This is a genomic window from Pantoea sp. CFCC18179, assembly GCF_059412405.1.
The window spans coordinates 1-57,671 of sequence record NZ_JBNBPM010000014.1; the positions used below are offsets into that span (position 1 = coordinate 1).

General features: G+C 55.2%; 47 protein-coding genes (1 of these 47 running past the window's edge). 19 read left to right on the plus strand and 28 right to left on the minus strand.

From position 1 onward, the window contains the following. Positions 1 to 6,399: two-partner secretion domain-containing protein (locus ACPUC7_RS20150; RefSeq protein ID WP_494924230.1), on the minus strand; the 6,399-nt coding region annotated here is incomplete at its 3' end. Between the two features lie 56 nt (positions 6,400 to 6,455). Further along, positions 6,456 to 8,144 (minus strand): ShlB/FhaC/HecB family hemolysin secretion/activation protein, encoded by a 1,689-nt coding sequence (locus tag ACPUC7_RS20155; protein WP_494924304.1) that lies wholly within the window; start codon positions 8,142 to 8,144, stop codon positions 6,456 to 6,458. Between the two features lie 361 nt (positions 8,145 to 8,505). Here ACPUC7_RS20155 and umuD point away from each other — a divergent pair, with 361 nt between their 5' ends. From umuD to ACPUC7_RS20170, 3 genes are all read left to right on the plus strand, one after another. Then, positions 8,506 to 8,925 (plus strand): translesion error-prone DNA polymerase V autoproteolytic subunit, encoded by a 420-nt coding sequence (gene umuD, locus ACPUC7_RS20160; protein ID WP_343553782.1) that lies wholly within the window; start codon positions 8,506 to 8,508, stop codon positions 8,923 to 8,925. Positions 8,926 to 8,927: 2 nt separating this feature from the next. Next, complete coding sequence (umuC, locus tag ACPUC7_RS20165; protein WP_494924231.1) at positions 8,928 to 10,190, plus strand: translesion error-prone DNA polymerase V subunit UmuC; 1,263 nt, start codon at positions 8,928 to 8,930, stop codon at positions 10,188 to 10,190. 89 nt (positions 10,191 to 10,279) lie between these two features. Beyond that, positions 10,280 to 10,531, plus strand: a complete 252-nt coding sequence (locus tag ACPUC7_RS20170; protein WP_343553784.1) for a hypothetical protein — start codon at positions 10,280 to 10,282, stop codon at positions 10,529 to 10,531. 39 nt (positions 10,532 to 10,570) lie between these two features. On the opposite strand, the gene ACPUC7_RS20175 is transcribed toward ACPUC7_RS20170, so the two are convergent. After that, on the minus strand, positions 10,571 to 12,115 hold the full coding sequence (locus tag ACPUC7_RS20175; protein WP_494924232.1) for a sensor domain-containing diguanylate cyclase: 1,545 nt from the start codon (positions 12,113 to 12,115) through the stop codon (positions 10,571 to 10,573). Between the two features lie 355 nt (positions 12,116 to 12,470). Then, positions 12,471 to 14,735 (minus strand): catalase HPII, encoded by a 2,265-nt coding sequence (gene katE, locus ACPUC7_RS20180; RefSeq protein ID WP_494924233.1) that lies wholly within the window; start codon positions 14,733 to 14,735, stop codon positions 12,471 to 12,473. Positions 14,736 to 14,987: 252 nt separating this feature from the next. Here katE and ACPUC7_RS20185 point away from each other — a divergent pair, with 252 nt between their 5' ends. Continuing rightward, positions 14,988 to 15,377, plus strand: a complete 390-nt coding sequence (locus ACPUC7_RS20185; RefSeq protein ID WP_494924234.1) for a YgiW/YdeI family stress tolerance OB fold protein — start codon at positions 14,988 to 14,990, stop codon at positions 15,375 to 15,377. Positions 15,378 to 15,489: 112 nt separating this feature from the next. On the opposite strand, the gene ACPUC7_RS20190 is transcribed toward ACPUC7_RS20185, so the two are convergent. Both ACPUC7_RS20190 and ACPUC7_RS20195 read right to left on the minus strand, forming a co-directional pair. Continuing rightward, the gene (locus ACPUC7_RS20190; RefSeq protein WP_494924235.1) at positions 15,490 to 16,542 is read right to left on the minus strand and encodes an NAD(P)H-dependent flavin oxidoreductase; all 1,053 of its coding nucleotides are present in this window, start codon (positions 16,540 to 16,542) and stop codon (positions 15,490 to 15,492) included. Between the two features lie 17 nt (positions 16,543 to 16,559). Continuing rightward, complete coding sequence (locus ACPUC7_RS20195) at positions 16,560 to 17,063, minus strand: P-loop nucleotide/nucleoside kinase family protein (RefSeq protein ID WP_494924236.1); 504 nt, start codon at positions 17,061 to 17,063, stop codon at positions 16,560 to 16,562. A 106-nt stretch (positions 17,064 to 17,169) separates the two neighbouring features. On the opposite strand from ACPUC7_RS20195, the gene ACPUC7_RS20200 reads away from it, so the two are divergent. The 4 genes from ACPUC7_RS20200 (at position 17,170) to dcuR (ending at position 20,820) form a co-directional block, all read left to right on the plus strand. After that, positions 17,170 to 17,736 (plus strand): flavin reductase family protein, encoded by a 567-nt coding sequence (locus tag ACPUC7_RS20200; protein WP_494924237.1) that lies wholly within the window; start codon positions 17,170 to 17,172, stop codon positions 17,734 to 17,736. A gap of 62 nt (positions 17,737 to 17,798) precedes the next feature. Further along, the gene (gene msrA, locus ACPUC7_RS20205) at positions 17,799 to 18,335 is read left to right on the plus strand and encodes a peptide-methionine (S)-S-oxide reductase MsrA (RefSeq protein ID WP_494924238.1); all 537 of its coding nucleotides are present in this window, start codon (positions 17,799 to 17,801) and stop codon (positions 18,333 to 18,335) included. A gap of 143 nt (positions 18,336 to 18,478) precedes the next feature. Further along, positions 18,479 to 20,104: a sensor histidine kinase gene (locus ACPUC7_RS20210; RefSeq protein ID WP_343553793.1), complete on the plus strand. Its 1,626-nt coding sequence runs from the start codon at positions 18,479 to 18,481 to the stop codon at positions 20,102 to 20,104. Further along, positions 20,101 to 20,820 (plus strand): two-component system response regulator DcuR, encoded by a 720-nt coding sequence (gene dcuR / locus ACPUC7_RS20215; protein ID WP_343553794.1) that lies wholly within the window; start codon positions 20,101 to 20,103, stop codon positions 20,818 to 20,820. The genes ACPUC7_RS20210 and dcuR overlap by 4 nt, the downstream gene beginning before the upstream one ends. Here the strand turns inward: dcuR and ACPUC7_RS20220 are convergent. Then, positions 20,814 to 21,776, minus strand: a complete 963-nt coding sequence (locus ACPUC7_RS20220; protein WP_494924239.1) for an FAD:protein FMN transferase — start codon at positions 21,774 to 21,776, stop codon at positions 20,814 to 20,816. The genes dcuR and ACPUC7_RS20220 overlap by 7 nt on opposite strands. A 54-nt stretch (positions 21,777 to 21,830) precedes the next feature. Continuing rightward, a complete protein-coding gene (locus ACPUC7_RS20225) occupies positions 21,831 to 24,611 on the minus strand; it encodes a flavocytochrome c (RefSeq protein ID WP_494924240.1) in 2,781 nt (926 codons plus the stop codon). A gap of 603 nt (positions 24,612 to 25,214) precedes the next feature. Here ACPUC7_RS20225 and ACPUC7_RS20230 point away from each other — a divergent pair. The 4 genes from ACPUC7_RS20230 (at position 25,215) to ACPUC7_RS20245 (ending at position 29,818) form a co-directional block, all read left to right on the plus strand. Beyond that, the gene (locus ACPUC7_RS20230; RefSeq protein WP_343553797.1) at positions 25,215 to 26,726 is read left to right on the plus strand and encodes an anion permease; all 1,512 of its coding nucleotides are present in this window, start codon (positions 25,215 to 25,217) and stop codon (positions 26,724 to 26,726) included. A 164-nt stretch (positions 26,727 to 26,890) separates the two neighbouring features. Continuing rightward, complete coding sequence (gene fumA, locus ACPUC7_RS20235; RefSeq protein WP_343553798.1) at positions 26,891 to 28,534, plus strand: class I fumarate hydratase FumA; 1,644 nt, start codon at positions 26,891 to 26,893, stop codon at positions 28,532 to 28,534. 364 nt (positions 28,535 to 28,898) lie between these two features. Beyond that, positions 28,899 to 29,375: a cucumopine synthase-related protein gene (locus ACPUC7_RS20240; protein WP_343553799.1), complete on the plus strand. Its 477-nt coding sequence runs from the start codon at positions 28,899 to 28,901 to the stop codon at positions 29,373 to 29,375. Positions 29,376 to 29,392: 17 nt separating this feature from the next. Next, on the plus strand, positions 29,393 to 29,818 hold the full coding sequence (locus tag ACPUC7_RS20245; RefSeq protein ID WP_494924241.1) for a hypothetical protein: 426 nt from the start codon (positions 29,393 to 29,395) through the stop codon (positions 29,816 to 29,818). Here the strand turns inward: ACPUC7_RS20245 and ACPUC7_RS20250 are convergent. After that, positions 29,808 to 30,803 (minus strand): alpha/beta fold hydrolase, encoded by a 996-nt coding sequence (locus ACPUC7_RS20250; protein WP_494924242.1) that lies wholly within the window; start codon positions 30,801 to 30,803, stop codon positions 29,808 to 29,810. The two genes, ACPUC7_RS20245 and ACPUC7_RS20250, sit on opposite strands and share 11 nt — an antisense overlap. Positions 30,804 to 30,879: 76 nt before the next feature. Between ACPUC7_RS20250 and ACPUC7_RS20255 the strand changes: the two genes are divergently transcribed. Then, positions 30,880 to 31,515 carry a TetR/AcrR family transcriptional regulator gene (locus tag ACPUC7_RS20255; RefSeq protein ID WP_494924243.1) on the plus strand — a complete coding sequence of 212 codons (636 nt, stop codon included), beginning with the start codon at positions 30,880 to 30,882 and terminating at the stop codon, positions 31,513 to 31,515. 100 nt (positions 31,516 to 31,615) lie between these two features. On the opposite strand, the gene glnT is transcribed toward ACPUC7_RS20255, so the two are convergent. The 10 genes from glnT to exaC form a co-directional block, all read right to left on the minus strand. Continuing rightward, complete coding sequence (gene glnT / locus ACPUC7_RS20260) at positions 31,616 to 32,983, minus strand: type III glutamate--ammonia ligase (protein ID WP_494924244.1); 1,368 nt, start codon at positions 32,981 to 32,983, stop codon at positions 31,616 to 31,618. Between the two features lie 12 nt (positions 32,984 to 32,995). Continuing rightward, positions 32,996 to 33,982: an aldo/keto reductase gene (locus tag ACPUC7_RS20265; RefSeq protein ID WP_494924245.1), complete on the minus strand. Its 987-nt coding sequence runs from the start codon at positions 33,980 to 33,982 to the stop codon at positions 32,996 to 32,998. Between the two features lie 10 nt (positions 33,983 to 33,992). After that, positions 33,993 to 35,156 carry an aromatic ring-hydroxylating oxygenase subunit alpha gene (locus ACPUC7_RS20270; protein WP_494924246.1) on the minus strand — a complete coding sequence of 388 codons (1,164 nt, stop codon included), beginning with the start codon at positions 35,154 to 35,156 and terminating at the stop codon, positions 33,993 to 33,995. 11 nt (positions 35,157 to 35,167) lie between these two features. Then, positions 35,168 to 36,019: an amino acid ABC transporter permease gene (locus ACPUC7_RS20275; protein ID WP_494924247.1), complete on the minus strand. Its 852-nt coding sequence runs from the start codon at positions 36,017 to 36,019 to the stop codon at positions 35,168 to 35,170. Between the two features lie 28 nt (positions 36,020 to 36,047). After that, on the minus strand, positions 36,048 to 36,824 hold the full coding sequence (locus tag ACPUC7_RS20280; RefSeq protein WP_494924248.1) for an amino acid ABC transporter ATP-binding protein: 777 nt from the start codon (positions 36,822 to 36,824) through the stop codon (positions 36,048 to 36,050). Beyond that, positions 36,821 to 37,594, minus strand: coding sequence for an SDR family NAD(P)-dependent oxidoreductase (locus ACPUC7_RS20285; protein ID WP_494924249.1), 774 nt, complete (start codon positions 37,592 to 37,594; stop codon positions 36,821 to 36,823). The genes ACPUC7_RS20280 and ACPUC7_RS20285 overlap by 4 nt, the downstream gene beginning before the upstream one ends. Beyond that, positions 37,582 to 39,201 carry an FAD-dependent oxidoreductase gene (locus ACPUC7_RS20290; RefSeq protein WP_494924250.1) on the minus strand — a complete coding sequence of 540 codons (1,620 nt, stop codon included), beginning with the start codon at positions 39,199 to 39,201 and terminating at the stop codon, positions 37,582 to 37,584. Before ACPUC7_RS20290 ends, ACPUC7_RS20285 begins: the two co-directional genes overlap by 13 nt. Further along, the gene (locus ACPUC7_RS20295) at positions 39,198 to 40,085 is read right to left on the minus strand and encodes an ABC transporter substrate-binding protein (protein ID WP_494924251.1); all 888 of its coding nucleotides are present in this window, start codon (positions 40,083 to 40,085) and stop codon (positions 39,198 to 39,200) included. Before ACPUC7_RS20295 ends, ACPUC7_RS20290 begins: the two co-directional genes overlap by 4 nt. Positions 40,086 to 40,390: 305 nt before the next feature. Beyond that, positions 40,391 to 40,603 (minus strand): hypothetical protein, encoded by a 213-nt coding sequence (locus ACPUC7_RS20300; protein WP_343553811.1) that lies wholly within the window; start codon positions 40,601 to 40,603, stop codon positions 40,391 to 40,393. A gap of 190 nt (positions 40,604 to 40,793) precedes the next feature. Continuing rightward, a complete protein-coding gene (gene exaC, locus ACPUC7_RS20305; protein ID WP_494924252.1) occupies positions 40,794 to 42,314 on the minus strand; it encodes an acetaldehyde dehydrogenase ExaC in 1,521 nt (506 codons plus the stop codon). Between the two features lie 318 nt (positions 42,315 to 42,632). Here exaC and ACPUC7_RS20310 point away from each other — a divergent pair, with 318 nt between their 5' ends. Further along, the gene (locus tag ACPUC7_RS20310; protein ID WP_343553150.1) at positions 42,633 to 43,196 is read left to right on the plus strand and encodes a class I SAM-dependent methyltransferase; all 564 of its coding nucleotides are present in this window, start codon (positions 42,633 to 42,635) and stop codon (positions 43,194 to 43,196) included. On the opposite strand, the gene ACPUC7_RS20315 is transcribed toward ACPUC7_RS20310, so the two are convergent. Further along, positions 43,184 to 43,909, minus strand: coding sequence for a glutamine amidotransferase (locus ACPUC7_RS20315; protein WP_494924253.1), 726 nt, complete (start codon positions 43,907 to 43,909; stop codon positions 43,184 to 43,186). The genes ACPUC7_RS20310 and ACPUC7_RS20315 overlap by 13 nt on opposite strands. A 191-nt stretch (positions 43,910 to 44,100) precedes the next feature. Between ACPUC7_RS20315 and ACPUC7_RS20320 the strand changes: the two genes are divergently transcribed. Both ACPUC7_RS20320 and ACPUC7_RS20325 read left to right on the plus strand, forming a co-directional pair. Next, entirely contained in the window at positions 44,101 to 44,985 is an 885-nt protein-coding gene (locus ACPUC7_RS20320) for a DMT family transporter (protein WP_494924254.1), read from the plus strand. 47 nt (positions 44,986 to 45,032) lie between these two features. Further along, on the plus strand, positions 45,033 to 46,400 hold the full coding sequence (locus ACPUC7_RS20325) for a CoA transferase (protein ID WP_494924255.1): 1,368 nt from the start codon (positions 45,033 to 45,035) through the stop codon (positions 46,398 to 46,400). Here the strand turns inward: ACPUC7_RS20325 and ACPUC7_RS20330 are convergent. The 3 genes from ACPUC7_RS20330 to ghrA are packed head-to-tail and all read right to left on the minus strand — an operon-like array spanning position 46,397 to position 48,685. After that, positions 46,397 to 46,957: a TorD/DmsD family molecular chaperone gene (locus ACPUC7_RS20330; protein WP_343553154.1), complete on the minus strand. Its 561-nt coding sequence runs from the start codon at positions 46,955 to 46,957 to the stop codon at positions 46,397 to 46,399. The two genes, ACPUC7_RS20325 and ACPUC7_RS20330, sit on opposite strands and share 4 nt — an antisense overlap. A gap of 27 nt (positions 46,958 to 46,984) precedes the next feature. Further along, a complete protein-coding gene (locus ACPUC7_RS20335; RefSeq protein ID WP_494924256.1) occupies positions 46,985 to 47,722 on the minus strand; it encodes a phosphatase in 738 nt (245 codons plus the stop codon). 24 nt (positions 47,723 to 47,746) lie between these two features. Next, positions 47,747 to 48,685 (minus strand): glyoxylate/hydroxypyruvate reductase GhrA, encoded by a 939-nt coding sequence (ghrA, locus tag ACPUC7_RS20340; protein WP_494924257.1) that lies wholly within the window; start codon positions 48,683 to 48,685, stop codon positions 47,747 to 47,749. A gap of 208 nt (positions 48,686 to 48,893) precedes the next feature. Between ghrA and treA the strand changes: the two genes are divergently transcribed. Both treA and ACPUC7_RS20350 read left to right on the plus strand, forming a co-directional pair. Further along, positions 48,894 to 50,567 (plus strand): alpha,alpha-trehalase TreA, encoded by a 1,674-nt coding sequence (gene treA, locus ACPUC7_RS20345; RefSeq protein ID WP_494924258.1) that lies wholly within the window; start codon positions 48,894 to 48,896, stop codon positions 50,565 to 50,567. 208 nt (positions 50,568 to 50,775) lie between these two features. Further along, positions 50,776 to 52,875: a TonB-dependent siderophore receptor gene (locus ACPUC7_RS20350; protein WP_494924259.1), complete on the plus strand. Its 2,100-nt coding sequence runs from the start codon at positions 50,776 to 50,778 to the stop codon at positions 52,873 to 52,875. Positions 52,876 to 52,936: 61 nt separating this feature from the next. Here ACPUC7_RS20350 and ACPUC7_RS20355 read toward each other — a convergent pair whose 3' ends face one another. Beyond that, positions 52,937 to 53,185, minus strand: coding sequence for a GlsB/YeaQ/YmgE family stress response membrane protein (locus ACPUC7_RS20355; protein WP_343553159.1), 249 nt, complete (start codon positions 53,183 to 53,185; stop codon positions 52,937 to 52,939). A gap of 186 nt (positions 53,186 to 53,371) precedes the next feature. Here ACPUC7_RS20355 and ACPUC7_RS20360 point away from each other — a divergent pair, with 186 nt between their 5' ends. After that, positions 53,372 to 54,106, plus strand: a complete 735-nt coding sequence (locus ACPUC7_RS20360) for a flagellar brake protein (protein ID WP_343553160.1) — start codon at positions 53,372 to 53,374, stop codon at positions 54,104 to 54,106. Between the two features lie 172 nt (positions 54,107 to 54,278). Here the strand turns inward: ACPUC7_RS20360 and ACPUC7_RS20365 are convergent, their stop codons facing one another. The 4 genes from ACPUC7_RS20365 to ACPUC7_RS20380 form a co-directional block, all read right to left on the minus strand. Next, on the minus strand, positions 54,279 to 55,766 hold the full coding sequence (locus tag ACPUC7_RS20365; RefSeq protein WP_494924260.1) for an FGGY family carbohydrate kinase: 1,488 nt from the start codon (positions 55,764 to 55,766) through the stop codon (positions 54,279 to 54,281). Positions 55,767 to 55,768: 2 nt separating this feature from the next. Further along, positions 55,769 to 56,713, minus strand: a complete 945-nt coding sequence (locus tag ACPUC7_RS20370; protein ID WP_494924261.1) for a transketolase family protein — start codon at positions 56,711 to 56,713, stop codon at positions 55,769 to 55,771. Further along, on the minus strand, positions 56,706 to 57,536 hold the full coding sequence (locus tag ACPUC7_RS20375; RefSeq protein ID WP_494924262.1) for a transketolase: 831 nt from the start codon (positions 57,534 to 57,536) through the stop codon (positions 56,706 to 56,708). Before ACPUC7_RS20375 ends, ACPUC7_RS20370 begins: the two co-directional genes overlap by 8 nt. Before the next feature lie 88 nt (positions 57,537 to 57,624). Beyond that, positions 57,625 to 57,671 carry the end of an ABC transporter permease gene (locus ACPUC7_RS20380; protein ID WP_494924263.1) on the minus strand. 1,051 nt of this gene lie beyond the right edge of the window, so only the last 47 of its 1,098 coding nucleotides appear in the window; its start codon lies off the right edge, out of view; it ends in the stop codon at positions 57,625 to 57,627.

The window sequence follows — 57,671 nt, forward strand, 5'->3', positions numbered from 1 at the left end:
GCGCCCGCTGCTGATGTTTACCTTGTTCCCGGCGTTAACCGTGGTTTCGTTGTGCGTGGTGCCGCTGCCGTTCTCGCTGCCCTTGCCTTTGTTAACGCTGGCATTCAGCGACAGCCCGTTCGCGCCCTGGCCGAAGTTGATGCCGACGCCGATTGAGCCGCCCTGGCTTTCATTTTTGCCGTCGAGACGCTGGCTGTCCTGCGACGAACTCAGATTCACGTCGCGCGCCGCGCTCAGGTTCACGTCTTTGCCCGCCTGCAATTGCGCGCCCTGAATGTTGACGTCGGTTTTGCTGGCGTTGATGGTCAGATTATTGCCCGCCGTCAGCTGGCTGCCCTGATGCTGGCTCTGCGTCAGCGTCTGCTCGGATTTCGACGACTGACTGCCGTACGACAGGTTCACGCCAATCACGCTGCCTTCGCTGCCGCCCGCCTCCGCCAGCGAGTTCGCCTGATACGCCTGGACGCCGCCCAGCGCCGCTTTCATGCCGTCCAGCGCCGCCAGACGTCCGCTGGTCTGCTTGCTGGCATCGTTTGCCGTGCTGACCGCGGTGTTAATCGCACTACCCACCGTGCCGGACAGCGCCAGCGTTAACCCGCTCTGCTTCTGCTCTACCGTGTGTTTCTGCGTGCTCTGATTCTCCGCTGCAAGGATATTCACCTCGCTGCCGCTCAGGCTGAGATCTTTACCTGCCAGCACATCGGAGCCTTTCACCGTCAGATTATTGCCCGCGCTCAGGCTGACATTGCCAGCGGTGCTGCCCACCGTGCTGCCTGCGCTGCTGCGGGTTATTGCGTCGTCGCCGGTTTTCAACGAGCTTTGCCCTACCGTGAAGCCGATGCCGCCGGTACCTGACAGCCCGCTTTTCTTCTCGGTGCGCAGGTGGTTTTCCTGCCGCGTTTCATCCGCAGTGGTCAGTGTCAAATCGCGCCCCGCCGCCAACGCTACGTCCTGGGTGCCGACCACGCTGCTGCCGCTGACCGTCAGATCACGGCCCGCCTGCATCGTCACACTGTCGCCACTCAGGCTGCTGCCTATCGCGCTTTGGCTTTGTACCTCGTCGTGCGTAGTCACGGATTTCTTCGATAACATGCCGCCGCTGCTCTGGTGGCTGTTCTCGGTCAGATGGTACGCCGCGTTGCCGCTGCTGAGGTTGATGTCGTTGCCCGCCGACAGGCTCAGCGCGTCCTGCGCGGTGACTGTCGCCGCTTTGGCATTGATGTCGTTGCCTGCCGACAGTGACACATTGCCACCGCCATTAATCTGGCTACCGATGTCGTTACTTTGCGACAGTGTACGGTCGTTGCCACCGCCCCAGTCGCCGCGCTCGCTGCTGGTGGTGGTGAGCGTATTCAGGTTGAGGTCGTTGCCAGCGATGATCTGCGTGTTGCTGCCCGCGCCGCTGTTGCTGATTTGCGACGCCGTTAGATTGATGTCGTGCAATGCCTGCAAGCCAAGCGTGCCGTTATCGTTTTGTACGTAAATGCCTGCTGGACGGTCAAAGGTGATGTTGCCCACGCTACCGCCCAGCGTACTGATGCTGTTAAGGTCGCGACCGGCAATCGCCGTTAGGCTGCTGCCGCCCTGCAAGGTGCCGCCGATGTTATTGATGTCGGTGCGCGCCCGCAAATCAACTTTGTCGCCGCCAATGAAGCCGCTGTTGTTGAGATTATCCGCCGTGAGTTGCGTTACGCTGCGGCCGTTGATGTGTCCGCTATTAGTCAGATCGTTGTTGACGTTGAGCGACACCGCGTTGCCTGCCAGCAACGCGCCGCTGCCATCCACGTCACCGGCTTTCACCCGCGCATACAGTTGTGGCACCAGCACCTGCTGCGTGCTGCCATCAGGCAAGGTCACGGTTTGCGCCACCAGCCACACCATGTCGCTGGTAAGCAACGCCATTTGTTGTGCCGACAGCGCCACGCCGAGGGTTAATCCATACTTTTTGCCGAAGGCGACACCCGCATCCATCAACGCCTGATATTGCGATTCGTCGTTGCTGTAGCCGCTGAGATAGCGATTGCCGCTCACGGCAATCACCTGTTGGCGAATTAGCTGTTGTTCATAGTAGCCATCGCCAAGGCGGCGCAGCACATGGTTCGGATCCTGCGTGAACTGGTTCTGCATGTAATCGCTGCCCAGCCACTGTTTGTTATTGGTGAAACGTGGATCGGTCTCGACCAAATACGCCGCATCATTGCCCGGATGAATGGTAAACAGGCTGCTGTCCGGCAAGGTGGTATTGGCTCCGATGGCGCGAATCACCGTGTTATTGCCATCGCTGCCTGGCTGGACGATCTCCACAATCTGCCCCGGCGGCGGCGTAATTGCCGTTTGCCCGGTATCCGCCGAAATCGCACCTGCATCGATGATTTTCACCTTAGTGCCCGTGGTGTCGCGATCGCCGATGGCGGTGCCGCTGCCGTTCACCGGCGCGTTGCCCTGCCAGCGCATCGTTTGCAGATCGATGGTTTGATAAATCACATCGGGCGCATAGTTGCTGGTGTCTTTACCCTGCGAGGTTTTGGTTCCGCCCAAGCCGCCACCGGATTTTTTCGCATACCAGCGGATTTGCTTGCCGATATCGGTGATCACCCGCTCACCCATCGTGGCAATGTTGTTCAGTTCGCCGATGACGCCACTCAGCAAACCGCCCGCCACAATGCGGCTGTCGTGATTGTTCACCTGATTGCTGGTGATGGTCAGATTGCCACCGGCGATAAACTGGCCCGGTTCGCTCTCTTTGACCTGGGTTTCAGTGACGGTGCGCTGATATTGGTATTCATAAAACTCGTTGCCGCGCGTGCCATCCGGCATGATCGCATCATGCACGCCATATTTGTTTTTGTAGCTGGTATCCACATCCGCCCAGTTAAAACGGTTTACCGCGCCCTTCAGCACTGCTTCGTGATGTGATGATTGCTCAACCACCACGGTTTCCATCACCAGATGATCGTTGACGTTATTGATCTGGCCGATGTTGAGATTCATATCACCGGCGGATTCCAGCGTGGCGCTGTGGTTATTGAACACCGAACCTTGCGCGCTGGCGTGCCAGTTGCCGTCAAGCAGGCCGCCAATCGCCAGATCGCCGCCGCTGTAAATCAGCGCGTGATCGCGGTTGTTCAGCGTTTGCATGCCGATATCCAGCCGATCGCGTGCGGCAATGGTTGCCGCCGTGCCATTTTCCGCGAGGTTGTTCAACGTGTTGGCCTGCAACGCAATGTGATCACCGTATAAGCGCCCGCGGCCAAGATTGGTCAGCGATGTGGCGGTGATATGCGTCAAACCGCCGTCGAGCAGGCCGCGGTTGGTGACATCGCCGCTGATCAGCAGGTGGTTTTCATGGGCGCTGATTTCGGCCGGTTGTTGGTTATCGAGGCTGCCCGCGTTAAGGGTTAGCACCCCACCCGCACGCATCAACGACTGATTTACCAATCCTTGTCCATTGAGGTTAAAGGTCAGATTGCCGTTGGCGATCACCTCTCCCTGGTTGAAAAATGCCTGCTGTAAATCCAGTGCCAACGCATCTTGCGACAACACGCGACCATCGCCGCTTAGGCGGTTGGCATTGAGATCAAATGTTGAGCCGCCAATCAAGGTGCCGCCGGTGTTGCTCAACGCCAGCGATTTACCTCCGTTGATGGCTAATGCCGCCCCTGACGACACCAAACCGCTGCGGTTATCCAGCGACGTGGCGCTGTTGATCGCTAGTCGATTAGTGGCGCGAATGGCACCATTACTGTTGTCGATCACATCACTATTCAGCGTGACCGATTGGCCTTCCACGCCAAGGTTGTCGCCTTGCGTATTGTGGTTAAGCAGTTGCGTGCTGCTTAGGACCAGGCTTTGGCCGCTGCGCATCAATCCGCTGCTGTTATCGAGAGTGGCGGCGTTGATCAACGCGTTACCGGCGATTTGTAACTGACCGCCAATATTGTTCAGCGCGTCCGTGGTCAGTTGTGCATCGCCCGCCGCCGCAATCACACCGTTGCTGTTATCAAGCTGCTGGCCTTGGCTATCCAGCTGCAATGCACCAGAGCTCAGCAGTTGTCCCGCGCTGTTGAGCAACGCGCCGGTAAGAAGCGTCAGCGTTTGTCCGGCGCTGAAGACGCCGCCCAAGTTGGTCAACCCATTGCCTTGCGTGTCCACCGCCAACACGCGGCCCGCCTGCACTTTTCCGCTCTGATTATTGATGGCGTAGCTACGCAGATTGATCGCCGCATCGCTCGCCAGCGTACCTTGCTGGTTATTGAAGGCGTGCCCTGTCAGCGCGGCATCTCCACTCGCCGCGATAAATCCGCTGCTGTTGTCGATATTACCGGCGTTGAGCGACAAGCTGCCGCCGCTAACAATGCCGCCATTGCTGCCGCTGTTGCGGTTATTCAGATCGCCCGTTTGCACATCCAGCGCCATCGCGCTGCCGGATTGCAGCAAACCGCCCTGATTGTTCAACCCCACACTGTTCAGCGACAGCGCCCCCGCCGCCGCAATCACGCCTTGCTGATTGTTCAGCAAACTGCGTGATTCGATGTGCATCGAACCTTGTTGCCCGGCGATCAGTTGCCCGCTTTGGTTATCCAGGCTGCCAGCATTGATATTCAGATCACCGTTGCTGGCAATTTTTCCGTTCTGGTTATCCAGCGCACCCGCCACCGTGACCGCCGTCGCACCATCTCCGGTTTGAATCATCTTGCCCTGACGATGCGACAGCGAATCCGCATTGACGTTCAGCTGTTGCGCCTGCGTGGTGGCGTTATCCAGCAGCAGTTTGCTACCGCTGATTTGCATCTTGCCGTTGCTGAGAATCGAACCCTGGGTTCCGTTCAGCTGTGAGGCGAAGATGGCTAAATCGCCGCTGCCGAGGTGCAGCATCGAGCCTTGCTGGTTATCGAAAATGGCGGTATTCAGCGTGAAATTGCGACTGTTGCTGGCGAGCGTGCCGCTGGCGTTATTGATGCCATCGGCAAACGTCAGTTGCAGATCGTCGGCGCCCAGCTGCTGCACGGTGCCGCGCTGATTGAGCAAAGTACGCCCGCTGAGATCCAACGTGTCGGCAGAGATTTTGCCCGCGTTATTATTGATCGTACCTTTGCTGGCAAGCGTGAGTTTGCGCGTTGCCGCCACGGTGGCATTGGCAGTGCTCACGTCGCCGCTGTTGGCGCGCAAGGCGATGTCTTTCGCTTGCGTCTGGCTGCCGCTGAAGTTGGCGTTGCTGCCGCTGGCCACCAACTGATCCGCCGCCAGCGCCTGGCCGCTCACCTTCAGTTCTCCCTGGCTGTTGAGGGTCAAATTGCCCGCCGCTCCCAGCAATCCATCCTGTTTGACGCCAGCCGCCAGCGTGCCGGTGCTGTTAATCGCCGCCGCCATCAAGGTAGCGTGCTGGCTGGCGGCGATGGTGCCGCTGTTACTGATGCTGCCATCGGCATTGACGATCACGTCGCCCGCCGATGCGCCGATAGTGCCCGCATTATGCACGCCGACGCCTTTCTCGGTGCCCAGCAAGCGGATTTTGTTGGCGTACATGCCGCCCAGCGCGGCGACATCAATGGCGACGCCCGGTGCGCTGCTGCCGTCTGCGGCTTTCGCGTTGACCACATTATGATCGGCATCGACGGTGTTACGCCCGGCAGTGATGTTGAGTTCATTAGCCCAAATACCCGCGTTAACGCTCACCGCGCGCGCGATCAAATCGGTGCTGTCCTGCTGGCGCGAATCCATGCCCGCGCCCTGCACCACGATCTCGCCTTTATTCACGTCGTAACCGCTGATCACACCGTTATTCATCTGCACCTGGCCGGTGGTCAAGGTGGCGCGATTGGCATTAATAAAGCCACAGCCGTTACAGGTAATGCCGGATGGGTTGGCAATCACCACCTGCGCACGCTGGCCAGCCACTTCAACAAAACCGTTGAGTTGGCTGATATTGGCGGAATTGACTTCATTGAGGATGACTTTCGCTTCACCACGCGCCAGGTTCGGGTTGCCGCTGATCATTCCCGCCAGCTGCGATTGGCTGTTGCCGTGCGCGTTATTGAGCACCACGCCGCGTTTATCGACATCAAACTGGCTGTAAACATTGCGCGAAACCCCGCCGCTGCTTGGGGTCTGGATGTTGATCTGCGGCGTGCCGTTGGCAGAATTGATGATGGTGGCTTGTTGATTGCCCGGCGCGCTGCCATCGGCCACCACCGCAGCTTGCGTGACGACGCTGACGCAGCCTAATGACATTAACAGCGCAAATTGCAGCGTAGAGAGCGCGCTAATGCGGCGACGCGAAGCATAACCGAGACCGGAAGATGGCGATGATGACGCCTGGCCGCAGCCAGCAATATCGGGTACCACCATCAACATGCCACGTGCTTTGTTAAACACCACGCGATAGAAATTCTTGTTCATTGCAGCATCCTTACTTAACAGATCAACAGCGCGGCAGTTCCGTGCGGGCTGTGGGTTTAAAATTGATAGTTGAGGCTAAAACCCAACGATAGCGCATCGGTTTTGAAGCCCGCCGGTTTGGAAAACGGCGTAGCAGCAAACAGGTCATAACCGAGGTTAAATGCCGAACCACGCACGCCAATTGCGCCGCCCGCCAGATGATTACCGACCAGATATTGCGTGCCGTTGCCGCCCACTTCACCGTAATCGACGCCGAGGTAGAGCTCTTGCGACGGCAGCGGCGTGCTCCAGGCCAGATCGTTGCGCACAAACCAGCCGCGGTCGGCGTTCAAACTGCGTTCGCCATCGAAACCGCGCACCGTCCAGCGGCTGCCAATGGAAAACTGATCCTGTGGCGTCAGCGGCGTGTTACTCAGTTGGCGCTGATACTGCACGTTGTAGCGGAACGATTGGTTCGCCACGGTGAACGGCACCGCCCACTGCGCATTGAATTGCAGGATTTTGGCCAGCGCCGTGGCATCACCGTAATACTCTTCTGGCGCGGGCATGGCGCCAAACCAACGAGTGCCGCGTTGATAGCTGACACCGGCATCCAGCGTGGATTGCGCGATGTAATGACGATGCTGCAAGCCAATGCGCCAGGCGGACGTTCGGCGGCGCTGTACCTCGACTTCGGTGTCGTTAATGAAGTTTTTCGACTCTTTGGCCAGCACGTCGTAGGTGAAAGTGGTTTTCTGGCTGCTGCTGCGGTGCAATACCCGGCTGAGCTGGAAATCCACATTCTGGCTTTTGCCGCTGTAACGGTAATCCTGATTTAATCCGGCCACCGTTTGGTGATAGTCGTAGCTGTTGGCGGTGAATCCGGCGGTCCAGTAACCAAACGGCACCGAGTAATGTCCGGTAAGGTTGCTGCTGCCTTTGTCCGAGTGATTACCAATATTGTGACTGGCGGAGAGGTAAAACAGGTCGCTGAGTGACAGCGGATTATCCAGCGATAGCGTTAAGCCGCCCTGATATCGTCCGGTGCTGCGCGTGCCTGAGTCATCCAGCGATGCACCCACGCGCCACATTTTGCTCTGCTGTCGGGTTAAGCGAATATCGCTCTCGCCTGGCTGTGCGCCCGGCACAATTTCCATGCTGGCCTGTACGGTTGGCAAACGTTGCAGGTTTTCCAAACCTTGCTCGATATCGCGCAGATCCAGCAATTCGCCGTCATGTGCAGGAAACGCGCTGTACAGCGTGACATAACGATTGCTGTCAGGTGTCAGCACCACGTTGCGCACCTTACCCGGCACAATTACCAGCTTTAACTCGCCGCTTTTGAGGTCCTGCGCGGGTGCCAATACGCGCGTGGTGATGTAGCCGTGATCCACCAGACGGTTTTGCAGCGCGCTCATCAGCAGATTGATGCCTTTGCCGCCTAAGCAGTGCCCCACGGCCTGATTACTGATGCGTTGTAACGGCAGCCAATGTGGCAAAGCATCGCCGCCGCTGAGCAGCACGCGATCAATGGCAAAGCACGGAGTTTCAACAGGAAATTGGATGCGGCCAAAACTGGAGGAAGGCGGTGCCAGACGCACATCTGGCGCGGTTGGCGTGAGTTGCTGCTCCAGCGCCTTTTGTCGTTGCTGCTGCAAGATGAGCGGTTCGTTCGCGCTTAACTCTGCGGCAATGAGATCCGATGAAAACAAGACAACAAGCGCGGCATAGCCACCAACACGCTTAGGAAACAGGCGGGATAACATCAAACAATCCTTGTCATAACTTACTGATAAACGTTGAATATCCATCAACGCTGCGTTACTGCCTTTGCTGATCTTTTCGCTCAAAGCATCGCATATACGACGTTTTTTATGGAAACATATGGCATTAATTTTGCGCAGATATTAAACAGGCGATGTGGCAAAAACAATATGCACCAGGCCAAATCGGACATTTTAAGAAATTCCCTACGGATTGTTTGTCATCCTGGTTAGCGGTTTTCCTACAAAAACTAAATTCCCTTTCCTGCCAACTGCTTTGCCATTACTGGCGTGTTGTGGCTTGATCGATCGGGCTGATCGCTATTACTGTATATAAATACAGTATCATTTTGAGGCGATAGCCATGCAGTTTTATCAGCCCGCGGAGATCCGCGCCATTTTAGAATTACCGTTGTTTATCAGCCGCGTGCCGTGCGGTTTCCCGTCGCCGGCGCAGGATTACGTTGAGCAACGGCTCGATCTCAACGAATTGTTGGTGGATCACCCTAGTTCAACCTACTTCATTAAAGTCAGTGGCGATTCGATGATCGAAGGCGGTATCACCGAAGGCGACATGCTGATCGTCGACAGCTCGCCGAAACCGCAGCATGGCGACATGGTAGTGGCCTCGCTTGAGGGGGAATTCACCGTGAAATTGCTGATGCTGCGCCCTTATTTGCACCTCAAACCGATGAATGCCGCACACGCAATTATCCCGGTTGAAGATGTCGATCAGTTTGAGATCTTCGGCGTGGTGAAACATGTAATCAAAACCATCGGCTGATTATGTATGCCTTAGTGGATGTGAACTCGTTCTACGCCAGTTGCGAAACCGTGTTTCGCCCGGACCTGCGCAACAAGCCGATAGTGGTGCTGTCGAACAACGACGGCTGCATTATTTCGCTGAATAAGGCCGCCAAGAAACTCGGCATCAAGATGGGCGCGCCCTACTTCAAGCAGCGCGAAGAGTTGCTGCGCCACAAAGTGGTGGTGTTCTCCTCCAACTATGCGCTGTATGGCGATATGTCGCGGCGCGTGATGGAGACGCTGGAGCAGATATCCACGCGCGTGGATATCTATTCGATTGATGAAGCGTTTGTTGATGTCACCGGCATCAGCGCCTGTATGTCGCTGGATCAGCTGGGGCGCGATATTCGCGATCGCATTTATCAGGACACCCATTTGCGCGTCGGCGTGGGCATCGCCCCGACCAAAACCCTGGCGAAACTGGCGAACTGGGCGGCGAAGCGCTGGACCAAAGCCGAGAATGTGATGGATCTCTCCGCGCCGCTGCGCCAGCGGGAACTGATGAAATTGGTGCCGGTCGCTGAGGTGTGGGGCGTGGGGCGACGCTTAACCGCCAAGCTCAATTTGATGGGGATTAACACCGCCTTTGAGTTATCGGAAACGCCCATCCCGCTGATGCGTAAACATTTTGGTGTGGTGCTGGAGCGCACGATTCGGGAGCTGCGCGGCGAAGCCTGCCTGGCGTTTGACGAGGTGATCCCCAATCGACAAAACATTTTGTGTTCGCGCTCTTTTGGCGATCGCATTACCGACTATCAAGACATGCGCGAAGCGATCGCCAATTACGCGGCGCGGGCTGGCGAGAAGTTACGCAGTGAACGGCAATATTGTCGCCACATCAGCACTTTTATTCGCACCAGCCCGCACGATCCGCATCATCCTTATTATGCCAATGCGGCCAGTCAAACCTTGATAACGCCGACGGCTGATAGCCGCGATATTATCCAGGCTACGCTGAATTGTTTGGATCGTATCTGGATCCCCGGCAAACGTTATATGAAAGGCGGCGTCATGTTGGGCGATTTCTTTAGCGATGGTGTGGCTCAGTTTGATCTGTTTGCCGAATATCAACCGCGCCGCAATAGTGATCAGCTAATGGCGCTGATGGATCAGATCAATGCCCACCAGCGCGGTGCGTTATGGTTTGCCGGGCAAGGCATACAGAAGCCGTGGTCGATGAAGCGTGAAATGCTCTCGCCCGCCTACACCACGCGTTTTTCCGATTTACCCGTTGCGAAATAATGTTCTTTTACAACTGTGATTTCCTTGCGATATTCTGCTTATATTACACTGCCCAAAACTGCAAAAACTGATTAACACCCGGAGGTTATATGTCGAGTGAAGACCGCGTAAAAGAGCTGGAAGAGGATGTTAGCAACCTGAAGATTGAGGTCGCCGCTTTGCGTGAATTGATGATCAAACAAGTTGCGGTAAATAACATCACCTTTAAAGGGAAATACGATGAGGTGATTATTCAGCTGGCGAAAGAATATGAAGAACGCGGTTTAGAGGATGAGGAGAACAGCCGGATGCATGAAGCGCTGCGTCAATATATTAAGTATCAGCTTCCGGCGGTGGAATAAGTCGATTCAAATCGGTCACCATAAATGGCGACCCTACGGTTAGACTTGCACGCCTTTCACGCCGTCACGCCCGGCGTGTTTCGCCTGATATAACGCGTGATCGGCGAGCTCCAGCAGATTTACCACCGAGGTGGTCGCTGGCGAAGTGACCGTGGCACAACCCGCGCTTAACGTCAGATGGCCTTGCGTCGACGCAATATGCGGCAGATTCATTGCTCTCACCGCCTCCACCACGCGATTGGCGATCGCCATGCCCGCAGTGAATGACGTATCCGGCAGAATCAGCGCAAACTCCTCGCCACCATAACGCGCCGCCATATCTACGCGGCGCATCGCCAATGACGCCAGCACCTTGCCCACCACTTTCAGGCAATTATCGCCGGCAATGTGCCCGTAGTTATCGTTGTAATGCTTGAAGTAATCCACATCAATCATGATAAGCGTGAGCGGTTTGCCGCTGGACGTGGCGCTGTCCAGCACGTCTTGCAAGTAACGATCAAACTCGCGTCGATTAGCTAATCCGGTCAGCCCATCAAGGTGCGCCAGTTTATTTAAGGCAAGGTTGGCATGATGCAGTTCGTCACGTAGCTCGGTGAGTTCCTGCTGATAGCGCAATACGCGCCGCGCCTGCCGCAGCTGAAACGTCCCCAGCAATAAGATAGTGAGCAGCAACAGCAGCGTAAGAATAATGTCCTGCGCGCGGCCATTGACCCAAACATGGAACAGATCGCTGCTGTTGTAGCCCGCCGCGACAATCAGCGGATAACGGTCAGAACGTGCAAAACCAAAGATGCGCGTTTGACCATCCAGCAGCGATTGCCACTCGCCGCCGCCGCGATCCATTTTCGCCAACATCTCCTGAAACAGCGGGCTGGCAGAGAGATTTTTACCAATAAAACTGTCGGGCATCGGACGCGCGTAAAGCACCGTGCTGTCAGCGAGCATCAGCACCAATACATCGCGCGCGCCAAGTTCGTAATAACTGTAGAAGCGGCGGAAATAATCCACTTTGATGGTCGCCAGCAGCACGCCTTTAAAATTGCCAACCGCATCGCTGACGCGCAATGAAACAGGAATCACCAAATCACCGGTGCTGCGGCTTTCGATCACCGGGCTGATGTGCACGCTGTTGCGCCGGTTGCTGCGCTGGAAGGTGAAATATTCACGATCTGAGTTGTTGATGTTGGTGGGCACGCGATCGGCTGAAGTAGCAATCCACTTGCCGTCGGCATCGTAATAAAACAGGCCATGCAGTTGCGGCAGACGATGCTGCAATTCGCGCATGGTGCTACTGAGATCCGCACCTTGAATGTGGGTCGCCAGTTGGATTTGTAAATCGCGCTGCACCTGACGGAGTGACAGTTCGGTTTGCAGGAAGGTGTCTTCCGCCTGGCGCGATTGCGACAACGCCAGGTTCATGGCGCTTTCCTGCGTTTGATGCACCGTTGCCAGCCAATCTTCCCGCAGCGTCCAGGCGCTCATGCCCACCACCACGACAATCAAAAACACGCCCGACAGCACGATGCTTCTCAGCAAACCTGAATCAGATGTCGCCAGCGAATCCATTTTCCTTTTTAGCTGCATTCTGTCCTCTGTTTTCGGCCCAGCACAGAGTTAAGCATGTAAATGTGGCGATGGCAGACGATTGCGGTTAAGTCAGCCATTTAGGGTTAATTATCAGAGTAGTCTGTTCTAAGAAAGGTGGTGAATCGAGTTTGGGTATTAAGCACAGCGGTCACCATAAATGGCGACCCTACGAAGGTATGGCGCGAAAGACTCTATGATTGACCATCGCGAACTCCTATGACCAGTAACCAAATATTACTGTAGAATGAGTCGGCCACGACCTGTGGCAGCAAACACAGCACGCGTTCACTACGAGATCATTCGGTAGCTTCTCTACCAAGCCCGCTTCACGCGGGCTTCTTTTCGTCTAACGCTATGCCGCGACGGTCAACGCTTTCTTACTGCGCGACCACACGCGATGAGCGGCCATCACCGCCAGGAAGTCGGGCATAAAGTCCCCTTCGGCGTTGTCTCCTTCAATCAATCCGGCTTCAGATTGATCATCCTGCACGCTGAACTGCGCTTTGAAGCGGCGCGCATCGCCACTCAAGCCAATCGCTTTCAGATGCTTGTACGCTTCCAGCAAGAAATAGCGCGCATCGCCGCTCAGCAGTAATGCATCAATGTTGCCATCCGGCACAATCACCGCATCAAATGTCAGCGAAGGCAGGCCGCTAAAGGTAGCGTCAATCGGCAGCACGGAGCCATCATCCGCAAGGATTTGCCCCATATGCGCCGCGAGAATTTTGGCGTGTACGCCCTGCGCTTGCAGCGCCTGCAAAATCGCCAAAACATCGGCGGCTTTCGCGCCATCGCTGAGTAATAGCGCCACCTGGCGGCCTTTGATATCACCGCTCGGTTGCGCATACAGACTCAGGGTTTGATCTTGCTTCAGGCCATTGACATCCTTTGGCGGTGCGGTTTTCAGTTGCGCATCACTGAGTTTAAGGCCGAGATTTTTTGCTACGCCTTGCGCCAGCGTGACATCAATGTGCAGCAGATGATCAACCACACGCTCACGAATGTACGGGCGCGCCACCTTGCTCAGTTCGAACGAGTACGCACTGATGATATGCTGCTGCTCTTCTGGCGTCTGGCTGAGCCAAAATAACCGTGGCTGAGAATAGTATTCGCCAAACGACGCGCTGCGCTCGCGCACTTTACTGCCTTCAATGCGCTCCTGATAACTTTCAAATCCGCCCTGTTTCGCCGCAGGCGGTACTTCACGCGGCCAATTATTGTTGATCGAGTTCGGTTGATAATTGGCGGGATTGGTATCGATTTCCGTACGATGCATGCCTTGACGCTGGAAATTATGGTAAGGGCAAACCGGACGGTTAATCGGAATTTCGTGGAAATTAGGACCGCCCAACCGGCTAATTTGCGTATCGGTATATGAGAATAAGCGCCCTTGTAGCAGCGGATCGTTGCTGAAATCCAGGCCCGGCACGATATGCCCCGGATGGAATGCCACCTGCTCGGTTTCAGCAAAGAAGTTATCCGGGTTGCGGTTGAGCACCATTTTACCCACCAACTCAACCGGCACCAGCTCTTCGGGGATCAGTTTGGTCGCATCGAGAATATCGAAATCGAATTTGAACTCATCTTCTTCCGGGATCAGCTGCAAGCCCAGCTCATATTCCGGGTAATCGCCGGCTTCAATCGCTTCCCACAAATCGCGACGATGGAAATCTGGATCGCGACCGGTGAGTTTTTGCGCTTCGTCCCACAGCAACGAAGCCTTGCCCGCTACTGGTTTCCAGTGGAAACGCACGAAAGTGGCTTTGCCTTCTGCATTGATCAGGCGGAAGGTGTGGATGCCAAAGCCTTCCATGGTGCGATAGCTGCGCGGGATGCCGCGATCGGACATCGCCCAGATCACGTTGTGCAGCGTTTCGGGCTGCAACGACACATAATCCCAGAAGGTGTCATGCGCGCTTTGTCCTTGCGGAATTTCATTATGCGGTTCGGGTTTCACCGCATGCACAAAATCCGGGAATTTATGCGCATCCTGAATGAAAAATACCGGCGTGTTATTGCCGACTAAATCAAAAACGCCCTCATCGGTGTAAAACTTGGTGGCAAAACCTCGGATATCGCGCACGGTATCCGCCGATCCTGCGCCTCCTTGCACCGTGGAAAAGCGCACAAAGACGGGTGTGATTTGGTCGGGATCGCTGAGGAAGCCGGCTTTGGTCAGCGCTTCTAACGAGCGATAAGGTTGGAAATAGCCGTGCGCCGCCGAACCGCGCGCGTGAACAATACGTTCGGGGATACGTTCATGGTCAAAATGCGTGATCTTTTCACGCATGATGAAGTCTTCTAATAAGGTTGGCCCGCGCGAACCGGCACGTAACGAGTTCTGATCATTGGCAATGCGCGTGCCTTGATTCGTGGTTAAGTCAGCGTTTTCACCGTTTTTACGCAATGCATCCAGTTGATCAAGTTTGGCGTTATGGGTTTGAGGTGCCTTGAGGCTGCCGGGCGCGGTGGGCTGTTTACCCGGCGGCGTCGGTTCGGCTGGCGGTTGATGTCCGCCACCTTTCGGCGCTAAATCACCCAATCCCGGCTGCGCGGTTTCTGGCCCTTTATGCGGCGCTTGATGGGTGAGTTTTTGCTCTTTTTTATCTTTCGACATGTCACAGGCTCCTTTAATTTAAGACCCTATTAACTGTAGAGCAAAAATGTCGATTAATTGCCGCTTCACTTTTAAATGATGTTTAAAGACGTAAATGGCGTTGATTTAATGCACAACTCTATTTAAGCGAGGCGCTAAATGAGTTTATCGATAAACAATAAGCTTTTTGCCATGGCCATTGAGATTACTGAGCAAGAACAGATATTTGTGCCAAACTATCATCAGGTGAAATAAATAATTTCAGGAGCAGGTATGAAAGCAGTTATTTTGGCTTCAATCGTGATGTTTAGCGTGAGCGTAAATGCAGCTGAGGGCGGATATAAAGCGGGTGCCACACCACCCTCACAGAACCAGCAAGATGCCGGATATAAAGGCTCGGAAGATACCGCGCAAACGGCGATAGCGCAAATCCGTGATTTCCGCCAGGGCGGCTATGTTACGTTGGAAGGTTATATCGTTAAAAAATTAAATGGCGATGATTATAGATTCCAGGATAATACCGGGACATTAACCATTAACGCTGAAAAAGCCGCTTTCAAAGGTAAAACATTTGAGGCGGATGACAAAATTCGTGTGAGTGGCAAAGTCTATGGCCGTGGTAAACAGACCACATTAAAGGTTTCACGAATTGATGAACCTTAATCGTTCTATTTTCGTTGCCAGAAAACATGCCATTCAGATTTAAAACGGCATAGAAAACTATGCCGTCTTTATTATCAGTTTTTAAGCGCAGCTTTATTTTCACATAATGTCATCACGCCGCCTGCCACTCCGCCACCAGCGTTTTAATCAACTCGGCAGCAGGCATTTCTCGCGCCAGCGCGGCGCCCTGTCCTGCCCACTGCGCGCCGAAGCCGTGATCGCCCTTGTTCGCAGCGGCGGCGGCCAGCGCTTTACCCAAGGCATAAGTCAGCGGATAAGACGGAATTGCATCGCGCGTGATGTTGCGCGTCAGGTGGCAAAAATCATTGATGATGCATCTGGCGGGGCGGCCGGAAATCGCCGCGGTCATTTCCGTGCCCTGCGCGCTTTTAAGCGCCTGGCGATAAGCCGGATTGGCGGCCGATTCTGGACAAAGTACAAAAGCGGTACCCATCTGCACGCCAACTGCGCCGAGTTTCAGCATCGCCGCGATACCTGCGCCATTCATAATGCCGCCGGCTGCAATGACCGGAAGCCGCGAAGTCTTGCGGAGCGCCTGGACCAAAGTGAAGGTGCTGTGCAGTTCATCGCTCGCCTGTGGATCAAAGATGCCGCGATGTCCGCCTGCTTCAATGCCCTGCGCCACGATAAAATCAATGCCCGCCGCCTCAATCGCCTGCGCTTCGTCGAGGCTCGTGGCGCTTGCCAACGTCACAATGCCGCGCTGTTTTAAGCGTTGCACGAAAGCGGCTGACGGCAGACCGAAATGGAAACTCACCGCTGCGGGCGCCGTTTCGAGCAGCACCTCAAGCATCGCAGCGTTTTCATGGAATGTTTGATAAATTTCCGCTAACTCTGCCAGCGCGGGCGCTTCATAACGCTCAAACTGCGGCTGAAAACGTGCAATCCACGCCTGTTCTACTGCGGGATCGCGTTGCACCGGCGCATGGCAAAAAACGTTAACGTTAAACGGTGCGGCGGTGAGCGCATGGGTTTTGCGGATCATCGCTTCCGCCTGCTCTGGCGTGGAAGCGCCAACGCTGATCGAACCCAGCGCCCCGCTGTTACTGACCGCCGCCGCCAACTCTGGCGTTGACACGCCCGCCATCGGTGCCTGAATAATTGGATAGGCGAGATTAAAAGGCTGACACAAAGGGTTATTCATAAGCGATTCCTGCTTGATTAACGGTGCGTGACCAGATTAAAGCCTTCATCTTGTGTGGGTGCCACGAAGTAGCTGCTGATCATCGCAAACTGTGCGTCGGTGGCGGCGAAATCATGTTGTCCTGCGGCATTACGCGCGTGCAGGCGCGCTTTGCACTCTTCATCGGGCACATCAAGAAAATGCAGTTGATGCTCGCACGCTGCACTTTGCATCACCGCCTTCATCCACTGCCGCTGACCAACAGTATTCGCCGGGAAATCCAGCACCACCGATACGCCGCACTGCAACAACGAGATCAGATGCGGCGTCATCGCATTGCGCAACTTCCCGGCACAGCGCACATAATCCGCGACCTCCTGCATCTCTTCGGCGAACAGATGGCCCAACCACGCATCTTCACTGATGATCACCGCGCCAGTTTGCTGCGACAGTTGATGGGCTAAGGTGGATTTTCCGGCGGCGATTTTACCGCACAGCAAGTGCAAGGTAGGACGAGATGTGGATGGGCACACAGATTCCATGAAAGCGCTCCAGAAAAGATGAGGCACTAACATGCCGTGATTTTTCAGCCGCGTAAAGCGGGCATCTACACTTAAGTGTGTCTCTACCAATCACAGGAGAAAGGTGATGTTTCGACGCATGCATAAAATCGACTTTCCGGTCAGCAAGGCGCGGAAATATCTGGAGCCGGGCCCAGTGGTGCTGGTGAGCTCGCAGTTTGAGGATCAGCGCGACATCATGACGCTGGGCTGGCACACCATTCTGGAGTTTTCCCCGTCGCTGGTGGGTTGCATGATCGCTGACGGCAATTACAGCCACGAACTGATTCGCCAGAGCGGCCAATGCGTGATCAACGTGCCTTCAAGCAACTTGATCGACAGCGTGGTGAAGATTGGCAACAGCCACGGCGATCGGCTGGATAAATTTGACGCCTGCAAACTGACGCCGGAACCGGCAAGCGTGGTCAACGCGCCACTGATCGATGAGTGTTTTGCCAGCTTTGAGTGCCAGCTGTATGACGATTCGATGGTGGACAACTACAATTTCTTTATCTTCGAAATCGTCAAAGCGCACGTTGCCGAATCGCCCGAATTTCCGCCGACGCTGCACTACACCGGTGAAGGTCGCTTTAGCGTGATGAGTAATCTGCTGCTCGACAAGCACCGCGACTTTAAGCCAGAAATGTTAATTTAACTGCTTGAATTGTTATGGGCTTGCCCTCACTTTAATGCTTTCGTCCTGACAGGAGTAATACAATGGCAACCGAATATGCGGTGATCGCCGGTGGCTGTTTCTGGTGTACCGAAGCAGTGTTTAAAGATGTGATTGGCGTGGAGTCAGTCGAAAGTGGTTACACCGGCGGCGAACGGCCAAATCCGACCTATGAGCAAGTGTGCAGCGGTGCCACCGGCCATGCGGAAGCGATTCGTGTTGGGTTCGATCCTGAACAAGTGAAGTATGGCGATCTGCTGGATATCAGCTTCGCGACCCACGATCCAACCACGCTAAACCGCCAGGGCAATGATGTTGGCACGCAATATCGTTCCGCGATTTTCCCGGCCAATGCTGAACAAGAAGCCGAAGCGATTGCCGCGATTGCCCGCGCGCAGCAAGGCCTGAGCGATCCGGTGGTCACCACCATCGAGCCGCTGAAAGAGTGGTATCCGGCGGAAGGTTATCATCAGGATTATTGGGAAGGCGCGGGTCAGCGCAACGGCTATTGCATGGCGGTAATCCCACCGAAATTGCAGAAGCTGCGTAAGAGTTTTGCGAACCGGGTGAAATCGAGTTAACTCCGCTATTCGTAGGGTCGCCATTAATGGCGACCAGGTGCGCATCAATGCGCACCCTACGAGATAATCCTTCCATTGACAGCGCGCGACCTTCTCTCATTTATCCGTCATAATAAACGCCCTCTTCTTTTCAGAGCGCGATCATGTCTTCTCCACAGCAAGGAATCACGGCGCGTAAGCAGCCGATGAAGCTTAATACCTTGGTCACCTTGATGCTCAGCGCGGTTATCGTGCTGGTGTTGCTCAGCGTGCATATGTTCTATTTCTTCCAGATTGGGGCCTCGACGCGTGGGCAACTGGAGGATAAAGCCATGGCGGTGGCGCGCACGCTGGCGGACTCGCCGGAGATTCAGCGCGCGCTGGCTTATCCGCCGGATGGCACGCGCATTCAGCCGATCGCCAAAGCGGTGGAAGAGACCAATAATCTGTTGTTCATCACCGTGACCAACATGGATGGCATTCGTTACTCGCATCGCAATCCTGAATTGATCGGCAAACACTTTATCGGCGACGACATTGAGCCCGCGTTGCGCGGCCATGAAAATGTTTCGGTGAATAAAGGTTCGCTGGCAAAAGCGCTACGCGTTTTCACCCCGATCTTTAACGCGCAACATCAACAGATTGGTGTGGTGGCGATTGGCATTTCGCTGGAAGCGGTCAGCGTGCAAATCAACGAAAGCCGCTGGAGTATTTTGTGGACCATTTTTATTGGTACGCTGGCGGGCGCCATCGGGACGTTGATTCTGGTGCGCGTGCTGAAACGCATCTTGTTTGGCCTTGAACCTTACGAAATTTCCACCCTGTTTGAGCAGCGCCAGGCGATTCTCAACTCGCTCAAGGAAGGCGTGATCGCCATGGACGATCAGGCACAAGTGACGCTGGTGAATCAGGCCGCGCGTTCGCTGCTTAATGATTCGATGGGCACCATCACCGCCGATCACGTTTATGATGCCTCGGTGATCGACAAGCATTTGCATGATGTCTTACAAACCGGACGCGCGCGCCGCGATGAAGAGCTGAATGTGAATGGTCGCGTGTTGCTAAGTAATACCGTGCCGGTGCGCAGCCACGGGCGGATTATCGGCGCGGTGTGTACCTTCAGGGATAAAACCGAAATCAGTCAGCTAATGCAGCGTTTGACCGGCATGGTAAGCTATGTCGATGCGCTGCGAGAACGTTCACATGAGTTTATGAACAAGCTGCATGTGATTCTCGGCCTGCTGCACATGAAAAATTACCCGCAGGTGGAAGCTTACATTCTCAAAACCGCCAATAATTACCAGACGGAAATTGGTTTCTTGCTCGACAAAATCAAGTCGCCGGTGATTGCCGGTTTCCTGTTGAGTAAGATCAATCGCGCCTCGGATTGCGGCCATCGCCTGACCATCAGCGATGCCAGTTTCTTGCCAGATAGCGGCAACGAAGAGCAAATGGCGGCGCTGATTACCGTGGTCGGCAATTTAGTGGAGAATGCGCTGGATGCCATGCATGAGCAGGTTGAAGGCGAAATTCACGTGATGCTGCACTACCAAAACGGTTGGCTGACGTGCGAAGTGAGCGATGATGGTCCGGGCATTGAAGCCGACCGTCTCGCCACAATTTTTGACAAAGGCTTCTCAACCAAAGGTGAGAATCGCGGCGTTGGGCTATTTCTGCTCAAGCAGCAAACCGAAAGTATTGGCGGCAGCGTCAGCGTCGAGTCAGAACCCGGCGTGTTTACTCAATTTTTAGTTCAACTTCCCTGGGATGGAGGAAACCAATCCGCATGATCAATGTGTTAGTGGTCGATGATGACGCCATGGTTGCCGAGCTTAATCGCGCGTATATCGGTCAGGTGCAGGGCTTTACCTGCTGCGGTACCGCATCAACGCTCAAGCAGGCGAAAGAGATCCTGTTCAACAGTGAGATCACGGTCGATCTGGTGCTGCTGGATATCTATATGCAGCAAGAGAATGGCCTCGATCTGTTGCCGGAATTGCGTACCGCGCAAAGCCCGGTGGAAGTGATCATCATTTCATCAGCGGCCGATGCGGAGAACATTAAAACCTCGCTGCATTACGGTGTGGTGGATTATCTGATCAAACCGTTCCAGTTCCCGCGTTTTGAAGAAGCGCTGACCGGCTGGCGGCAGAAGAAGTCGTTGATGGATAATCAGCATTACTATCAACAATCGGATGTTGATCTGCTGATTCACGGCAGCCCGGCGACCCAGCACGATAACAAGCGTTTGCCAAAAGGCTTAACACCGCAAACGCTGCGCACGCTGTGCCAGTGGATTGATGCGCATCCCGGCCACGAGTTCTCTACCGATGAACTGGCGGCGGAAGTGAATATTTCTCGCGTATCGTGCCGTAAATACCTGATTTGGCTGGCGCAGATTAATATTCTGTTCACCAGCATTCATTACGGTGCCACCGGACGTCCGGTGTACCGTTATCGCTTACAGCCGGAATACCATTCGCTGCTGCAACAATATTGTCAGTAACGCAGTTGCCACGCAGGATCGATTGGCTGGAAGTGGAAATGGCGCGGCGCGGAGCAGATGATTTGCCGATCGCGGGTGACAAATACCGCGTCGATGTCGGGCTGGTCGGCAAGATACGCCAGCCCGTTTTCCACGCCCATGCCGTATAACAGCGTGGTGTAAATATCGCCATCAATTGAGCGGTCGGAAATCACCGTCACGCTCAGCAATTCGTTATCCAGCGGATAACCGGTTTTAGGATCAAAGATGTGATGCCAGCAATGCCCGTCCAGCTCGAAATAGCGCTCATAAATTCCCGACGTCACCACCGATTTTCCCTGCACACGCAGCACGCCGAGTAACTCATCATCGCCACCAAACGGCTTTTTCAGGCCAATGCCCCAACCTTCTGCTTCATGCGGTGGACAACCCAGCGTTTGCACATTGCCGCCGAGATTAATTAATGCCTGCTGCACGCCTTGCTGACGCAAGAATGCCTGCACGCGATCGGCGATATAACCTTTGGCGATGGCACCAAGATCGATTTCCATGCCCTGCTGTTGGAGAAACACCGAACGATCAGCGGGATTGAGTATTACCTGATGCGGATCGGTGCGTGGCAGTAAGGCGGCGATATCCGTTTTCGCGGGTACTTCTCGGCCCTGAAAGCCGATTTTCCAACGCTTCACAATCGGTCCGATGGTGAAGTTGAAAGCGCTGTTGGGGAGTAAGCTGACCGCGTGCGCCACACTGATTAACGCAAACACCGCTTCGCTCACCACCACCGGATGAAGACCGGCGGCCTGATTGATTGACATCACTTCGGATGCTGCGCGATTGACGGTGAAGAGATTTTCTTGCTGCTTGATCAGTTGGAAAACCTGGCGCGCTAAGGTGGGGTTATCGTCGAACAGTTTGAGCAGAATGGGCGAACCCATCAGTACTGCGGAGTAGGCATAAACGCCATCATTAGTCATTGTTGCCTCGTTAAAAAAATGCCCGCACGCAGCGGGCATTTTTATCGGTGCTAATTAATTGCCTCGCGCCAGTTTAGCGGCATTACGACCGGCTTTGATACCAAAGATGATGATATCGGCCACCGCGTTACCGCCGATGCGGTTAGCACCGTGAATGCCGCCGACCACTTCACCAGCCGCCCACGCACCAGGAATCACCTGTTTCTGCGCATCCAGCACCGCGGTATCGGTGTTGATGGTGACGCCGCCCATCGTATGGTGCACACCCGGGGCGATACGGATCGCGAAGTACGGACCTTTGTTCAGCGGATGCCGCAGCGCCGTCTTACGACCAAAGTCTTCGTCATCCTGCTTGGCCACAAACTCGTTGTAACGACCGAGTGTGGTTTGCAGCGCTTCCTGATCCATGTTGAGTTTTACCGCCAGTTCATGCGGCGTTGGAGCGCTGATCACAAAGCCTTTGGCGATGTATTCGTCCGCCGCTTTGTTGTTGGCACGCACTTGCTCATCAAACACGATCCATGCACTTTTCTCTGGCAGTGCGATGATCTCAGCGGACACTTTGTCGCGAGTTTCCATTTCGTTGTAGAAACGCTTACCCGCCTGGCTCACCAGAATCGCCCCGCCGCCGCGCATCGCTTCAGAGATCAGATACGACGTGGTTTGCTCAACCGTTGGGTGAATCTGGATTTCGCCCATATCGACGGTATCTGCGCCGATATTTTGCAACATGGCGATACCGCTGCCGGTGGCACCTTTGTGGTTAGTGGTGACGAAGCCATCCAGCTCAGGACGGTATTTCACCACCATTTCGCGGTTAGCACTGAAGCCGCCGGTGGCCACAATCACGCTTTTGGCGTTGATGATGCGGCTGTCGTTGTACTCATCCACCACTTTCACGCCAGTTACCGCGCCGTTTTCCACCAGGATTTCTGCGACCGAGGTTTCCAGCAGCACTTCGATTTCACGCTTGTTAACGTTTTTCACTAGGCCGCTAATCAGGAAGCCGCCGACCGCTGAGCGATCTTCTGGACGGTGGGTACGATCAATGCTCATACCGCCGGTGATGGTAATGTCGCACAGCTCAATCTCTTTCGCCGCCAGCCACTCAATGGCTTCTGGCGCTTGCTCAACAAACTCACGCAACAGCACCGGATTGTTTTTGAACTTGCCGCCTTTCAGCGTCTCTTCATAGAACAACTCTTTGCTGTCTTCGATGCCTTTCAGTTTCTGATAACGGGTTTCCGCTGCGTTCATGCCGACCGAAGCTTTAATGGTATTGCCGCCGATGGTGGGCATCTTCTCGATGATCACCACACGCGCGCCGTCGTCATGCGCCTGAATCGCCGCCGCCAGACCGGCACCGCCGGTTCCCACTACCACCACATCGTAATTGACCGGCGCATTCGGGTTGCCGCCCTCTTCAATCACATACTCTTTGCTTGAGGTGGTCATGGCACGCGAAACGGCTTTTTTCAGCGCTTCACTCTGGGTGGTTGCGCCGGTAATTGCATCAACGTGTGGACTATTGGCCACCAGAATGCGTTCACGCAGGCTTTCGAAGGTACTGGTGAAATCGACATCCAGACTTGGGTCCGGCACCAGTGAAATGTCGGTGATACGGTCGGTGTCGAGGGTGACGTTGATTTTCAGTTTCAGCGCTTCGGCTTCGACTTTGGCTTGATAAACACCGGCTTTGTATTTGCGATGGCCATCGCTGACGTCGCGGATCATCGCATCGACCAGTGAGAAGCGCCACAGCGGTTCTGGAATAGTCAGTTCCTCGCGCTTAGTGCTATCGATGGACAGCTCCATATGCTGGTTTTTCAGCGCACGGTCAGTCCAATCCGGGTAAGCGATGCAGGCTTTACCGATCGCCACCAAATCGAATCCATGTTCCAGCGCGTTCTCGGCATCTTCTTTATTGACGATGCCGCCAACACCAATCACCGGTACTTTTGCCAGCGTAGGTGAACGTTGCGCGAGATATTTAGTGATTAACGGCGTTGGGTCCTGAGTATCGACGATCGATGGACGCAGCAACTGGCCGACGGAGAAGTGCACATAATCCAGACCGCGCTCTGCCAGTTTTTCCAGCAGATACAGCGTATCGTCCCAGCGGATGCCCGGCACTTCCAGCTCTTCTGGCGAGAAGCGATATCCAATCACGAAGTCCGCCGCAGCGAAGCGGTCGGCCATTTTGTGGGTGATTTCCAGCACTTCCATCGGGAAACGGGCGCGATTGTCGCGGCTGCCGCCCCATTTGTCGTCGCGCTGGTTGGAGTTAGGCGAGTAGAACTGCTGAATCAGATAGGTGTTCGCGCCGTGGATTTCCACGCCATCGAATCCGGCTTTAATCGCACGGTTAACGGCATCACCAAACTTGGTGATCATTACATCCACTTCTTCAGCGGTTAAAGCTTGTGGCGTGGTAGCACCTTCACGCGGTGCGGCGATGGCACTTGGCGCGACCGGAGTTTTACCACCGATCAGTGCCGGTTCAACCATGCGGCCGCCGTGATAAATCTGCAAAATCGCTTTGGAACCTTGCGATTTGATGGCGTGGGCGATTTTCGCCAGGCCCGGAATTTTGTTATCGCTGTCGATGCCGAGCGCACCAGGGAAGGCTGGACCACGGTTATCAATAAAGCAGCATTCAACGATGACGGTGCCGATGCTGCCGGCGCGTACACGATAATATTCGACAAGGTCACTGGTAACACCGCCATCAAAGTAGCCGGTACAGGTGGTCATCGGTGCCATAACCAAACGGTTTTTTAGCACCGCACCTTTCGGCAGCGTAAGCGGATTAAGGATCGGGGTGAGCTTATTCATGATGAGCAACTCCAAATTAAGAAATTCGTATTCAATTCTTTAGCGGTTCGGATGAAATTATATTTATTTTAGTGGTCCGATTTCATGGCGTAAATATACCATTTTATTTACTTACATAACCTTATTCGTTAGTTATATAAGTTTTACCCATGTAATTAATATTCGGAGCGTAATGCTCAAAGCTGCGCTTCGCTAAGTTTTGACCAAGTCTTGACAAAAATCAAATTTTTCCTTACTTTTAAAACAAAACCAGCCTTATCAGAAAGATAAAACCTCCTCATTTGCTGTTTTTTGCTTGATTTGTTGCGTTTCGATGACCAAACACAGTTAATTTTCACCTGTTGGTTCATTTATTAACGCGTGCATGTTTAAAGCAAAAAAACCACCAATAAATTTTATTGATCTGGATCAAAATAGATATTTTAATTAATCGCATCATGTTCACATTCAATTGATAATTCGCGTATCAAAATTTCCAAACGACGATTTATTAAAACTCAGTTTTAAATGTCACGACTAATCTGCTACAAGGGTTTTGTAACTAAATAAACAGCTTAGTTCGGGGCGTATAACCGCATTCTCCATAACTTGCAGACCAAAACTATGAACACACAAACAACCCAGAGTGAATCCCTAAAAGCGCCCCCCGCGGCGCCCGGGAAAAAGAACCGCCTGATTATGTTGTGCCTGCCAATTATTGTGGCTGTGCTGTTGCTGCTGGTCCCAACTCCTGCGGGATTGGAACCTTATGCATGGCACTTCTTCGCCATTTTTGTCGGGGTAATTGTGGGACTGATTTTCGAGCCATTACCGGGTGCGGTCATCGGCTTAACCGGTGTGGTGGTGATTGCGCTGTTCAGCCAATGGGTACTGTTTAGCCCGGCGGAACTGGCCGATCCCAAGTTCAAAACTGCGGCGCAGTCGTTCAAATGGGCGGTCAGCGGCTTCGGCAACTCCACCGTTTGGCTGATCTTCGGTGCCTTTATGTTTGCCGCGGGCTACGATAAAACCCAGTTTGGTCGCCGCCTGGCGCTGATTCTGGTGAAATATCTTGGTCGTCGCAGCTTAACGCTGGGTTACGCCATCACCTTTGCTGACCTGTTGCTGGCACCGTTTACGCCATCCAACACCGCGCGCAGTGGCGGTACTATCTATCCAATCATCGCCAACCTGCCACCGCTGTACGGTTCAAAACCGAATGACCCAAGCGCGCGTAAGATTGGTTCTTACTTGATGTGGGTTGCGATCACCGCTGCGTGTATCACCAGTTCGATGTTCCTTTCTGCTCTGGCACCTAACCTGCTGGCGCTGGCGCTGGTGAAAAGCGTGGTCGGTTTCGATATCTCATGGGGCATGTGGTTCCTCGCCTTCCTGCCGCTGGGCGTGCTGTTGATTCTGACCATGCCGCTGCTGGCTTACTGGCTCTATCCGCCAGAAGTGAAAATCAACGATGAAGTGCCACGTTGGGCCACCGCTGAACTGGCAAAACTCGGCAAACTGTCACGCAATGAAATCCTGCTGCTGGGCTTCGTGGTAGCGGCGTTGATGATGTGGATCTTCGCGACAGCGTGGATTGAACCGGCAATGGCGGCCTTATTAGTCATCGTGCTGATGTTGTGGACCGGTGTACTAAACTGGAATGACATCACCAGCAACAAAGCGGCCTGGAATACCTTTGCGTGGTTCGCCACCCTGGTTGCACTGGCGGATGGTTTAGCCCGCGTTGGCTTTATCGCCTGGTTAGGTAAAGAAGGCGCGATGCTGTTGCACGGTTACGATCCACAGGTTTCTGCGGTGGTTCTGCTGATTGCCTTCTACCTGCTGCACTACTTGTTTGCCAGTACCACTGCGCACACCACCGCGCTGCTGCCAGCCATGTTGACCATTGCCGCGTCAATCCCAGGCATCAACATGCCGGTATTCTGCTTGATGATGTGTGTTTCCTTGGGTGTGATGGGCATTATCACCCCATACGGCACCGGCCCAAGCCCGATTTACTACGGTAGCGGCTATCTGCCAACTAAAGATTACTGGCGCCTCGGCACCATCTTTGGTGGCTTGTTCCTGGTTCTGCTGATGGTTGTCGCCTATCCATGGATGGTGATGATGTTCTGATGATGTTGCTTCGATGTTAAAAAACGGAGCCGCGCAGTACCGTGAAAGTGTTATGATGCTCGCCAGTCAGCCCTTGCGGAGGGCTGGCGAGAGAAAATCGAATAACAGATGCCTAATTTGTCGCCCCTCGTGCTGATGGGCAACACGAAGCTAAGTGAGCCAACATGTCGAACAAACCCTTCTATTATCAGAATCCCTTTCCTCTCGCCAAAGATGATACCGAATACTATCTGCTGAGCAGCGATTACGTCTCGGTAGCCAATTTCGATGGCGAAGAAGTGTTGAAAGTCGATCCCCAAGCGCTGACACTGCTGGCGAAGCAAGCATTCCACGATGCTTCGTTCATGCTGCGCGCCTCGCATCAGGCGCAGGTCGCCGCGATTTTGGCCGATGATGAAGCCAGCAAGAATGACAAATACGTGGCGCTACAATTCCTGCGCAACTCGGAAATCGCAGCGAAAGGTGTTTTACCGACCTGCCAGGATACCGGCACCGCGATCATCATGGGTAAAAAAGGCCAGCGCGTCTGGACCGGCGGCGGCGATGAAGCCGCACTGTCGCAAGGCGTCTATAACACCTTTATCGAAGATAACCTGCGCTATTCTCAGAATGCCGCGCTGGATATGTATAAAGAAGTGAACACCGGCACTAACCTGCCAGCGCAAATCGACCTGTACAGCGTTGATGGCGACGAATACAAATTCCTGTGCATCGCCAAAGGTGGCGGTTCCGCCAACAAAACCTATCTGTATCAGGAAACCAAAGCGCTGATTACCCCAGCCAAGCTGAAAAATTATCTGGTCGATAAGATGATGTCGCTGGGCACCGCCGCGTGTCCGCCGTATCACATCGCCTTTGTGATTGGCGGTACGTCAGCGGAAGCCACGCTGAAAACCGTCAAACTGGCGTCAACGCATTACTACGATTCGCTGCCAACCGAAGGCAACGAGCATGGTCAGGCGTTCCGCGATGTGCAGCTGGAAGAAGAACTGCTGAAAGCCTCGCAGGAACTTGGCCTTGGTGCGCAGTTTGGTGGCAAATACTTCGCCCACGATATTCGCGTGGTTCGCTTGCCGCGTCACGGCGCATCTTGCCCAGTTGGCATGGGCGTATCTTGCTCTGCCGACCGTAACATCAAAGCCAAGATCAACCGCGAAGGTATCTGGATCGAGAAGCTGGAACACAACCCAGGCCGCTACATTCCAGAAGAGTTGCGTCAGCAAGGCGAAGGCGAAGTGGTTAACGTCGATCTGAATCAGCCAATGAGCGAAATCCTCAAGCTGCTGTCGTCTTATCCGGTATCAACCCGTTTGTCGCTGAACGGCACCATCATCGTGGCGCGCGATATTGCGCACGCGAAGTTGAAAGAGCGCATCGATAACGGCGAAGGGTTGCCGCAGTACATCAAAGATCATCCGGTGTATTACGCGGGCCCGGCCAAAACGCCAGAAGGTTACGCTTCCGGTTCACTCGGCCCAACCACTGCCGGTCGTATGGATTCCTATGTCGATCTGTTGCAAGCCAACGGTGGCAGCATGGTGATGTTGGCGAAAGGCAACCGCAGCCAGCAAGTGACCGATGCCTGTCACAAACACGGTGGTTTCTACCTCGGCAGCATCGGCGGCCCAGCAGCGGTGCTGGCGCAGCAGAGCATTAAGAGCCTGGAATGCGTGGAATATGCCGAACTTGGCATGGAAGCGATCTGGAAAATTGAAGTGGAAAACTTCCCGGCGTTCATCCTGGTGGATGACAAAGGCAACGACTTCTTCCAGCAGATTCACAACAACTGCGCTGCCTGCGTGAAGTAATTCTCTCACTGCGCACGATGCAAGCCGCTGTCACGCTGACAGCGGCTTTTTTTATTTAACACCACGCACCATACCCGTAGCGGCGCGATTTATCGCGTTGTTTTGACGTTATGATTTGAAGCATTGTGCCCCAACAAACATTGCGCAATGAATTGCGCCGCTACGGTGGGAGCGATCTTATTAGTGCAATCTGCACTACAAAACAGCAGCTTAACCTCCGCATCAGCGCCCTTCTCTGCTAACTCATTCTTAATTAACTGATTAATTTTTGTTCTCTTTGTGGCATAAAATTTGCTCAATTTAATTATCTGATTAATTAAACTCGTGGCAAGTGCCACATTCACAACCACACCAGGAGAACGTTATGACGGTCGATGAAGCGATAGCGCTGTTTGACGCGCAGCGCGAAAAGATCTGGTTTGAGCAGCCCGCAGAAATTGCGGCGCTGGGCAGAGGTGAAGTGCCACGCGGCACCGGTTCACGCGGCCAATACCTCAGCACCATTATTTTCGCCGAAGGGGAAACCCGTACGCTGGCGGATGAAATGTTGTGGGGATTGATTCGTGTCGGTGAAGACCATCCGCAAGCCGATCTGAAAACGCTGCAACTGCTGATCAAAGAGATCATGGGCTACAAAGCCAATTTCTTTGATTTTGTCAGCTTGCCGCAAGCGGCGGAGATGCTGCACCTCTACGTCAAGGTGGCGGGTGAATGTGAAACGCTTGAAGAGTTAGTGCGCCTGTCGCACAGCGCGCTGTCGTGGGCCAACCGCCTGCATATGTGGGTCGATTTCATTCTTCCCTGGGGTCTCGGGGACGGTTTTCGTCGCGTCAAAGCCTGATTGGGAGAACAACAACAATGAAACTTGCAATGCATGTGGCCGATCACAAGATCTGCGTCATCGAAGTGTGGGAAAACAAAGTGCCCAATCTGGCGAAAACGCTGCGCGAAAAGTTGCCGTTAAAAAGCGTGCTGCAACACGGCAAACTGATTGGCGACATGGTGTTTTTTACCTTGCCGATCGTTGCGCCGTGGGAGAATAAATATCTGACCCAGGATGTAGGCAAACTGCGGCGTGAGCAGCACGGCGAAGTGACCGGCGCGGTGTGTTATTACAGCCCGCGCCAACAAATGTGCGTGGTGTACGGTGATGATACCGCCGATGAGCCGTTGCCGATCTCCTACATCGGCGAAGTGATCGAAGGCAAACTGGAGTTGCGCGTTACCGGGCTGGAAACCTGGTTCGATCAGGGCCGCGTGGTGGAATTAAGTATTATTGAGTAAGCAGCAGCGCCTGCATGGCGCTGTCAATTTGCGCCGATTCCTCAGCAAAACGCGCCGGTGCGCCGGCGCAATGTCCATAAGGCGAATGCAGCACGCGCAATTCGCCTTGCTTCAGCGCCGCCACTTCCAACTCCGCTTCTTCCTGAGTGAAATAACGATCGCTGTCACACGGCATCACGATACAGCGCGCGGCAATCTTACCCAGCGCGGCACGCCAGTCGCCGTCAGCCAGTTGCCCCACATCGGCGTGATACCAACAGTGCAACGCACATAATAAATCGTTGGCATCCAGCGCCTGATGATCCTGCTCCCAATCCACCAGCAACGCTTCCAGAGAGGCAAAGCCCAGATCGCGCCAGCGCTCCTCGCGAAAAAACGCCGCCGAATAAGCCCATCCAGCATACACGCGACCAAATGCCGCCAAGCCGCGCAATGGCGGCTGCTGATAATAGCCACCGGCAAATTGCGCATCGCAACACAGTGCCGCGCGCACGCCAGCAAGGAACACCTGATTATTCGGCCAGCAGCGCGCCGATCCACATACCGCCAGCAGATTTTGCACCTGAGAAGGATGCGCCACCGCCAGATGCCACGCCTGCATCGCCCCCATCGACCAACCGTACGCCAGCGCGATACGTTCAATGCCAAGATGATTAAACAGCAGTTGCTGCTGCGCATGCAGATTGTCCACCAAGGTGATCGCCGGAAACGCCGCGCCTGCCTGCAATAATGAGTTGGAGGGCGAAGAAGAAACGCCGTTGCCCATTTTGTTCACCAGCACAATAAACCAGCGCGCCGGATCAAGCGTTTTCCCCGCACCGATTAACGGCAAATAGCGCTGATGCGTGCCGCTGTAATAGCTGAAAATCACCACCGCATTGTCGCGCGCCGCATTGAGCTGACCCAAAGTTTGATACGCCACTTGCGCATCCAACAGCGTTTCGCCGCTAACCAATGGCAGGTTACCAAGCTGATAAAAATCCATGCCGTTCTCCTGAGGCGATATGGTAGAGTTAATTAATCAATTAACTTAAAATTTCGTCACTGTAGGGATGTCGTCTATGAAGGAAAAGTCCACTGCAAAACCCGTTACCGGCGACAAAAAACCGCGCAAAACGCAGCGCGATGTGGCGGAATTACTGCAATCCTCAGCATTCGACCTGTTTGCCACTCACAACTATTCGGCGGTACGCATCAAAGATATCGCCACCGCCACTGGCCTCAATTCGGCGCTGATTTACTACTACTTCGGCTCGAAAGAAGACCTGTTTATCAAAGTGATCGAATCAGCGGTCGAACGCGCGTTTGTGCAGTTTGATGCGATTAAAGCCAGCGCCAACGGCCCGCGCGATCTGATCTTCCTGTGGATTGAAATTCACATCCTGCAATTTCATCTGCTGCAAAAACTGGCGAAGATTAGCCTTGATTACTCCAGCACCAACGGGCGCAATCCGAGCATTGATAAAGCGATTAAAAAGTTCTACGAAAAAGAGTCGCTGATCCTGAAAAACACCATTAAAGAAGGCATCGCCAGCGGCCTGTTTCGCGAGGTCAATCCGGCGGATATGGCGATGCTGATTTCGACCTATCTGGATGGCGTGCTGTTCCGCAACGTGATGTTCCCCAATTTCAAATACAAACAAGCGATCAACGTGATGCGCGATTTTGTGTTTGAGAAACTCGATGCTGCGGCTTAATTAGCGCCGATTTGGTCACCATGAATGGCGACCCTACAATGGTTCGCCGCGTATTTCGTGGGATGCGTATTCTTGCGCACCCCACGATGGTTTGATGCGATCAGAAAATAGTGCTGTAGCGATCGGTTTCCCACTGGCTGACGTGCAGGTGATAGCTGTTCCACTCCTGCAACTTGTAATGGATAAACTCTTTCTTCAACGCCTCACCGAGCGTGGCGGCAACGAACGGATCGGCATCAAAGGCTTCCACCGCTTCCAGTAAATTCTGCGGCAGGAAATCGATGCCACGTTCGCGCCGTTCGGCTTCGCTAATCGCGTACAAGTTATCTTCATTCGGCTGGCGCGGATCGATCTGCTCGCGAATCCCTTCTAATCCCGCCGCTAACGCCAGCGTTGCCGCCAGATAGGGATTCACCGCGCCATCGGCATTGCGTGATTCACAACGTCCACCGCCCGCCGGAACGCGAACCGCATTGGTACGGTTGTTTGATCCCCACGAATTAAACACCGGTGCCCACGAGAAATAGCTCATAGCGCCCTGCCGTACCAGCCGTTTGTAGCTGTTGACCGTTGGCGCAAATGCCGCGCACAGCGCACGGCCATGTTTCAGCAAGCCGCCGATAAAGTAATAGCCGGTATCGCTCAAACCCAATCCCCACGGATCGTCGGCGCTGCTGGCGTCGCGTTTGAACACGTTGGCACCACTTTGCAGATCGGACAGCGACATATTGAAGTGCGCGCCGGTGCCGGTTTTATCAGCGAACGGTTTCGGCATCATGGTGGCGATCATCCCGCGCTGTTTAGCGTAATGCTTGGCCATAAAGCGGAAGAAGATAAAGCGATCGCAGGTGGTTAGCGCGTCGGCATAGTTAAAGTCGAATTCGTACTGCGAGTTGCCATCCTCATGATCGAGCGAATAGAGATCCCAACCGAGGTTATTGATGGTGGAAGAGACTTCATCCAGCCAGCCAAACTGATCGACGAATCCCTGCAAGTCATAGCATGGCTTGTTGAGTTTATTGTCGCGCTCCGGCACCGAAAGCAACCCTTGTTCATCGCGCTTCAGCAGATAGATTTCGCACTCAATACCGAGATTAAAACTAAAGCCCATTTCATTGGCCTGCTTGATCACGTTTTGCAGCGCCACGCGCGTGCTGAGCGCGTAGGGTTCACCCTGAAAATGGTTGTCGGCGGGCATCCAGGCGATTTTCGGTTCCCACGGCAGTTGGATGATGTGATCGAGATCCGGCACCGACGTCAGTTCATCTTCGTGCGGTGACTGACCAAGGCCATCCAGCGCGTAGCCGGTATAACGCTCCGAACCTTGCGCCATGTGATCCAGATGCGCAATCGGCACCACTTTCCCCTTCGGCACGCCGTGAATATCCACGTAAGCGCCCATGCAATATTCAACACCTTTCGCCAGCAAATCCTGTTTAATCTCGGCGATCTGTTCGGGAGTTTTCATCAATGCCCTGCCTTAATCGTGTTCAACAATGGAATGGGGAATGTAAGGAGCCTCAAGGGCGTGGATCTCTTCGGCGCTGAGCTGTAAATCAAGCGCAGCCAACGCATCCGTTAGATGTGACTCGCGCGTGGCACCGATCACCGCAGCCACCACCGCGGGTCGTGTATACAGCCAGGCTAGCGCCACTTGCGCCATCGGCACGCCGCGCGTTTCGGCAATGTTCTCAACCGCACGGATCACCGCGCTGTCGGCCTCGGCGGTGGCGGCATAGAGAAAATCGGTGTAGCTGTCATCGGCGCCGCGCACGCTGGCTTTGGCCGCATCAACGGGACGCGCCAGACGACCACGCGCCAGTGGGCTCCACGGCGTCACCGCCACGCCTTCCGCCGCACACAGCGCCAGCATCTCGCGCTCTTCTTCGCGATAGATCAGGTTGAGATGGTTTTGCATCACGATAAAACGACTCCAGCGCTCATACTTCTGGATTTGCAGCGCTTTGCTGAACTGCCAGGCAAACATTGACGAGGCACCGAGATAGCGCACTTTGCCCATCTTCACCAAATCGTGCAGCGCTTCGAGCGTCTCCTCGATCGGGGTTTCATCGTCCCAGCGGTGGATTTCATACAGATCGATGTAATCCATGCCCAGCCGCTGCAAACTGTGATCGCACTCCTGCATGATCGCCTTGCGCGACAAGCCTTTGCTGTTCGGTCCGCTGCGCATCGGGTTATACAGCTTGCTGGTGATCACCACTTCATCGCGCAGCGCAAAATCGCGTATCGCCCGGCCAACGATCTCTTCACTGGCACCTTTGGCGTAGATGTTGGCGGTATCAATAAAGTTGATCCCCTGCTCCAGCGCCGCACGGATCACGCTGCGGCTGGCCTCTTCATCCAGCGTCCAACTGCGACCGCTGCGCGCGGGTGGCGCGTAGGTCACCGTTCCGAGGCAAAGCGCCGACACCTCCAGCCCGGAGTGTCCCAGCTTGTGATAACGCATTGTGTGCTCCTTACTCCGCCATGCGGGTTTTCAGGTAATTGGCGAGATGCCAGACGGTGGTTTCCAGATGGCTCAAGCGGCCAGGCCGCGCAAGGCGTGAACGGCTGCCGCGCTGCTGTTCGGCGTTGATCCACTGATCTTCATCGATGATGGTTAAACTGCCTTGCTTCATGCGCTCGGCGGTCTGGGCGAAGTCGTCGTGTGCCGCTGATTCTGCCGACACCAGCACCACGCGATGCCACTGGGTGCGGGTGGTGCTTTGCGGCAGAATCGCACTGATCGAGATGCGATCCGGATTAAGTGAGATCAGGCAGTTGGGATAGAGCAGCATCAAATCGCTAAAGCGCATTTCTTCGTCAGTTAATCCGCTAAACGGCGTCAACCCTTCGGTGAGAATCTCACTCAGTTCACCATTTTTGCGCAGCGGCTGATGGCAGAGAGTCCATCCGGGCCCATCTTCACCAATCGAACTGAGGCGACCGGGGAAACTGTCTTCCAGCGTGCTGCGATGCACCGCTGCGTGGTGATAGCACTCCATAAAGGTCTCAATCGCCATCTTCCAGTTGTACGGACAGTCGTAATCCAGCGTGTAAGCGGTGACCAAATCAGCCAGATGATAGCGCGCAAAGCGCGCTTGCAGCGGCGCCAGGCGCGTGGCCAGCGACGGCGCATCCGCGTTGAAGGTGACGAAGATCATGCCGAACACCTCTTCATGGCGGATCTTCGGCAGTTGGCAGTGCTGGCGCTCGAAGTCCTGCGCCTGATTCATTGATGGCGCGCCGCTCAGTTTGCCGTGCGTGTTGTAGGTCCAGTTGTGGAACGGACAAATAAACGACCGGCTGTTGCCACTGCCTTGCGCAATGGGTGCCCAGCGATGCAAGCAGACGTTGGAGAACACCGCAATGCCTTCATCGTTACGCACGATCAACAGCGGTTCGCCGACCACATCCAGCGTGAAGAAATCATTGAGCTGTGGCACCTGTGAAACGTGGCCGACAAACAGCCAATCATGGCGAAACACCTTCTCCTGTTCGAGCCGGAAAAAACTGTCGCTGTTATACGCTTCTGGCGGCAAGGTTTCGGCGCGGCTGGCATCACTCTGCTGTTGTTGCAGCATGCGTTGCAAAATGCTGTCGCCATCATCAAACACCACATCAATTTTCTCGCGATACATCTCAGCCTCCTCTAACGATAGTGATGCTCAACTCGCGCCTGAATCACACTGAGCACCGTGGTGGCGGCCAGATACCAGATGCAGGCAACGATCAATAACGGGATATTTTCATAGGTGCGGGAGTAAATGGCCTGCGCCGAATAGAGCAGATCCGACAGTGAAATCACGCTCACCAGCGAGGTGGTTTTCAGCATGCCGATCACTTGATTGCCGGTGGGCGGAATGATGAATGGAATCGCCTGCGGCAATATAATCCGCTGCAAATATTGGCCGCGCGTCATGCCCAGCGCGCGCGCGGCTTCCTGCTGGCCGTTCTCCACCGACGAAATGCCCGCGCGGATGATCTCCGCCATATACGCCGATTCGTTCAAGCCGAGGCCGAGAATCGCGGCGGCCAGCGGCGTGATCAGATCGTTGGTGCTGCCGCTCCACAGCGTGATCACGCCGGGTACGCCAAGGGTGAATTGCGGATAGAGCGCCGCGAGGTTGTACCAAAAGATCAGTTGCACCAGCACCGGCGTACCGCGAAAGAACCAGGTCCAGCCGCGACTGAATCCCACCAGCAGCGGATTGCTGGAAAGCCGCATCACCGCCAGCACCACGCTAAGCACAATCGCCAGCAGCATGATCACCAGCGTCAGCCAGAAGGTGGTCCATAAGCCGGTCAGAATGGTCGGTGAAAACAGATATTTCCCCACCGTAGACCAATCAAAATTGGGATTGGTGATCATCGAATGCGCCACCAAACCGGTTAACGCCGCCATCACCAGCGCTGAGATCCAGCGACCGGGATAACGTTGTGCCACCACTTCGCGCGCACTGTGAGTGGGATTACGCGGCGTTGTCAGCGTTTTGTCTGTCATCAGCGTTCTCTTCATGGTTGCGGATTGATCACGCGGCATGCACGCGAGCGAGGAAATCACGCGTACGCGGATGGCGCGGGGCGGCAAAGAACTGTTTGGCTTCCGCCACTTCGATAATTGCGCCGTTATCCATAAAGGCCACGCGATTCGCCACATCACGCGCGAAACCCATTTCATGCGTCACGATCACCATGGTCATGCCATCGCGTGCCAGATCGCGCATCACCGCCAGCACTTCGCCCACCAGTTCCGGATCCAGTGCGCTGGTCGGTTCATCGAACAGCATCAACGACGGCTTCATCGCCATGGCGCGCGCAATCGCCACGCGCTGCTGCTGTCCGCCGGATAACGCCGCCGGACGCGCATCGTAGCGATGGCTGAGACCAACGCGATCCAGCAACGCTTTGGCTTCGCTCAATGCCTGCGCACGCGGCACTTTTTTCACCGTGATTGGCGCTTCCATCACGTTTTCCAGCGCCGTCATGTGGCCGAACAAATTGAAGCGCTGAAACACCATGCCGATGTGAATGCGATTGCGCGCCACCTCGCCCTCTTTCAGCTCATACAACTTGTCGCCGTGCAACCGATAGCCGACCATGCCACCGTTGACCCACAATTCACCGCCATCAATTTTTTCCAGATGATTGATGCAGCGCAGAAAGGTCGATTTGCCCGATCCCGACGGGCCAATCAGGCACACCACTTCGCCCTGCTGCACCGCCAGATCGACACCTTTGAGGATTTCGACGCCGTTAAACGACTTGGTGACCTGCTGCGCATCCACCATTAACGTGGCATTGCTCATCTCTCCTCCTGTTGCGTCATGTACCAGGTATTCAGCCCGCCGCTATCGAGAATCAACATTTGTCCCATAAACGACGCCGCCGCAGGTGATGCCAGAAACGCCACGCTCTGCGCCACTTCATCACTGCTCACCGGACGTTGCAGCGGCAAGCGCGCGACTTCCTTTGCCAGCAGCGGTTCGTGTTGCTGCCAGTTGCTCTCCGCATCACGAATCGGCCCCGGACTGATGCCGCACACGCGGATACCGCGCGCCGCCCATTCGATTGACATCTGTGCGGTGAGATTGACCACGCCCGCTTTCGAGGGGCCAAACGCGCCCGCATCGGGATAACAGCGGTGCGCCGATGCGCCAGCGATATTGATGATCACGCCGCCCGGCGCCATATGTTTCACCGTTTCCACGCAGGCGAGAAACGTGCCGGTTAGCTGGGTATCGAGCACCAAGTGCCACTGCGCATCGGTTAGCTCCAGCAGCGGCGCGGCAGCTGTGGCACCAGCGTTATTCACCAGTAACTGCGGCGCACCAAAATCCGTGACGATGGCGGACATTGCCGCACGCAGCGCGGCACGATCGGTGATATCGACCTGCCAGAACGCCGCACGCACACCGAGATTTTGCAATTGTGCGATCGCACGCTGCGCCAGCTCACGTTGACGGCGCACCAGCAGCACAATGTCGTAGCCTTGCGCCGCCAGCACCGAAGCAATGCGCAATCCCACACCTTGTGATCCGCCAGTAACGATGGCGGTTTTGCCTGTTACGCGCTGCATTTCATCCCCTTCGCTTGCGCTGCCAGCAACGACGAGCCGCAGATGAAGCCCCACGTCAGATTGGGTCCCAGCGTGGTGCCTGCACTGACCGCACGCGTGCCTATCGGATTGGCCATCGCTGCGCCAGCGCAATACAAGCCGTAGATCGGTTGTCCATCGCGATGCAATACATTGCCGTGCGCATTGGTGCGCGGCCCGCCTTTGGTGCCAAGAAAAGTGCGATTGAACGGTATCGCCAGATAAGGCGGGTGCTGGATCGTCGCCATGCCGCCCTGAAAGCGTCGATCGGTTTTGCCGCGAGCCACGCTGAGATGGCGACCAAAATCCTCATCAACGCCGGAAACACAGAATTGGTTAAAGCGCGCCACGCTGCGTGGCAACGATCCCGCTGGCAACGCCAGTTGTCTTTCCAGATCATTTAAGGTGGCAGCGGAACGCATCCAACCCGGCGTACGCCAGCGGTAGTAACGCAGCAGCGGCGCTTGGCGTAATAAGCGTGCGTCCGCGATCAGCCACGCTGGAAGATGGCGCGGTTGGCCGTCGGCATCGCGGCTATCCAGCGCTTCGCCGAGGTTGAACGCCATTTCATTGGTGAAACGCTGGCCATGCCGATCCACCAACATGGCGTTGGCTTCCGCGTGGAAGAAAATCGATAAACCACTCCACGGCTGGCCGGATGCCGCCGGAATACCGCCGCCGATATTGGCTTGATCCATGTGCGCCAACTGCGCGCCAATAGCCTGTGCCATGCGTTGTCCATCACCGCTGTTGTCACGCGGGCTGGCGATGAAATCATGCGGGCCGGGAAAATGTCGCGCACGTAAGTTGTCATCCCACTCAAATCCGCCGCTGGCAATAACCACGCCACGCTGTGCGTTGATCTCAACACTTTCGCCTTGCCAGCGGCAGCGCACGCCGCTCACCTGATGCGAATCGCGCGTCAGCAGTTGTTCAGCGCGCGCTTCGGTTAGCAACTGGCAACCGGCGGCCTGGCAGGCATCGAGTAATCCGGCGATCAGTGCCGCACCTTTGGTCAGTTCACCGCGCCACATCCGTCGCACCAGGCGCGGCAAACAGCGCAACCACGCGCGCAGCGGATGATGCCAAATATCCTGCTGTAACAGTTCGTGATAGCTAAACCCGCGCGGCAGCGGCGTTGGACGCAAACGCCAGCGTCGCTGCGGTTTAAGCGCTAACGGCGCCAGCATGCGACCAACCGTTTTGGCACCCGCCAGTGGCCACAGCGGATCGCCTTCAGCCGTGTGCGCAAAACGCAGCGCGCTGTGCTGTTCCAGAAACGCCAGCATCGGCGCGGCCTGCTGTGCCAGCGCGTGCCACAATGCATCTTCACTGGCTTGCCAGCCGGCAGGCGCTGCCGCGCGCAAGTAAGCCAGCGCCTGCTGTGGCGAATCGTCATAACCGGCAGCAAGCGCATGATGATTGGCGGGCACCCACATCGCGCCGCCCGACATCGCCGTGGTACCGCCGAGCCAGGCGCTTTTCTCGACGATCAACACAGCAAGTCCGCCAATAGCGGCGCGTAACGCCGCCATCAATGCCGCGCCGCCGGAACCGATCACCAGCACATCGCAGTGACGCACACTCATATCGGCTGGGTGCTGGTCAGGTTGATGCCCGGTTTATCCAGCTTCATAGCACCCAGATCCCACTTATCCATGATCTTGTCGTAGGTGCCGGTTTCATGAACTACCTGCAACGCTTTCAGCAGCACATTGGCGAGTTCGGTGTTCTCTTTCGCCACCACAATGCCGAGATAATATTTCGGCATCAGCGGCATCTGCACGGTGCGGATCGGATGCGGCGCTTTCTTCTTGATGTCATCCACTGAGGCGGCATCATTCAGCACGAAATCAACGCGCCCGGAATACAGCCCGAGTAGCACCGCATCGGCTGATGGCAACGTCACCTGCTGAATTGCCGCTTTGCCCTGCTTGGTGCAGTTTGGCGTGTAGATTTCACTGATGGCTTTTTCGAAATCGGTGCCGGTTTGTACGCCGACTTTCAAACCGCACAGCGTTAGCGGATCGTTGGTGATGCTTTTCTCGGTTTCCAGCGTGTACACCTCGCTGGTGGCGTAGGCATAGTTGACGAACGAGACCTGCTTCTCGCGCTCTGGACTATCCGAAATACACTCCATCGCCACATCGTAGCGGCCACTTTTAACGCCTGGGATCAGCCCGGCGAAATCAATCGAGACCGGCTTCACTGTTATGCCCAGCACCTGCCCTAAGGCGTCCCACAGATCCGGCTCAAACCCGACCATGGTTTTGTTGTCTTCAGCAAAGGATTCACACGGCGGATAGTGCGCATCAGTGACCAGATTGAGGGTTTTACTGCTGCGAATTTTCTCCGGCAGTTGTGCATGCAAGTCGGCATGCATCGCCAGCGGCGCATCGGCGGCCTGAAGAGTGAGGGGAGCAAGTGACGTGGCAAGCAACGATAAGGCAACAACCAGACTTTTCATTCTCATGCTTTTAACTCCAGTAGAAAGGCAAAATGCCTGAAGACCCTGATGACTTAAAAAAGCAAAAAACGAAGATGGTGCGCAGGGAGAATTGCAAGCGTTATGCCAGTTTTTAAATAACTGATTAATTAATCATGAGGCGAGAGTGGATAAGGGATGGCGCGGCAGGCCTTGGTACGACGGGCATGAAAGGCTGGTGAGAGATTCACCAACAGAGTGCAAAAAGTGAGCTAATGGTGCAAATAGAGGAAAGACGTCAGCGCGGAGTAAATCATCTGCTCAAGGCAAAATTGCCTCACACCGCGACAGACTTAAAAACGGTATTGGCTCTCTAACTGGCGCAAGGTTTCCACGCGCTGTGCCGAGGCGATTTCGCGCGCTTTCACTTCCAGCAACAAGTCAGCATCATTCTGACCAATCACATACACCGCCTGACGGCCAGGCAGATTTACGGTAATAATATTTTGCTCTACGGCATCCAGCATATCGTCATGCTGTTCCAGGTAGTTGTACAACGTGTTCATAACTTCTCCTTAAAATGGATGCGCATTCTGCCGAATCACCCGCTTTAAATTCCACAAGACCAGGCTTAATTCTGCGACTGCATCAGAAACTTCTGCTGATTGGCTTATCCTGCTGATGCAAGATGACGGAGAGATTAAAGTGCGGGAAAAAACGAGTGAAGGCAGCGGAGGATGCCGCTGCCTTGATTAATTAGAAGAAGCCCAGCGGTTGCGTGCTGTAGCTCACCAGCAGATTTTTGGTTTGCTGATAATGATCGAGCATCATTTTGTGGGTTTCGCGGCCAATACCGGATTTTTTGTAGCCACCAAACGCCGCATGCGCCGGATAAAGGTGATAACAGTTGGTCCACACGCGTCCGGCTTTGATGGCGCGGCCCATGCGATACGCGCGATTGATGTCGCGCGTCCACACGCCTGCCCCAAGCCCGTAAATCGAGTCATTGGCGATAGCCAGTGCTTCTGCTTCATCTTTAAAGGTCAGCACGCCGACCACCGGCCCAAAGATCTCCTCCTGGAACACGCGCATGCTGTTGTTGCCTTTCAGCAGCGTTGGCTGGATATAGTAGCCGTTGGCGAGTTCATCCCCCACTTTCTCCACGCCGCCGCCATGCAGCACTTGCGCGCCTTCCTGCTGCGCAATCTCCAGATACGACAGAATCTTATCGAACTGCTGCTGTGAGGCCTGCGCACCAATCATGGTTTCGGTATCCAACGGATCGCCACGTTTAATGGTTTTGATGCGCTTCATCACCGCCGCCATAAACGGTTCGAAGATCGATTCCTGCACCAACGCGCGCGATGGACAGGTACAGACTTCGCCCTGATTGAGGAAGCCAAGCACCACGCCTTCTGCCGCTTTTTCGATAAAGCTCTCTTCGGCATCCATGATGTCTTCGAAGAAGATATTTGGCGATTTTCCGCCCAGCTCCACGGTAGACGGAATCAGGCTTTTCGCCGCCAGTTCCAGAATGTGACCACCGGTAGCAGTAGAACCGGTAAAGGCGATTTTGGCGATGCCGGGATGCGACGCCAGCGCTTCGCCCGCTTCTTTACCGTAGCCGTGCACCACGTTAATCACGCCTGGCGGCACCAGATCTTTAATCACTTCCATAAACAGCGTGATCGATAACGGCGTCTGTTCCGCCGGTTTCAGCACCACGCAGTTGCCAGCGCCGAGCGCGGGTGCCAGTTTCCACGCCGCCATTAATAGCGGGAAGTTCCATGGGATGATTTGCCCAACCACGCCCAACGGTTCGTGGAAGTGATAGGCAGCGGTAAATTCATCAATTTCAGCGGCGGTGCCTTCCTGCGCACGCACGCAACCGGCGAAATAACGGAAGTGATCAACCGCCAGCGGCAGGTCAGCGGCCAAGGTTTCACGCACTGGCTTACCGTTATCCCAGGTTTCGTTGACGGCGATATATTCCAGATTCTCTTCGAGGCGATCGGCAATTTTCAGCAGCACCAGCGAACGCGCTTGCGGTGAGGTTTTGCCCCACGCATCGGCCGCAGCCTGTGCTGCCGCCACCGCGTTATCAACATCCGCGCGGTCGGAACGCGGGAATTCGCCAATGGTCGAGGCGTTAATCGGTGAGGTGTTGACGAAGTAATTGCCGTTCACCGGCGCAACAAATTCGCCGTTGATAAAGTTGCCATAACGCGATTGCAATGTGATGAGAGAACCTTGTTCTCCCGGAGCAGCGTAACGCATGGTGTTTCTCCTTGCGGGACAGAGTGGCGATTAACAACTATGAAACTTGTTATTAACATTGAGCGATCAAAGCCAGACTGTCAGATCGCAAAGCGGGAAACTGTGACCGCACCGGAGGAAATCTGCGATTAACATCCGTTTACGACTTTTCACCGGCTCCTAAGTTTCAGCCAGGTCTGCTATGTCTAGAATTCACCCTGTGTATCATTCGCCGTCGCGCTACGGATAAATCCGAGTTTTCCCGCTTATGCCGCAAAAAGCGGAACATGCGCGAAATATGTGGTCAATATGAAGCAGGATACTAACCAGGAGAGACAGATGTTGGCTTCAGCCCTGACGTTAATGCGCGCCAAAGCGAACTTTGTTCAGCAATTTATCCGCAACCCGCGCAAAATGGGCAGCATCACGCCCTCTTCCGCCGCGCTGTGCCGCACCATGTGCGATGCGGTGAATTGGGATCACAGCTTGCGCATCGCCGAACTCGGTGCCGGTGATGGTGTGTTAACCCGCCATATACTGGATCGCATGTCGCCCGAAGCGCAGCTGGATGTGTTCGAAATCAGCCCGGAATTGGTGAAAAGTCTGCGCGGTTTACCCGATTCACGTATGCAAGTACGCGCCTGTTCAGCGGAATACCTGTCTGGAGAATATGATGTGATTTTCTCTGGCTTGCCGCTGCTGTCATTGCCGCCCGCGACGCGCGATGCGATTCTCAGTGCGGTGCATGATGCGCTGGGTCCACGCGGCGTATTTGTGCAATTCCAATACACCTCGTTTACCCAGCCGAACTTGTCGCGCTATTTCACGTGGGAACGTCAGCGCGTGCTAAAAAACATGCCACCAGCATGGGTTTATCGCTGCACACGTCACTACGCGCCTTGAGCCTGTACGCGCGGCTGCGGCCGCGTTTGCTGCCAGAAACGGCGCAATAATTCGCGTGACCAATCTTCACCGCGCAAGGTGACGCCATCATCGCTGACGCCCGCCGGTAAGCAGGCGGTCATAATTTCGTGGGTAAATTCGGGATGGAATTGTACCGACAGCGCCTGTTCAGAATAACGCAGAATCTGGCAGCCATCCTGCACCGAGCTGGCTAACACCTGCGCATGCGGCGGCGGTGTTAATACCGATTGTCGATGCGACAACCACGCCTGAAACTCGCCCGGCAACGCACCCAGCCACGCATCATTTTTCGCCTGCGCGCTGCGCGTCAGCGGTTTGAGTCCGCGCTCCCAGCCATTCGGGTTATCCCCCACTTTGCCACCCAGCGCATACGCCATCAGTTGATGGCCGTAACACACGCCTAGCAGCGGTAAATCGGCATCCAGCGCACCACGAATCCACGCGGCGGTGCGTTCGCTCCAGTCAGCGTGATCGGTGACCATCGCCCACGAACCGCTGAGAATCGCGCCGCTGACGCGGTCAAACGCCGGTAAATCATCACCTAAATGCGGACGCACAATCACATAGTCATCGGGCTGCAAGTGCAACGCATCAATAAACCAGCGGGGTTGTTCACCAATTTGCGCCACAACTGACGGTGGCGGCACTTCGAGTTGAATCAGAGCAAGGGGTAACGTGCGGGTGTTAGTCATGCCGAATACGGTCCTCAAAATGGTCCTCTTTCGGAAATCCACTTTGACAGTAAATTTGCGCCATGTCTTATTTTTTTCCTGCATAAGCAAAGACTCAAACAAAAATAATTTCACCACACACCTCCGAAGTCACCGGCTTCATGCCATGATTAGCCAGTGATAATCCTCGACTCTCCCTGAAGGAAGGCATTGTGGCAGCGCGGCATTTTTTTCTGGTTCTGATGGTGGTTTCTATCTGGGCTTTCAATAACGTAGCGGTGAAATGGGGATTACTGGAACTTCCGCCGCTGTTTCTCACCTGGATGCGCTTTGTGGTGGTGGCGATCGTGCTGGTGCCGTTTTGCCGCATCACGCGTGAACAACTGCCGTGGCTGCTGACGCTGGCCTTCACCTTCGGCTTTCTGCACTTCTCCTTGCTGTTCGTTGGCATGCGTTACACCGACGCCGGGACCGGCGCGATTGTGGTGCAGCTCGGCACGCCGATTGCCATGCTGCTAGCAATGGTGGTGCTGAAGGAGAAACTGCGCTTGATTCAATTGCTGGGCATTGCGATTTCGTTAAGCGGCGTCGCGGTGTTATCTGGCAGTCCGACCATTCCGGCGTGGTGGGTGCTGTGTATTTTGCTGTGCAGCGCCTTTGGCTGGGCGGTGAGCAACATGATTGTAAAAAAATCGCCGCCAATCAAACCGCTAACACTCACCGGTTGGATCTCTTTTCTCGCGGTGCCGATTGTCGGTGCTGCCTCGTGGTTAACCGAATCCCAGCAATTCTATGCCTTGAGTCACGCCGGATGGCGCGGCTGGTTTGGCATTCTATACAGCGCGCTGGCTTCCTCGATTGTCGCTTATACGCTGTGGTATTCGCTGTTGAAGAAGTACAACGTCAATCTGATCATGCCCTATTCACTGCTGACGCCGGTGCTGGCGGTATTAATGGGCGTATTCGTGCTCGGCGATAGCATGAACGGCTTTAAGATCCTCGGCGCGTCCTTAGTGGTGCTGGGTACCGCCATTGCGGTGATTAATCTGCGCAACCTGCGTATGCATGCGAGATTCCCGCGGTTGCGTCGTCGTTAAATCCGCTCTGCTATGCTTGAGTCTCGCGCGTTTCCCGGAGACTCAACATGGACTCTCAATGTGCTGCCGTACTCTGGCAGCAAATGTGGCAAGGATTGCGTGGCACGGACCCGCTTCCCACGCTGACTTTTCTTGAACCCGATACCTTCTCATCTGCCTTTGCCGTCAGCGAATTGGCGGCCACCAGCATTGGCCTCGCAAGCCAAGCGTTGAGCGATTTGCTCGGCCACGCCACGCCGGTGAGTGTTAATGTGCGACTGGCTTCACGCTGGTTTCAACACAGCGTCATACCGCTGAATCGTCCGCCCGCCGCCTTGTGGGATCCGTTTGCCGGCGATTATGCCTGCGCCGATGGCTGGATTCGCTTGCACACCAATGCCGCTCACCACCGCGCGGCAATGGAAAGCGTGCTCGGACAACATGCCGATCGCGTGGCGCTGGCGCAAACCGTTGCAGGTTGGCCTGCCGCTAAACTGGAACAAGCAGTGATCGATGCAGGCGGATGCGCCGCACAAATGCGCAGCGAAGCGCAATGGTTACAGCATCCGCAAGGTTTGGCGTTACAACAGGAAGCGCTGATTGACCAGCAGGCTAACGGTGAAGCACCTGCCCCCAACTGGCCAATGCCCACGGCGCGCCCGCTGCTCGGCGTGCGCGTGCTGGATTTGACGCGCATTATCGCTGGGCCAGTTGCGACACGTTTTCTCGCCAGCCTTGGCGCGCAAGTGTTGCGCATCGATCCGCCGGATTGGCAAGAGCCGACGCTGGAAGAGGAGATCACCTACGGTAAACGCTGTGCGCGCTTGGATCTCAAAACTGCCGCCGGTCGTGAACAGTTGCGTGAGTTATTGCAACACAGCGATGTGCTGGTGCACGGTTATCGCGCTGATGCATTGGACAAACTGGGGCTGGATGCCGACACACGCCGCAAACTGGCGCCGGGTTTGGTGGATGTCAGTTTGAATGCGTGGGGCTGGCACGGACCGTGGCGCAATCGCCGTGGCTTTGACAGTTTGGTGCAAATGGGTTGTGGCATTGCTGAACAAGGGATGCGCTGGAGCGGCAAGGCACAGCCGACGCCGCTGCCGGTACAAGCGCTCGATCACGCCACTGGCTATATGATGGCGGCATCGGTGCTGGAAGGCTTGCGTCAGCGTTTAATCAATGGCGTCGGCTGGCAAGCACGCTTGTCATTGGCGCGCACCGCGCGGCTGTTACAGCAATATGGTGCCGCACCCGCCAACAGCCAAAGCGGCATTCACGCTGAGCGTGATGATGTGCTGAGTGAACTGGAAATCAATCCCTGGGGCATTGCGCAGAGGTTGCGTGCCGCAGCGTATCTGACCGGCACGCCAATGATCTGCGCGACCTCCGGCGTTAAGCTCGGTAGCCACGCAGCACGTTGGCAAGATTAAGCGTCGTCGCCCGCTTCTTCATTCAACTCATCGTACATCGCCTGAATCGCTTCACGGCTCAGTGCGGCCAGCGTGCGGTAAAACGCCGTGGTCGCGTGCGCTTCCACTTTGCCAAGGAACGCGCCGCACCACGGCAACAGGAACTCATCGAACAGCGCCAGTTGCGCCGCTGATTCATCTTCCGCCGACTGGTCTTCCAGCCATGATGCCGCCAACAGCAATACGCCAAAGTGATCGGCTGGCGCTTCGCTCAACGGCATGCCGCGCTCACTGAGGAACGCACGTACTTCCGCTTCCTGCGGGCCATTTGGCCACTGCGATGCATAAGGCGGTACGCTGCATTCGCTGCCAACAAACAGTGCGTTGTAGTCGGCGGCCAGCGCCTGCGGATCGCTATTCTGCTGCAAGCGCGTCAACAGTTCGTCCTGCTCCAGCGGCCACTGTGATTGCAACTTGCCTTCACGCAGCAGAGTGAACAGCGGCACCAGCAGCGGATCTTGCGGCTGGCGATTGAACAACGAGCCGATGACGCGGCAGAGGATGGAAAACTCATTCATGCAACAGAATTCCTTGTAGCAATTACGTTAAAAATCAGCAAATTCAGGGATGTGCTTGCCGGTGCGCGCTTCGAGGAAATCGAGCAGGCGACGCGGCGTGACATTTAACACGCGATCTTCCGGAAAATCCACTTCGCGGGTGATACGAATGCAATGTTCGAAATGCCCTAGCGTGAAGGCGGTGTGCGAATCGGAGCCAAATGCCAATTTACCACCGGCATCACGCACCGCTTCGGCAATCGCACGGCAGTTCGGTTCACTGCCCGGACGCGAATGGGTGAACGAGGAGTTATTGATCTCCAGCGCCACATCGTAATGCGCGGCGGCTTCAGCAATCGCGCGGATATCTACCGGGAATTTCGGATTGCCCGGATGGCTAATGATGTGGACCAATCCGCCCGCCATCGCCGCAATCATCGCTTCGGTGTGATGCGCTTTATCACGCGGCGCATAAACTGGCTCGTGGAAGCCGGCCACGATCAAATCCAGCGCATCCAGCATTGGACCGCTGCAATCAATCTCGCCCTGCTGATTTTTGATGTTGGCTTCGATGCCACGCAGCACGCCGACGCCATCAATCACGCGCGGCCAGATGCGCATATTGACGAAGTGCCAGTAGTGAGGTGCATCGGCCATATCCGGGCCGTGATCGGTAATCGCAAACAGTTTCAAACCGTTCTGTTTCGCCTGCACCACGTAATCGTGCAAGGTGCTGTAAGCGTGGGTACTGGCAACGGTGTGCATATGTAAATCAACCGGATACATCTTTATCTCCTGTCGCAAAATGAATTAATAACCGCGCTGGCGATCGACCAAGCCGTTCGGCTGTTGCCCTGTTTCCAAAGCAAGTATGGCAGCCGAAATGTAATCCATCGCCTCGCCCGGCAAGGTCATGGCAGCAGTATGTGGCGTAATTGTGACATGTGGATGAGACCACAGCGGATGATCGTGCGGTAACGGCTCGGTTTGGAACACGTCTAACGCCGCTGCCGCCAGTTGGCCGCTGTTGAGCGCCGCCAGCAGATCCGCTTCCACCACGTGCGCGCCGCGCGCCAGATTGAGGAAATAGGCACCGCGCGGCAACGCGTTTAACAGGCGGCTATCGATGAGGTTAGTGGTTTCCGGCGTGGTGGGCAGCAAATCGATCAGCACTTGCGTGCCATCGAGAAACGCGTTGAGTTGCTCGCGCCCGTGGAAACTTTGCACGCCATCCATCTGCTTTGGCGAACGACTCCAACTACGCAGCGGAAATCCCCACTGCCGCAAACTTTCCAGCACGCTGCGACCTAACACGCCCGCACCAAGCACACCAATGGTGAAGTTTTCACGATTCAGTGCGGGGAGTTCTTGCCACGTTGCCTGCTGCTGCAATTGGCGATATTCGGCAAAACGGCGGAACCAGCCCAACACGCACCAGTTGGCATACTCCTGCATCTGGCGCGCCATGCCGGTATCTTCCAAACGGAATAATGGGATGTGCTGATGCAACATCTGCGGGTTATCGCGCAGTTGTTTGAGGATCTCATCAACGCCTGCGCCCATGGCAAACACGCCCTTTAGCTGGCGCCCCGCCAACATCTCAACCGGCGGTGAACGCACCACCGCGTAATCGGCCGGCGCGTTATCGCCTGGCTGCCACAAGCGCACCTTGGCTTGTGGCAAACGCTGACGCAATCCTTCCAGCCAGCCCTGCGGCGCCAGCGACGGGTGATACCAAATAATCTCCATACGGCTCTCCTTTTTTTTGCTTCAGCCTCAGGCAAATGGCGTTGCAGGGCAAGCAAAAAACATTGCGCTAATACAATTTCTCGCGTGATTAATTCCGGGCGCTTCACATTTCCGCCGCTGTGTGCGGCTAAGCGATGCGATAGCGACTAAAGTTGACTGAGTGGTCAATGCGTTAGCACACCACCTTTTCGGACAAGGAGAAAAACCGATGATAAAAACTGCCGTATTGACGCCTGCGCGTCTCACTGTGTTACTGAGCGCCGCGCTGTTTGCCAGCACCGTTCAGGCCGACGATAACAGCCGCATGCTGAGCAATCAGCCGCAGCCACCTGATGTACGTCTGGGACCGTTATTCAATGCGGTGCAGCAGGCTAAGTTTTATCCGGATCAAAAAACCTTTGCCGATGCGGTGCCTAAATATAATCCGTCCTCGATTTTGGCGGATTGGCAGATGCAAAAAGGCCAACGTAATTTCGACCTCAAACACTTCGTTGATAGTAATTTCACGCTGCCAAAAGAGCAGGACAAATATGTGCCACCGACCGGGCAAAGCCTGCGCGAGCACATTAACGGCTTGTGGCCAGTGTTAACCCGCACCGCGCAAAGCGCCAGCCAGTACGATTCATTGCTGCCACTGCCAAAACCTTACGTGGTGCCGGGCGGACGTTTCCGCGAAGTCTATTACTGGGATAGTTATTTCACCATGCTCGGTTTGGCGGAGAGCAATCACTGGGATCGCGTGCAAGACATGGTGGATAACTTCGCCACCGAATTGGATAAATATGGCCACATTCCCAACGGCAACCGCAGCTATTATCTCAGCCGCTCGCAGCCGCCGTTCTTTAGCTTGATGGTGGATTTGCTGGCGACGCACAAAGGTGATGATGTTTACCGCCAATACTTGCCGCAATTGCAGAAAGAGTACGATTACTGGATGGCGGACAGCGACAAAGTGGCGGCCGGACAAGCCAGTAAGCGGGTGATTAAACTCAGCGACGGCACGCTGCTCAATCGCTATTGGGACGATCGCGATGCACCGCGTACCGAATCGTGGCTGGATGATATCAACACCGCCAACAAAGCGCCGGAGCGCAATAAGCAACAGGTGTATCGCGATCTGCGTGCCGGCGCGGCGTCGGGCTGGGATTTCAGCTCGCGCTGGTTTACCGATGCGCACAATCTGGCCTCAATCCGCACCACGCAGTTAGCGCCGGTTGATCTGAACAGCCTGCTGTTCCATCTCGAGCAAACGCTGTCTAAAGCCTCAAAACTGGCGAAGCAGGATGACAAGGCGCAACAGTTTGCCGCTGACGCCGAGAAACGTCAGGCGGCGATCAACCGTTATCTGTGGGATGACAAGCAAGGTTGGTACGCCGACTACGATTTCCAAAAAAAGCACGTTCATCCGCAGTTAACCGCCGCGACGCTGTTCCCGCTGTATATGCAAGTGGCGAGTGAAAAACAAGCCGATCGCACCGCCAAAGCGGTGGAGAAACAACTGCTGAAACCGGGCGGATTGGTGACCACTACGGTGAATAATGGTCAGCAATGGGATGCGCCGAATGGTTGGGCGCCGCTGCAATGGGTGGCGGTGGAAGGTCTGGAGCATTACAAACAACCGCAACTGGCGCAGCAAATTGGTCAGCGCTTCCTGCAAAACGTGCAGGCCACTTACGACAAGGAGCACAAACTGGTCGAGAAGTATGTGGTGGAAGGCGCGCAATTAGGCGGCGGTGGCGGCGGTGAATATCCGTTGCAGGATGGCTTTGGCTGGACCAACGGTGTGACGCTGAAGCTGTTGGATAAGTATTGCCCGAAAGATAAAACCTGTAATAGCGCCGGTGATATTCCGAATATGCCAGCGTTGAGTGCCGCGAAATAAGCGAGTTCCCTCACCTTGATGTAGTGGTCACCATAAATGGCGACCCTACGAATTCGATGTTTATCTGCAACAACGGTCGCCATTCCTGGCGACCGTTTTTCTCACACCCTTCATACAAAAAACTCACACCTTGTAACATTCCGCGCAAAAGATAATAATTCTCAATATTATACTGATAGCTATTCCCACTAAAATAACAGGAACCCTCATGACCTCGCTGTTTTCCCTTAATCGTGGGCGCGTGTTGTGCGCGCTGGCGTTGGCTTTACCTGCCGCGACTTTCGCTGAAGAGTCGATTGTGGTTAGCGCGCAGCCACAAGAGAGCGCCACCTCGCCAACGCAAGGTTATCTTGCGACCCACAGCAGCGGTGCCAGCAAAACCGATCAGCCGCTGATTACTACGCCGCAATCCATTTCGGTGGTGACGCGTCAGCAAATGGAAGATCAGGGCGCGCAGGATCTCAATCAGGCATTAGGTTATACGCCAGGTGTATTCACCAACTTTGGCGGTGCGGCGACACGCTACGACACCATCGCGTTGCGCGGTTTCCACGGGGGCGATGTTGATAACACCTTCCTTGATGGCCTGCGCGTAATGAGCGACGGCGGTAGCTTCAACATCCTGCAAGTGGAAAACTGGTTCCTCGATCGCGTTGATGTGATTAAAGGCCCCTCCTCCGCGCTGTATGGTCAAACCGTGCCAGGCGGCTTGGTGAATATGGTTAGCAAGCGGCCACAATTTGCCGAAGAAGGTCATTTCCGCCTGTCCACTGGCACCAACGCCACCAATAGCGCGGCTTTTGATTACACCAACGCGATTAACGATCAGTGGGCGTTTCGTCTCACCGGTATCACGCGCAACAGCGACACCCAATACGATCATACGCGCGAAGAAAAATACGCTATTTCGCCACAATTGATGTGGCAGCCGAGCGAAGATACCAGCTTGCTGCTGCGCGCCTACTTGCAAAAAGATCCGTCCGGCGGCTATCACGGTTCGGTACCGGCGGAAGGTACGCTTTACAGCCATAACGGCCGCAAGCTGAGCGATGGCTTCTATGAAGGTGACAGCGCGCTCGATCAGTTCAAACGCCACGAACAGATTTACAGCTATGATTTCACCCATCGCTTCAACGATGTGTGGTCGGTGCATTCCACCGGCAGTTACAGCCACTCCAATACCGCGCTGGATCAGGTGTATCAAATCGGTTGGAATACGGCGAATCCAGACCTGCTAAACCGCTACTTCTCCGGCGAGCGTTCATCGCTGACTTCATGGGCCAACGATAACCAACTGCAAGCCGATTTCGCCACCGGCGCGGTGCAGCATCGCGTGACGCTGGGCGCTGAATATCATCGCTACAAAAATGACATCACCGAGGCCAGCGGCTTAGCCAGTTCGCTCAATGCGTGGAACGGCGAAGAAGTTGGCACCATGCCGGATTTCGCCTGGACCGCGCAAACGCGCCGTTATTATCAAACCGGACTCTATTTGCAGGATGAATTGCAGTTGGATCGCTGGCATCTGGATCTGTCCGGCCGCTATGACCGCATCGTGTCAGAAAACGGCACCAGCCGTCGTCAGGATGATCACATCAGCGGACGCGCGGCGCTGCTGTATGCCTTTGATAATGGCATCTCGCCATACGTCAGCTGGAGCCAGGCGATTACGCCAGCTTCCTTAACCGCTCCTGATGGCAACCAGCTGAAACCCACCACTTCTGAACAGTATGAAGCCGGTGTCAAATACCAACCGGTTGGCACGCGCGATATGTACTCGATTGCGGTGTACGATTTGACTCAAGATGATGTCGCCAACCGCAATGTGCTGGATGGTACCTACACGCCATCGGGCAAAGTGCATTCGCAGGGCATTGAACTGGAAGCACGTAATCAGCTGACATCGCGCTTCAGCACCATCGCTGGCTATACGCTGAATCATCTGCGTTTCAAAGATTCGGTCGATGGCAACGACGGCCATACGCCTTACGTGACGCCGAACAGCATGGCCTCGTTGTGGGGACATTATCAGTTTGATTACGGCTTGAGTGCCGGTGCGGGTGTGCGTTACATCGGCAAGCAATGGGCGGATAACGAGAACACCACGCGTTTGCCATCGGTAACGCTGTTTGATGCCTCGGTACGCGCCGATTTGGGTGCATGGAATTCACAATTGAAAGGGGCGTGGTTGCAAGTCAATGCCAATAACCTGACCGATAAAAAGTATCTGGCGGCCTGCTACGGCACCGGATATTGCTATCGCGGCGCAGAACGTACGGTGATGGCCACCGTGGGATATGATTTTTAATCGCGCATAAAAAAGCCGCCATCTTTACAGATGGCGGCTCTCATTAAATCACTGCGCGCTGCTACGATTTAACTTTGCGATAAATCCACAGCACCACGATGGCACCAATAACCGCCACCACAAAGCTGCCAAAGTTGAAGCCATCAACTTTACCGAATCCAAACAGGGTACTGATCCAGCCGCCTACTACCGCACCGACGATACCTAACACTACGGTGATGATGAATCCGCCGCCATCTTTACCCGGCATAATCCATTTAGCGATAATCCCGGCAATCAGACCAAAAATAATCCATGAAAGAATACCCATGTACTGCTCCTTACGTTATTAATCAAGGTGTTCACCGCATCAAGTATAGCCGCAATATTTTGAACTGCATCGCAAGTTAGCATCTGAAAAAATGATTAGCAGGCTAAAGCTTATCGCGCTGACGCCGATAATTGACGGATAACATTGGCAGTCGTGAATTTAACACTCGGATAAGTGGAGCAGGACGTGGGAGAAGCCGATAAAGAACAATACCTCAAGCGCGGCACCTTAGCGGTTTTGGGCGTAATGAAAGATCTGTTGCGTTTTCAAACTCCGCTGATGGTGAATTTTTCGCGCGGCCAGTTTATCAGCCGTTTGTTGGCGTGTGATGAAGATCAGGTGATCTTCGATCTCGGCAGCAACGCGCAGGATAACGATTTAGCGCTGCAAGGGGGGGAAGTGAATATCGCCGCCGAAACCCATGGGGCAAAAGTCGAATTCGGTCTGGAAGGATTAACCCGCGTCGAATTCGAAGGATTGCCGGCGTTTGCCGCTTCGCTGCCACAACTGTTGTGGCAGATTCAGCGTCGCGAATTCTTCCGCGTTAATGCGCCGATTGATCCGGTGTTTTATTGCCACAGCCAATGGCCCGACGGCAGTACTGCTCGCTTTCGCTTACAGGATTTGTCGTTAGGTGGCGTGGGCGTACTGCTCGACGAGGCCTTGCCAGAAGGGTTGAATCGCGGTGATACCTTTAAAAAGCTGCGTGTTGATTTGGCCGAGTACGGTCATTTTGAAGTGACGGCGCAATTGCTGCACATCGGCGAACGCACCGTGGTTACCAGCAAGAGCGAAACCCGCGTCACGCCGCGTCTTAGCTTCCGTTTTACTGCCATCGAGCCGATTCAGGAACGCCAGTTGCAGCAGGTGATTTTTGCATTGGAGCGTTTGGCGCGCGATAAGGCGAACCGTTTTCAGTAAATTCAGATGCCTTGTAGGGTCGCCATTTATGGTGACCGTTAGTTTTATCGCTAGTCTATGTGCACCAAGTCACCATAAATGGTGACCTTACGGAGATTGAGCGCGATTGTCGTAGGGTGCGCATTGATGCGCACCTGGTTTAGCAGTCACCATAAATGGCGACCTTACGAGATCAGTGAGGTTGATAGCGGCAACGCGCTACCGCATCCAGCCAACCGTGATAATTCTCCTGCATACTGTGCGCGCGATCTTCGCGCGGCATAATCACACTGCCGCCCTGCAATGCCTGCATCTCACTGCCCTGCTGCCACCAACCTAACTGGCGACCCGCCAACAGCGCTGCCCCTAACGCGGAGACTTCCGGCGTCGGCACGCGTTTTAACGGCCGCTGCAACACATCGGCTTGCAACTGCATTAACCACGCATTTTCGGTGGCGCTGCCATCCACGCACAGCGCAGGCAGTTGCATGCCGCTGGCTTGTTCCATAGCAAAAAACACGTCGGCGATTTGGAAGGTGATCGATTCTAATGCCACACGCGCCAGCACCTCGGGCGTGGCCGCATCAGTCAGACCGCATACCATGCCGCGTGCTTTGAGATCCCACCACGGCGCGCCTAAACCCGAAAGCGCTGGCACAAAATAGATGCCCTGATTGTGATCGCTGCGCTGCGCCATGGCGGTCAGTTCGCGTGGGTCGCTGATGCCCAACATGCGTCCCAACCACGCCGCGCCGGAACCGGTGTGGGTGATATTGCCCTCGAAGGCAAAGCGCAACGTGCCGTCATGCCACGCCACGGTGGTGCTGAGGCCATTTTCGGTCAGTAGCGGCGTCGCCATTGACATCATCAGTGACGAACCGGTGCCGTATGTGGCTTTCACCACCTCTTCGCTGCCGCTGCGTTGGGCTTGCAGCGCGGCGTGCGAATCACCAATACGCGCCATAATCGGCGTGCCGGGCGCTAAACCGGGAATATCATGTAATGCCACCACGCCCTGCGTGCTGGCAGAAGGCACAATCTGTGGCAGCGCCGCGCGCGGGATGTGAAACAGCGTCAGCAGTTCGTCGTCCCAGTCGCCGCTATGCAGGTTGTACAGTTGCGTGCGGGCAGCATTGGCGTGATCGGTCACAAAACTTTCGCCGCCGCTTAATTGCCAACTCAGCCAGCAATCCACCGTGCCAATGCACAGCTCTCCCGCCTGGGCGCGCGCCAAACCATTCGGCAGCGAGGCCAGCATGCCGGTGAGTTTGCCCGCCGGGAACATCGGGTCAACCGCCAAGCCGGTTAACCCAGTAATGCGCGGCGCTTTGCCCGCCATACGCAAATCGCGACAAAACGCTTCCGAACGCCGATCCTGCCAGCTCACCAACGGGGTCAGCGGCTGGCCGTTCTGACGTTGCCAGATCAGCACCGATTCGCGCTGATTACTGATCGCCACCGCAGCAACCTGCGCGCCGCCGCACTGCGCCAAACAGCTGCTCACCGCCTGCTTTACCGCCTGCCAGATCGCCAGCGGATCTTGCTCTGCCAGGCCGGGCTGCGGATGCGCTAACGTCAGCGGCTGGCTGCCGCGCGCCACCACATTGCCATCACGATCCACCGCAATCGCCTTGGCGTTGGTGGTCCCTTCATCAATCGCCAGTATCAACGAACCTGCCATATTTACGCTCCTGCACAGATGCGTACTGCACTCTTCACCACGCTGGCCGCATCAATCCCATGACGGGCGCGCGTTGAGGCACGATCGCCGGCAATGGCGTATTCACCATCCGCAATACCCAAACGCAACAGCGGAATACCACAGCCGCCTTCCGCCAGCACTTCTGCCACCAGGCTGCCGACGCCGCCGTTGACGTTATGTTCTTCCACGGTAATCACCGCCGGATAATGATTTAACAGCTCTTGCAGCCGTTGGGTATCACAAGGTCGAATCGATGGAATGCTGATCACACCTGCTGTGATGCCTTGTTCATGCAGTTGCTCGGCGGCGTGAACGGCCTCGTGAACCGTTGAGCCCATCGCCACCAGCACAATGTCGTGGCCTTCACGTAGCACATCAATCTGGCCAGGACGGAATTGGTAGCTTTCATCGTGCAGCTGCGGCAGATCTTTGCCGTCCAGGCGGATATACACCGGGCCAACATGATCCAGCGCGTAATCAATGATTTGGCGGCACTCCAGCGGGCAAGACGGCGCATAGATTTCGATGTTGCCGAAACCGCGCATCACCGAAATATCGTCGATGCTGTGATGGGTGCTGGCGAGCGGGCCATAGCTGGCACCGGCATTCAGACCAAACAGTTTAACGTTGGTGTTGTTGTAGCAAACATCGACTTTTACCTGCTCATTAGCGCGGGAAATCAGGAACGGCGCGGCATTACAGGTGACCGCCACTTTGCCACCAATCGCCAGGCCGGCTGCGGTGCCGACCAGCGTTTGTTCGGCAATGCCGACGTTGATCAAGCGATCGGGGAACGCTTTGATGAACGGGGCGATTTTGGCGGTGGACGTGGAATCCGCCACTACCGGCACCAGATCGATGCCACGATTAACCGCATCGATAAAAGCTTCCACCATCACCGTTGCCAGGTGTTTTGCATTACTCATCTTTCAACTCCTCCAGTGCCAATTCGATTTCTTCCCCTTTCGGCACGCGGTGATGCCACTCTGGTTTGCCCTGAATAAAGGAGATGCCGAAGCCTTTTTCGGTGTGTGCCACAATCACCTGCGGCTTGCCGTTGCGCGGCAGGCTTTCAATCGCTTCAACCACCGATGCCATGTCGTTGCCGTTGCATTCGCTGACTTCCAAACCAAAGGCGCGCCATTTTTCCGGCAGCGGATCGGTGTTCATGATGTCGCGCGTGTGGCCCGCCAGTTGGAGCTTGTTCTTGTCGTTGATGATCACCAGGTTATCGAGGCCGTAATGCGCTGCCACCAGCGCTGCTTCCCAGTTGCTGCCTTCCGCCAATTCGCCGTCGCCGGTCACGACGAAAATGCGGCGATTGCTGTTATCTTTTTTCGCGGCCAAAGCGATGCCGACCGCCACAGGTAAACCGTGCCCCAGCGCGCCGGTATTCAGTTCTACGCCTGGCGTTTTCTGGCGCACCGGATGGCCCGGTAGATGCGAATCAGAATGCTGATAGGTTGGCAACCAGTCGGTTGGGAAATAACCCGCTTCCGCCAACACGCAGTAATAACCGCCCACCGCATGACCTTTGGACTGGATATAGATGTCACGTTGCGGATCGTTAGTGCGATCGGGCGCGCAATTCAGGATGCGAAAATAGAGCGCGGTGAGGATCTCCACCTGCGACAGATCGGCGCCGGTATGCCCACCCGCCGGACTGCCAGCGTTAAGCTGGATGATGCGGCGGCGCACGGCACGCGCTTTGGCTGTCAGATCCGCCACCGAGTATTTGAAAGGATTCATAGACACCTCTGAATTTTAAAGCACTAATGAATATTTATTCACGCTTGAGAAAAAAAGGTGCAGACAATCAGCGCCTGCACCCAACCGATTAACTTTTTGCTGTGTCTTCAATCAGCGCTTTCTGCGCCACTACCG

Coding starts and splice junctions, on each gene's coding strand:
- ACPUC7_RS20210 (WP_343553793.1), top strand. CDS start 18,479: ATGTCTTCTCCACAGCAAGGAATCACGGCGCGTAAGCAGCCGATGAAG.
- ACPUC7_RS20275 (WP_494924247.1), bottom strand. CDS start 36,019: ATGACAGACAAAACGCTGACAACGCCGCGTAATCCCACTCACAGTGCG.
- ACPUC7_RS20290 (WP_494924250.1), bottom strand. CDS start 39,201: ATGAGTGTGCGTCACTGCGATGTGCTGGTGATCGGTTCCGGCGGCGCG.
- katE (WP_494924233.1), bottom strand. CDS start 14,735: ATGTCGAAAGATAAAAAAGAGCAAAAACTCACCCATCAAGCGCCGCAT.
- ACPUC7_RS20200 (WP_494924237.1), top strand. CDS start 17,170: ATGTTTCGACGCATGCATAAAATCGACTTTCCGGTCAGCAAGGCGCGG.
- ACPUC7_RS20335 (WP_494924256.1), bottom strand. CDS start 47,722: ATGTATCCGGTTGATTTACATATGCACACCGTTGCCAGTACCCACGCT.
- treA (WP_494924258.1), top strand. CDS start 48,894: ATGATAAAAACTGCCGTATTGACGCCTGCGCGTCTCACTGTGTTACTG.
- ACPUC7_RS20175 (WP_494924232.1), bottom strand. CDS start 12,115: ATGCAGCTAAAAAGGAAAATGGATTCGCTGGCGACATCTGATTCAGGT.
- ACPUC7_RS20255 (WP_494924243.1), top strand. CDS start 30,880: ATGAAGGAAAAGTCCACTGCAAAACCCGTTACCGGCGACAAAAAACCG.
- ACPUC7_RS20310 (WP_343553150.1), top strand. CDS start 42,633: ATGTTGGCTTCAGCCCTGACGTTAATGCGCGCCAAAGCGAACTTTGTT.
- ACPUC7_RS20220 (WP_494924239.1), bottom strand. CDS start 21,776: ATGACTAATGATGGCGTTTATGCCTACTCCGCAGTACTGATGGGTTCG.
- ACPUC7_RS20270 (WP_494924246.1), bottom strand. CDS start 35,156: ATGTATCGCGAGAAAATTGATGTGGTGTTTGATGATGGCGACAGCATT.
- ACPUC7_RS20250 (WP_494924242.1), bottom strand. CDS start 30,803: ATGGATTTTTATCAGCTTGGTAACCTGCCATTGGTTAGCGGCGAAACG.
- ACPUC7_RS20355 (WP_343553159.1), bottom strand. CDS start 53,185: ATGGGTATTCTTTCATGGATTATTTTTGGTCTGATTGCCGGGATTATC.
- glnT (WP_494924244.1), bottom strand. CDS start 32,983: ATGAAAACTCCCGAACAGATCGCCGAGATTAAACAGGATTTGCTGGCG.
- umuD (WP_343553782.1), top strand. CDS start 8,506: ATGCAGTTTTATCAGCCCGCGGAGATCCGCGCCATTTTAGAATTACCG.
- ACPUC7_RS20240 (WP_343553799.1), top strand. CDS start 28,899: ATGACGGTCGATGAAGCGATAGCGCTGTTTGACGCGCAGCGCGAAAAG.
- ACPUC7_RS20190 (WP_494924235.1), bottom strand. CDS start 16,542: ATGAATAACCCTTTGTGTCAGCCTTTTAATCTCGCCTATCCAATTATT.
- ACPUC7_RS20325 (WP_494924255.1), top strand. CDS start 45,033: ATGGACTCTCAATGTGCTGCCGTACTCTGGCAGCAAATGTGGCAAGGA.
- ACPUC7_RS20185 (WP_494924234.1), top strand. CDS start 14,988: ATGAAAGCAGTTATTTTGGCTTCAATCGTGATGTTTAGCGTGAGCGTA.
- ACPUC7_RS20315 (WP_494924253.1), bottom strand. CDS start 43,909: ATGACTAACACCCGCACGTTACCCCTTGCTCTGATTCAACTCGAAGTG.
- ACPUC7_RS20375 (WP_494924262.1), bottom strand. CDS start 57,536: ATGAATCCTTTCAAATACTCGGTGGCGGATCTGACAGCCAAAGCGCGT.
- ACPUC7_RS20365 (WP_494924260.1), bottom strand. CDS start 55,766: ATGGCAGGTTCGTTGATACTGGCGATTGATGAAGGGACCACCAACGCC.
- msrA (WP_494924238.1), top strand. CDS start 17,799: ATGGCAACCGAATATGCGGTGATCGCCGGTGGCTGTTTCTGGTGTACC.
- ACPUC7_RS20245 (WP_494924241.1), top strand. CDS start 29,393: ATGAAACTTGCAATGCATGTGGCCGATCACAAGATCTGCGTCATCGAA.
- ACPUC7_RS20350 (WP_494924259.1), top strand. CDS start 50,776: ATGACCTCGCTGTTTTCCCTTAATCGTGGGCGCGTGTTGTGCGCGCTG.
- ACPUC7_RS20300 (WP_343553811.1), bottom strand. CDS start 40,603: ATGAACACGTTGTACAACTACCTGGAACAGCATGACGATATGCTGGAT.
- ACPUC7_RS20230 (WP_343553797.1), top strand. CDS start 25,215: ATGAACACACAAACAACCCAGAGTGAATCCCTAAAAGCGCCCCCCGCG.
- ACPUC7_RS20330 (WP_343553154.1), bottom strand. CDS start 46,957: ATGAATGAGTTTTCCATCCTCTGCCGCGTCATCGGCTCGTTGTTCAAT.
- ACPUC7_RS20265 (WP_494924245.1), bottom strand. CDS start 33,982: ATGCGTTATCACAAGCTGGGACACTCCGGGCTGGAGGTGTCGGCGCTT.
- ACPUC7_RS20155 (WP_494924304.1), bottom strand. CDS start 8,144: ATGTTATCCCGCCTGTTTCCTAAGCGTGTTGGTGGCTATGCCGCGCTT.
- exaC (WP_494924252.1), bottom strand. CDS start 42,314: ATGCGTTACGCTGCTCCGGGAGAACAAGGTTCTCTCATCACATTGCAA.
- ACPUC7_RS20280 (WP_494924248.1), bottom strand. CDS start 36,824: ATGAGCAATGCCACGTTAATGGTGGATGCGCAGCAGGTCACCAAGTCG.
- umuC (WP_494924231.1), top strand. CDS start 8,928: ATGTATGCCTTAGTGGATGTGAACTCGTTCTACGCCAGTTGCGAAACC.
- dcuR (WP_343553794.1), top strand. CDS start 20,101: ATGATCAATGTGTTAGTGGTCGATGATGACGCCATGGTTGCCGAGCTT.
- ACPUC7_RS20370 (WP_494924261.1), bottom strand. CDS start 56,713: ATGAGTAATGCAAAACACCTGGCAACGGTGATGGTGGAAGCTTTTATC.
- ACPUC7_RS20285 (WP_494924249.1), bottom strand. CDS start 37,594: ATGCAGCGCGTAACAGGCAAAACCGCCATCGTTACTGGCGGATCACAA.
- ghrA (WP_494924257.1), bottom strand. CDS start 48,685: ATGGAGATTATTTGGTATCACCCGTCGCTGGCGCCGCAGGGCTGGCTG.
- ACPUC7_RS20225 (WP_494924240.1), bottom strand. CDS start 24,611: ATGAATAAGCTCACCCCGATCCTTAATCCGCTTACGCTGCCGAAAGGT.
- ACPUC7_RS20295 (WP_494924251.1), bottom strand. CDS start 40,085: ATGAGAATGAAAAGTCTGGTTGTTGCCTTATCGTTGCTTGCCACGTCA.
- fumA (WP_343553798.1), top strand. CDS start 26,891: ATGTCGAACAAACCCTTCTATTATCAGAATCCCTTTCCTCTCGCCAAA.
- ACPUC7_RS20195 (WP_494924236.1), bottom strand. CDS start 17,063: ATGGAATCTGTGTGCCCATCCACATCTCGTCCTACCTTGCACTTGCTG.
- ACPUC7_RS20170 (WP_343553784.1), top strand. CDS start 10,280: ATGTCGAGTGAAGACCGCGTAAAAGAGCTGGAAGAGGATGTTAGCAAC.